Annotated in this window: 53 protein-coding genes, 1 tRNA gene and 1 pseudogene (1 of these 55 running past the window's edge); 34 read left to right on the top strand and 21 right to left on the bottom strand. The window is 59.3% G+C overall.

Going from position 1 to position 57,671, the window contains the following annotated elements; genetic code table 11:
• The first annotated feature begins 87 nt into the window (after positions 1-87).
• The 3 genes from EFQ99_RS24500 to EFQ99_RS24490 are packed head-to-tail and all read left to right on the top strand — an operon-like array spanning position 88 to position 3,275.
• Entirely contained in the window at positions 88-1,497 is a 1,410-nt protein-coding gene (locus EFQ99_RS24500; protein ID WP_126923795.1) for a circularly permuted type 2 ATP-grasp protein, read from the top strand.
• Positions 1,497-2,438: an alpha-E domain-containing protein gene (locus EFQ99_RS24495; RefSeq protein ID WP_126923794.1), complete on the top strand. Its 942-nt coding sequence runs from the start codon at positions 1,497-1,499 to the stop codon at positions 2,436-2,438. Before EFQ99_RS24500 ends, EFQ99_RS24495 begins: the two co-directional genes overlap by 1 nt.
• A 12-nt stretch (positions 2,439-2,450) precedes the next feature.
• Entirely contained in the window at positions 2,451-3,275 is an 825-nt protein-coding gene (locus EFQ99_RS24490; RefSeq protein ID WP_126923793.1) for a transglutaminase family protein, read from the top strand.
• Between the two features lie 54 nt (positions 3,276-3,329).
• On the opposite strand, the gene EFQ99_RS24485 is transcribed toward EFQ99_RS24490, so the two are convergent.
• The 7 genes from EFQ99_RS24485 to chvE all read right to left on the bottom strand — a co-directional run bounded on the left by EFQ99_RS24485 (position 3,330) and on the right by chvE (position 12,037).
• A complete protein-coding gene (locus EFQ99_RS24485; RefSeq protein WP_208722811.1) occupies positions 3,330-3,572 on the bottom strand; it encodes a type II toxin-antitoxin system Phd/YefM family antitoxin in 243 nt (80 codons plus the stop codon).
• Positions 3,573-3,719: 147 nt separating this feature from the next.
• Complete coding sequence (gene araD, locus EFQ99_RS24480; protein ID WP_126923791.1) at positions 3,720-5,459, bottom strand: L-arabinonate dehydratase; 1,740 nt, start codon at positions 5,457-5,459, stop codon at positions 3,720-3,722.
• 62 nt (positions 5,460-5,521) lie between these two features.
• On the bottom strand, positions 5,522-6,955 hold the full coding sequence (locus EFQ99_RS24475; RefSeq protein WP_126923790.1) for an aldehyde dehydrogenase family protein: 1,434 nt from the start codon (positions 6,953-6,955) through the stop codon (positions 5,522-5,524).
• 66 nt (positions 6,956-7,021) lie between these two features.
• Positions 7,022-8,017: an AraD1 family protein gene (araD1, locus tag EFQ99_RS24470; protein WP_126923789.1), complete on the bottom strand. Its 996-nt coding sequence runs from the start codon at positions 8,015-8,017 to the stop codon at positions 7,022-7,024.
• A gap of 115 nt (positions 8,018-8,132) precedes the next feature.
• On the bottom strand, positions 8,133-9,344 hold the full coding sequence (gene mmsB / locus EFQ99_RS24465; RefSeq protein WP_126923788.1) for a multiple monosaccharide ABC transporter permease: 1,212 nt from the start codon (positions 9,342-9,344) through the stop codon (positions 8,133-8,135).
• Positions 9,341-10,879 (bottom strand): multiple monosaccharide ABC transporter ATP-binding protein, encoded by a 1,539-nt coding sequence (gene mmsA, locus EFQ99_RS24460; protein ID WP_126923787.1) that lies wholly within the window; start codon positions 10,877-10,879, stop codon positions 9,341-9,343. Before mmsA ends, mmsB begins: the two co-directional genes overlap by 4 nt.
• 93 nt (positions 10,880-10,972) lie before the next feature.
• Positions 10,973-12,037 (bottom strand): multiple monosaccharide ABC transporter substrate-binding protein, encoded by a 1,065-nt coding sequence (chvE, locus tag EFQ99_RS24455; protein WP_126923786.1) that lies wholly within the window; start codon positions 12,035-12,037, stop codon positions 10,973-10,975.
• A 271-nt stretch (positions 12,038-12,308) separates the two neighbouring features.
• Between chvE and EFQ99_RS24450 the strand changes: the two genes are divergently transcribed.
• Together EFQ99_RS24450 and EFQ99_RS24445 are read left to right on the top strand one after the other, a co-directional pair.
• On the top strand, positions 12,309-13,316 hold the full coding sequence (locus EFQ99_RS24450; protein WP_126923785.1) for a LysR family transcriptional regulator: 1,008 nt from the start codon (positions 12,309-12,311) through the stop codon (positions 13,314-13,316).
• Between the two features lie 64 nt (positions 13,317-13,380).
• Positions 13,381-13,851 (top strand): hypothetical protein, encoded by a 471-nt coding sequence (locus EFQ99_RS24445; RefSeq protein ID WP_126923784.1) that lies wholly within the window; start codon positions 13,381-13,383, stop codon positions 13,849-13,851.
• Here the strand turns inward: EFQ99_RS24445 and EFQ99_RS24440 are convergent, their stop codons facing one another.
• Positions 13,852-14,133, bottom strand: coding sequence for a hypothetical protein (locus tag EFQ99_RS24440; RefSeq protein WP_126923783.1), 282 nt, complete (start codon positions 14,131-14,133; stop codon positions 13,852-13,854).
• A gap of 176 nt (positions 14,134-14,309) precedes the next feature.
• Here EFQ99_RS24440 and iolG point away from each other — a divergent pair, with 176 nt between their 5' ends.
• On the top strand, positions 14,310-15,302 hold the full coding sequence (gene iolG / locus EFQ99_RS24435; RefSeq protein ID WP_126923782.1) for an inositol 2-dehydrogenase: 993 nt from the start codon (positions 14,310-14,312) through the stop codon (positions 15,300-15,302).
• 287 nt (positions 15,303-15,589) lie between these two features.
• Here iolG and EFQ99_RS24430 read toward each other — a convergent pair whose 3' ends face one another.
• Positions 15,590-16,813, bottom strand: a complete 1,224-nt coding sequence (locus EFQ99_RS24430; protein WP_126923781.1) for an ROK family transcriptional regulator — start codon at positions 16,811-16,813, stop codon at positions 15,590-15,592.
• A gap of 227 nt (positions 16,814-17,040) precedes the next feature.
• Here EFQ99_RS24430 and xylF point away from each other — a divergent pair, with 227 nt between their 5' ends.
• From xylF to EFQ99_RS24415, 3 genes are all read left to right on the top strand, one after another.
• A complete protein-coding gene (gene xylF, locus EFQ99_RS24425; protein WP_126923780.1) occupies positions 17,041-18,081 on the top strand; it encodes a D-xylose ABC transporter substrate-binding protein in 1,041 nt (346 codons plus the stop codon).
• A 263-nt stretch (positions 18,082-18,344) separates the two neighbouring features.
• Positions 18,345-19,658 carry a sugar ABC transporter permease gene (locus tag EFQ99_RS24420; RefSeq protein ID WP_126923779.1) on the top strand — a complete coding sequence of 438 codons (1,314 nt, stop codon included), beginning with the start codon at positions 18,345-18,347 and terminating at the stop codon, positions 19,656-19,658.
• A 14-nt stretch (positions 19,659-19,672) separates the two neighbouring features.
• Positions 19,673-20,455: an ATP-binding cassette domain-containing protein gene (locus tag EFQ99_RS24415; protein WP_088672941.1), complete on the top strand. Its 783-nt coding sequence runs from the start codon at positions 19,673-19,675 to the stop codon at positions 20,453-20,455.
• Positions 20,456-20,644: 189 nt separating this feature from the next.
• Here EFQ99_RS24415 and EFQ99_RS24410 read toward each other — a convergent pair whose 3' ends face one another.
• Positions 20,645-20,869: a hypothetical protein gene (locus EFQ99_RS24410; RefSeq protein ID WP_126923778.1), complete on the bottom strand. Its 225-nt coding sequence runs from the start codon at positions 20,867-20,869 to the stop codon at positions 20,645-20,647.
• A 172-nt stretch (positions 20,870-21,041) separates the two neighbouring features.
• Between EFQ99_RS24410 and EFQ99_RS24405 the strand changes: the two genes are divergently transcribed.
• Together EFQ99_RS24405 and EFQ99_RS24400 are read left to right on the top strand one after the other, a co-directional pair.
• Positions 21,042-21,118: transfer RNA gene (locus tag EFQ99_RS24405), tRNA-Arg, on the top strand.
• Positions 21,119-22,737: 1,619 nt separating this feature from the next.
• Positions 22,738-23,064 (top strand): hypothetical protein, encoded by a 327-nt coding sequence (locus EFQ99_RS24400; RefSeq protein ID WP_126923777.1) that lies wholly within the window; start codon positions 22,738-22,740, stop codon positions 23,062-23,064.
• Between the two features lie 16 nt (positions 23,065-23,080).
• On the opposite strand, the pseudogene EFQ99_RS24395 reads toward EFQ99_RS24400, so the two are convergent.
• Positions 23,081-23,199: pseudogene (locus EFQ99_RS24395) on the bottom strand (IS481 family transposase); the annotation flags it as partial.
• A gap of 223 nt (positions 23,200-23,422) precedes the next feature.
• Between EFQ99_RS24395 and EFQ99_RS24390 the strand changes: the two are divergent.
• The 11 genes from EFQ99_RS24390 to EFQ99_RS24340 all read left to right on the top strand — a co-directional run bounded on the left by EFQ99_RS24390 (position 23,423) and on the right by EFQ99_RS24340 (position 37,235).
• Complete coding sequence (locus EFQ99_RS24390; protein WP_164736432.1) at positions 23,423-24,478, top strand: type I restriction endonuclease; 1,056 nt, start codon at positions 23,423-23,425, stop codon at positions 24,476-24,478.
• Entirely contained in the window at positions 24,475-24,798 is a 324-nt protein-coding gene (locus tag EFQ99_RS24385; RefSeq protein WP_126923776.1) for a hypothetical protein, read from the top strand. Before EFQ99_RS24390 ends, EFQ99_RS24385 begins: the two co-directional genes overlap by 4 nt.
• A 218-nt stretch (positions 24,799-25,016) precedes the next feature.
• Complete coding sequence (locus EFQ99_RS24380; protein WP_245441572.1) at positions 25,017-25,733, top strand: hypothetical protein; 717 nt, start codon at positions 25,017-25,019, stop codon at positions 25,731-25,733.
• Positions 25,730-26,149, top strand: coding sequence for a PIN-like domain-containing protein (locus tag EFQ99_RS24375; RefSeq protein WP_126923775.1), 420 nt, complete (start codon positions 25,730-25,732; stop codon positions 26,147-26,149). The genes EFQ99_RS24380 and EFQ99_RS24375 overlap by 4 nt, the downstream gene beginning before the upstream one ends.
• A gap of 122 nt (positions 26,150-26,271) precedes the next feature.
• On the top strand, positions 26,272-27,684 hold the full coding sequence (locus tag EFQ99_RS24370; RefSeq protein WP_126923774.1) for a peptidoglycan L,D-endopeptidase MepK: 1,413 nt from the start codon (positions 26,272-26,274) through the stop codon (positions 27,682-27,684).
• Between the two features lie 357 nt (positions 27,685-28,041).
• Positions 28,042-28,998: an NAD-dependent epimerase/dehydratase family protein gene (locus EFQ99_RS24365; protein ID WP_126923773.1), complete on the top strand. Its 957-nt coding sequence runs from the start codon at positions 28,042-28,044 to the stop codon at positions 28,996-28,998.
• Positions 28,999-29,069: 71 nt separating this feature from the next.
• On the top strand, positions 29,070-30,251 hold the full coding sequence (locus EFQ99_RS24360; RefSeq protein WP_126923772.1) for a glycosyltransferase family 2 protein: 1,182 nt from the start codon (positions 29,070-29,072) through the stop codon (positions 30,249-30,251).
• Positions 30,245-33,247 carry a trifunctional glycosyltransferase/class I SAM-dependent methyltransferase/polysaccharide deacetylase gene (locus EFQ99_RS24355; RefSeq protein WP_126923771.1) on the top strand — a complete coding sequence of 1,001 codons (3,003 nt, stop codon included), beginning with the start codon at positions 30,245-30,247 and terminating at the stop codon, positions 33,245-33,247. The genes EFQ99_RS24360 and EFQ99_RS24355 overlap by 7 nt, the downstream gene beginning before the upstream one ends.
• A gap of 7 nt (positions 33,248-33,254) precedes the next feature.
• A complete protein-coding gene (locus EFQ99_RS24350; RefSeq protein ID WP_126923770.1) occupies positions 33,255-34,325 on the top strand; it encodes a glycosyltransferase family 2 protein in 1,071 nt (356 codons plus the stop codon).
• Positions 34,318-36,072: an ABC transporter ATP-binding protein gene (locus tag EFQ99_RS24345; protein ID WP_126923769.1), complete on the top strand. Its 1,755-nt coding sequence runs from the start codon at positions 34,318-34,320 to the stop codon at positions 36,070-36,072. The genes EFQ99_RS24350 and EFQ99_RS24345 overlap by 8 nt, the downstream gene beginning before the upstream one ends.
• A gap of 5 nt (positions 36,073-36,077) precedes the next feature.
• Positions 36,078-37,235: a glycosyltransferase family 2 protein gene (locus EFQ99_RS24340; protein WP_425376286.1), complete on the top strand. Its 1,158-nt coding sequence runs from the start codon at positions 36,078-36,080 to the stop codon at positions 37,233-37,235.
• Between the two features lie 13 nt (positions 37,236-37,248).
• Here the strand turns inward: EFQ99_RS24340 and EFQ99_RS24335 are convergent, their stop codons facing one another.
• Entirely contained in the window at positions 37,249-38,247 is a 999-nt protein-coding gene (locus EFQ99_RS24335) for an ABC transporter permease (RefSeq protein ID WP_126923767.1), read from the bottom strand.
• A gap of 73 nt (positions 38,248-38,320) precedes the next feature.
• On the bottom strand, positions 38,321-39,172 hold the full coding sequence (locus EFQ99_RS24330; RefSeq protein ID WP_126923766.1) for an ATP-binding cassette domain-containing protein: 852 nt from the start codon (positions 39,170-39,172) through the stop codon (positions 38,321-38,323).
• A 135-nt stretch (positions 39,173-39,307) separates the two neighbouring features.
• Here EFQ99_RS24330 and EFQ99_RS24325 point away from each other — a divergent pair, with 135 nt between their 5' ends.
• From EFQ99_RS24325 to EFQ99_RS24315, 3 genes are all read left to right on the top strand, one after another.
• Positions 39,308-40,288, top strand: coding sequence for an NAD-dependent epimerase/dehydratase family protein (locus tag EFQ99_RS24325; RefSeq protein ID WP_126923765.1), 981 nt, complete (start codon positions 39,308-39,310; stop codon positions 40,286-40,288).
• 44 nt (positions 40,289-40,332) lie between these two features.
• On the top strand, positions 40,333-41,325 hold the full coding sequence (locus tag EFQ99_RS24320) for a substrate-binding domain-containing protein (protein WP_126923764.1): 993 nt from the start codon (positions 40,333-40,335) through the stop codon (positions 41,323-41,325).
• A gap of 1,375 nt (positions 41,326-42,700) precedes the next feature.
• Positions 42,701-42,907 carry a hypothetical protein gene (locus EFQ99_RS24315; RefSeq protein WP_126923763.1) on the top strand — a complete coding sequence of 69 codons (207 nt, stop codon included), beginning with the start codon at positions 42,701-42,703 and terminating at the stop codon, positions 42,905-42,907.
• Positions 42,908-43,348: 441 nt separating this feature from the next.
• Here the strand turns inward: EFQ99_RS24315 and EFQ99_RS24310 are convergent, their stop codons facing one another.
• The 7 genes from EFQ99_RS24310 to EFQ99_RS24280 all read right to left on the bottom strand — a co-directional run bounded on the left by EFQ99_RS24310 (position 43,349) and on the right by EFQ99_RS24280 (position 48,973).
• Entirely contained in the window at positions 43,349-43,597 is a 249-nt protein-coding gene (locus EFQ99_RS24310; protein ID WP_126923762.1) for a hypothetical protein, read from the bottom strand.
• Between the two features lie 102 nt (positions 43,598-43,699).
• Complete coding sequence (locus tag EFQ99_RS24305) at positions 43,700-44,407, bottom strand: TfuA-like protein (RefSeq protein ID WP_126923761.1); 708 nt, start codon at positions 44,405-44,407, stop codon at positions 43,700-43,702.
• A complete protein-coding gene (locus tag EFQ99_RS24300; protein ID WP_126923760.1) occupies positions 44,404-45,564 on the bottom strand; it encodes a YcaO-like family protein in 1,161 nt (386 codons plus the stop codon). Before EFQ99_RS24300 ends, EFQ99_RS24305 begins: the two co-directional genes overlap by 4 nt.
• Positions 45,565-45,612: 48 nt before the next feature.
• On the bottom strand, positions 45,613-45,825 hold the full coding sequence (locus EFQ99_RS24295) for a hypothetical protein (protein ID WP_126923759.1): 213 nt from the start codon (positions 45,823-45,825) through the stop codon (positions 45,613-45,615).
• Between the two features lie 20 nt (positions 45,826-45,845).
• Positions 45,846-47,690, bottom strand: a complete 1,845-nt coding sequence (locus tag EFQ99_RS24290) for a peptide antibiotic resistance protein (RefSeq protein ID WP_126923758.1) — start codon at positions 47,688-47,690, stop codon at positions 45,846-45,848.
• A gap of 9 nt (positions 47,691-47,699) precedes the next feature.
• Positions 47,700-48,125, bottom strand: coding sequence for a helix-turn-helix domain-containing protein (locus tag EFQ99_RS24285; protein ID WP_126923757.1), 426 nt, complete (start codon positions 48,123-48,125; stop codon positions 47,700-47,702).
• 215 nt (positions 48,126-48,340) lie between these two features.
• Positions 48,341-48,973 (bottom strand): class I SAM-dependent methyltransferase, encoded by a 633-nt coding sequence (locus EFQ99_RS24280; protein ID WP_126923756.1) that lies wholly within the window; start codon positions 48,971-48,973, stop codon positions 48,341-48,343.
• A 56-nt stretch (positions 48,974-49,029) separates the two neighbouring features.
• On the opposite strand from EFQ99_RS24280, the gene EFQ99_RS24275 reads away from it, so the two are divergent.
• Together EFQ99_RS24275 and EFQ99_RS24270 are read left to right on the top strand one after the other, a co-directional pair.
• Positions 49,030-49,272, top strand: a complete 243-nt coding sequence (locus EFQ99_RS24275; protein ID WP_126923755.1) for a hypothetical protein — start codon at positions 49,030-49,032, stop codon at positions 49,270-49,272.
• Positions 49,273-49,512: 240 nt separating this feature from the next.
• Positions 49,513-50,400 (top strand): DUF6030 family protein, encoded by an 888-nt coding sequence (locus EFQ99_RS24270; protein ID WP_126923754.1) that lies wholly within the window; start codon positions 49,513-49,515, stop codon positions 50,398-50,400.
• 30 nt (positions 50,401-50,430) lie between these two features.
• Here EFQ99_RS24270 and EFQ99_RS24265 read toward each other — a convergent pair whose 3' ends face one another.
• Positions 50,431-50,802 carry a hypothetical protein gene (locus tag EFQ99_RS24265; protein ID WP_245441571.1) on the bottom strand — a complete coding sequence of 124 codons (372 nt, stop codon included), beginning with the start codon at positions 50,800-50,802 and terminating at the stop codon, positions 50,431-50,433.
• Between the two features lie 199 nt (positions 50,803-51,001).
• Between EFQ99_RS24265 and EFQ99_RS24260 the strand changes: the two genes are divergently transcribed.
• The 7 genes from EFQ99_RS24260 to EFQ99_RS24230 all read left to right on the top strand — a co-directional run.
• The gene (locus EFQ99_RS24260; protein ID WP_126923753.1) at positions 51,002-52,075 is read left to right on the top strand and encodes an endo-1,4-beta-xylanase; all 1,074 of its coding nucleotides are present in this window, start codon (positions 51,002-51,004) and stop codon (positions 52,073-52,075) included.
• A gap of 32 nt (positions 52,076-52,107) precedes the next feature.
• Positions 52,108-53,259, top strand: coding sequence for a glycosyltransferase (locus EFQ99_RS24255; RefSeq protein WP_126923752.1), 1,152 nt, complete (start codon positions 52,108-52,110; stop codon positions 53,257-53,259).
• The gene (locus EFQ99_RS24250) at positions 53,259-53,765 is read left to right on the top strand and encodes an acyltransferase (RefSeq protein ID WP_126923751.1); all 507 of its coding nucleotides are present in this window, start codon (positions 53,259-53,261) and stop codon (positions 53,763-53,765) included. Before EFQ99_RS24255 ends, EFQ99_RS24250 begins: the two co-directional genes overlap by 1 nt.
• On the top strand, positions 53,762-54,664 hold the full coding sequence (gene pssM / locus EFQ99_RS24245) for an exopolysaccharide glucosyl ketal-pyruvate-transferase (protein WP_126923750.1): 903 nt from the start codon (positions 53,762-53,764) through the stop codon (positions 54,662-54,664). Before EFQ99_RS24250 ends, pssM begins: the two co-directional genes overlap by 4 nt.
• A 142-nt stretch (positions 54,665-54,806) precedes the next feature.
• Positions 54,807-56,309 (top strand): lipopolysaccharide biosynthesis protein, encoded by a 1,503-nt coding sequence (locus EFQ99_RS24240; protein WP_126923749.1) that lies wholly within the window; start codon positions 54,807-54,809, stop codon positions 56,307-56,309.
• A gap of 84 nt (positions 56,310-56,393) precedes the next feature.
• Positions 56,394-57,365 (top strand): glycosyltransferase, encoded by a 972-nt coding sequence (locus EFQ99_RS24235; RefSeq protein ID WP_126923811.1) that lies wholly within the window; start codon positions 56,394-56,396, stop codon positions 57,363-57,365.
• A 91-nt stretch (positions 57,366-57,456) separates the two neighbouring features.
• Positions 57,457-57,671, top strand: the start of a protein-coding gene (locus EFQ99_RS24230) for a glycosyltransferase family 2 protein (protein ID WP_126923748.1). 760 nt of this gene lie beyond the right edge of the window; only the first 215 of its 975 coding nucleotides appear in the window; it begins with the start codon at positions 57,457-57,459; the stop codon falls past the right edge of the window.

Here is a 57,671-nt window from a genome sequence, read left to right as displayed (position 1 = left end):
GCGCAAAATCTTTTCCTCGAACTGCGCATGGTTCTTGCATTGCACATAACGTTGTATTCAAATGAACAAAAAAGGGGAGCCGCGCCTTTGGCATTTGATGAAATGATTACCGGGGACGAAAGTTCTCGCCCGCCTTATGAAAAATATTTTGAGTGGTACAACAGCCAAGACCGGGCGCACCTGATTGCCAAGTCCCGCGATGCGGAAAACATCTTCCGGAAGACCGGCATCACCTTCGCGGTCTACGGCCACGCCGACAGTTCCGAAAAACTCATTCCCTTCGACATCATTCCCCGCATCATCTCCGCCCGCGAATGGCGCAAACTCGCCCAGGGCATCGAGCAGCGGGTGATCGCGCTCAACGCCTTTCTGGACGATATCTACCACAAGCAGGAAATCATCCGCGCCGGCCGCGTTCCGCGCGAGCTGATTGAGAACAACGTCACCTTCCTGCCGGAGATGATCGGCTTTCGCCCGCCTGGCGGCGTCTACACCCATATCGTCGGCACCGACATCGTGCGCACCGGCGAAGACCAGTTCTACGTGCTGGAAGACAATGCCCGCACGCCCTCCGGTGTCAGCTATATGCTGGAAAACCGGGAAACCATGATGCAGATGTTCCCGGAGCTCTTCCATGTGAACAAGGTGCAGCGCGTCGAGGATTATCCCTACTTGCTTCGCCAGAGCCTCGCCTCGCTTGCCCCTCCCGGCTGCACCGGCAAGCCGCGCGTCGCCGTGCTGACGCCCGGCATCTACAATTCGGCCTATTACGAACATTCCTTCCTCGCCGACATGATGGGCGTCGAATTGGTCGAAGGTTCGGATCTGCGCGTCATCGACGGCAAGGTGAAGATGCGCACGACCCGCGGCTATGAGGCGATCGACGTGCTCTACCGCCGTGTCGACGACGATTTCCTCGACCCCTTGACCTTCCGGGCCGATTCCGCGCTTGGCATCCCCGGCATCATGGATGTCTACCGCTCCGGCAACATCACCATCGCCAATGCGCCGGGCACCGGCATTTGCGACGACAAGGCGATCTATTCCTATATGCCGGAGATCGTCGAATTCTATACCGGCCGCAAGGCGCTGCTCGAAAACGTGCCGACCTGGCGCTGCTCGGAAGCATCAAGCCTGAAATACGTGCTGGAGCATCTTGAAGAGCTTGTCGTCAAGGAAGTGCACGGCTCCGGCGGCTACGGCATGCTTGTGGGACCGACGGCCTCGAAGCGGGAGCGGGCCGATTTCGCCGAGAAGTTGAAGGCCAAGCCGAACAACTACATCGCCCAGCCGACGCTGTCGCTCTCCACCGTGCCGATCCTCGTCAACAAGGGGATCGCGCCGCGCCATGTCGACCTTCGCCCCTATGTGCTGGTATCGGACAAGGTCCAGATCATTCCGGGCGGGCTGACCCGCGTGGCGCTGAAGCAGGGCTCGCTGGTGGTCAATTCCAGCCAGGGCGGCGGCACCAAAGACACCTGGGTACTGGAGGACTGATGCTCGGAAGAACCGCAAACGGCCTCTACTGGATGTTCCGTTACATCGAGCGTGCCGAAAATATCGCCCGTCTGGTCGATGCCGGGCTGCGCATGTCGCTGACCCGCAGCAGCGCCGGCGACGACAACTGGGATGGGGTGCTGCAAAGTGCCGGCGTGCGCGAGGCCTATGACGAAGGCCACGCAAAGCTGACAAATGCCGACGCGATCGACTATCTCCTGCGCGATCGCGCCAATCCGTCGAGCGTCATGTCCTGCATCGAGTCCGGCCGCAACAATGCCCGCATGGTGCGCACCGCGCTGACGCGTGAGACCTGGGAAGCGACCAACGAATGCTGGATCGAGCTGAAGGCGCTGCTTGAAAAACGCGTCAAGGCGGCCGAAATGCCTGAGGTGATCGACGTCATCAAGCGCCGCGCCGGCCTCATCCGCGGCGCCTTCCATGGCTCGACGCTGCGCAACGAGCTCTATAATTTCGCCCGCATCGGCACCTTCATCGAGCGGGCCGACAATACGAGCCGCATCCTCGACGTGAAATATTACGTGCTGCTACCCTCGGTCTCGGCTGTCGGCTCCTCGCTCGACAACGTGCAGTGGGAATCGATCCTGCGCTCGGTCTCCGCGCACCGCGCCTATAGCTGGGCCTATGACGGCGAATACCGGGCAATGAACATTGCCGACTTTCTGACCCTCAACGTCCAGATGCCGCGCTCGCTTGCCTATTGCTACGAGAAGATCGTCAGCAATCTCGGCTACCTCGCCCAGGATTACGAGGAGCGGCTTCCCGCCCACGATACCGCGGATGCGATCCGCACCACGCTGCAGACGCGGGCGATCCGGGATATCATGGATCAGGGTCTGCATGAGTTCCTGGAGGATTTCGTCTCGCGCAACAACCAGCTCGGCATGGAAATTTCCAACGGCTACCGGTTCTACGTTTAAGCGGATGAAAATATGAGACTGAAGATCAGCCACCTCACCGAATACCGCTACGACGAACCGGCGCAGTTCTCCCTGCAACGGCTGAGATTGACGCCGCCGACGACATCAGCCCAGAAGGTGCTCGGCTGGTCGCTGAAGGTCGAGGGCGCCACACCGGAAGTGGAATATGACGACCAGTACGGCAATCACGTCAACCTGGTCTCGCTGGAAGGCGAACAGCAGGTGACGCGCATTCTCGCCGAAGGCGAGGTCGAAACGGCCGACCTCAACGGCGTCACCGGCCCGCATACCGGCTTCTGCCCGCTCTGGCTCTTCCTGCGCGAGACACCGCGCACCAAGGGCGGCAAGCTGGTGAAGGAACTGATCAAGGGCGTCAGCGGCGACAACGAACTCGCCCGCATGCATGCGCTGATGGCGGCGATCCACCAGACCATCGACTACAAGCCCGGCACCAGCGACACGGCGACGACGGCAGAGCAGGCGCTGGAAAGGAAGACCGGCGTCTGTCAGGACCACGCGCATGTCTTCGTTGCCGCCGCCCGCACCCTGCAGGTGCCGGCGCGCTATGTCTCGGGCTATCTGATGATGGAAGAGAAGGTCGAACAGGCGGCGACCCATGCCTGGGCCGAGGCCCATATTCCCGGCCTCGGCTGGGTCGGCTTCGACCCGGCCAACGAGATCTGCCCGGATGAGCGCTACATCAGGCTCGCCTCCGGCCTCTGCTACCGCGACGCCGCGCCGATCTCAGGCATGCGCATCGGCACCCCGGGCGAAACACTGTCGGTCACCGTGAAGGTAGAAGACAACGGCCAGATGCAAAGCCAGAGCCAGAGCTGAGCGGCAACAAGCCGTCGATCAGCCCCGTCTCTTCCGGAAACGGCGTGGTGACGGTCAACGGCAGGCGTCCCAATCCTCCGGCTCAACGACCGGAGAAAGCGGATCGTCATAGCGCAATACGCTGCCCTTCATTGCACCGATGATACTCTTTCGCCTGCTTGTGTCACTTGCAGGCGAAAGCACGGCAACCGGCTTGCCGCGCTTGGTGATGACGATAGGCTCGTCGTCACACCGCATCTGACCGATAAGGCTTAGGCATTTCGCCTTGAATTCCGTCGCACCGACCACCTTGGACATGAGCATATCTCCCGTACACTTGCACAAAATACAGCACTACTTCCTTATTGAGTAAGTTCGAGCGCTGATCAGCGTGAAAACGGTCTCATCTCACCAACAAAAAAGGCGGGGTCATGCCCCGCCTTTTCCTGTCATAAACTGGCCTGCTTAGTGGCTGTCCTTGCCGACAGCGTTTCCGCGACATCCCTTGAGGAAGTCGAGGTCAGCGCCGGTATCGGCCCCTTCGACATGCTGCTGATGCAGGAAGGCATAGCCAGACTTCGGCAGATCGTGGTTCGGCTGCCATTCTGCCAGACGCCGCGCCAGTTCCTCGTCCGATATGTCGAGATGCAGGCGGCGGTTCGGCACGTCGAGCTCGATCATGTCGCCATTCTTGACGACCGCCAGCGGTCCGCCGACCGCTGCTTCCGGGGAGGTGTGAAGCACGACGGTGCCGTAGGCCGTGCCCGACATACGGGCGTCGGAAATGCGCACCATATCGAGGATGCCCTTCTTCAGCACCTTCGGCGGCAGGCCCATGTTGCCGACTTCGGCCATGCCGGGATAGCCCTTCGGGCCGCAGTTCTTCATGACCATGACGCAGGTCTCGTCGATGTCGAGATTGTCGTCGTTGATCTTGGCCTTGTAGTCGTCGATGTCTTCGAACACGACGGCCCTGCCCCGATGCACCAGGAGATGCGGCGAAGCTGCCGAAGGCTTCAAGACCGCGCCCTTCGGCGCGAGATTGCCGCGCAGCACGACGATGCCGCCCGAAGAGGTCAGCGCCTTTTCAGCCGGCAGGATGACATCCTCGTTCCAGTTGACGACGTCCTTGACTTCGTCCCAGACGGTTTCGCCGGAAACCGTCAGCGCGTCCTTGTGCAGAAGGCCGGCCTCACCGAGGCGCTTCAGCACGACAGGCAGGCCGCCGGCATAGAAGAACTCTTCCATCAGGTATTTGCCCGATGGCATCAGGTTGACGATGGTCGGAACGTCACGGCCACAGCGATCCCAGTCGTCAAGCGAAAGATCGATGCCGACGCGGCCGGCAATCGCCAGCAGGTGGATGACGGCGTTGGTCGATCCGCCGATCGCCGCATTGGTGCGGATGGCGTTTTCGAAGGCCTGCTTCGTCATGATCTCGGAAGGCTTCAGATCGTCCTTGACCATCTGGACGATGCGTCGGCCGGTCAGCTGCGCCATCACCTTGCGACGGGAATCGACGCCCGGGATCGCGGCATTGCCGGACAGTGCCATGCCGAGCGCTTCGGCCATGGAAGCCATGGTGGAGGCAGTGCCCATGGTGTTGCAGGTGCCCGACGAACGGCTCATCGAAGCTTCCGCCTCGAGGAACTCGGCCTGCGTCATCTCGCCGGCCTTCACCATTTCGGAGAACTTCCACAGATGCGTGCCGGAGCCGACGCGCTCGCCGCGGAAATAGCCGTTCAGCATCGGACCGCCGGTGACGACGATCGAGGGCAGGTCGCAGGAGGCAGCCCCCATTAGCAGCGACGGCGTGGTCTTGTCGCAACCGACCAGCAGCACGCAGCCGTCCATTGGCTGGCCGCGGATCGCTTCTTCGACCGCGAGCGCGGCGAGGTTGCGATACATCATCGCCGTCGGGCGGAAAGTGTTTTCGGATGCCGAGAACACCGGCACCTCGAGCGGGAAGCCGCCGGCCTCCCATACGCCCGCCTTCACCTTCTCGGCGAGCTCTCTCAGATGACCGTTGCACGGGGTCATATCCGACCAGGTGTTGAGGATGCCGATCACCGGCCGACCGTCGAACAGGTCGTGCGGATATCCCTGATTCTTAAGCCAGCCGCGGTGATAGATCACGTCGCGGCTCGTGCCGCCGTACCATTCCTGCGATCTCAGCCTGCGCGGCCATTCCGCTTTCTTTTTCATAATCTCTGTCCTTCAGGATACCCCCGGACCGCCTCGTACGGCCCGGGTCATCTCGCTCTGTCTCAAGCCAGCGTGTAGGCCGTCTTGACGGTTGTGTAGAACTCGGCAGCGTACTTGCCCTGCTCGCGCGGACCGTAGGACGAACCCTTGCGGCCGCCGAACGGCACGTGGAAATCGACGCCTGCCGTCGGAAGGTTGACCATGACCATGCCGGCTTCCGAATTGCGCTTGAAGTGCGTCGCATGCTTCAGGCTGGTCGTGGCGATGCCGGCCGAAAGGCCGAACGGCGTGTCATTGGCGATGGCAAGCGCCTCGTCGTAATCCTTCGCCCGGATCACCGAGACCACCGGTCCGAAGATCTCCTCGCGCGAAATACGCATCTGGTTGGTCGCTTCGGTAAACAGCGTCGGCTGCAAGTAGAAGCCGGGCGTGTCGCGGGAAATGACCTCGCCGCCGAAGGCGAGCTTGGCGCCTTCCGACTTGCCGATCTCGATATAGTCCGTATCGGTCTTCAACTGCCGCTCATCGACGACGGGGCCGATATGGGTGCCGGCCTTCAGCGCGTTGTCGACGACGAGCGTCTTCAGCTTGTCGGTCAGGGCCGCGACGAACTTGTCGTGGATGCCTTCGGTGACGATCAGGCGCGAGGAAGCGGTGCAGCGCTGGCCTGTGGAGAAGAAGCCGGAATTGGCGGCTGCCTCGACGGCAACGTTGAGATCGGCATCGTCGAGCACGACCATCGGGTTCTTGCCGCCCATCTCAAGCTGGAACTTGCGGTTATGCTCGATGGAGGCGGCAGCCACGCGCCGGCCGGTGCCGGTGGAACCGGTGAAGGTGATGCCGTGAACATCGGGGCTTTCGAGCATGGCCTGGCCGACGACCGAGCCCTTGCCCATGACGAGGTTCAAGACGCCCTTCGGCAGCCCGGCGCGGTTCAGGATATCGACGATCGCCCAGGAACAGGCGGGCACCAGTTCGGCCGGCTTGAAGACGATGGTGTTGCCGTAGCAGAGGGCCGGCGCGATCTTCCAGGCGGGAATGGCGATCGGGAAATTCCACGGCGTGATGATGCCGATGACGCCGAGCCCCTCGCGGGTAATTTCGACACCAATGTTCGGGCGAACCGACGGTATGACCTCGCCGGCGAGCCGCAGGGCTTCACCAGCGAAGAATTCGAAGATCTGCGATGCACGGATGACTTCGCCGGTTGCCTCAGGCAGCGTCTTGCCTTCCTCGCGGGCGAGCAGCGCCCCGAGTTCGTCCTTGCGCGCCATGATCTCGTCGCCAGCCTTCTTCAGGATGACGTGGCGCTCCCAGATGCCCGAGCGCGACCAGGCCGGAAAGGCGGCCTTGGCGGCAGCAATGGCGTTTTTCGTGTCTTCGGCGCTGCCATCGGCATAGAGGCCGACAACCTCGTTCGTATCCGACGGATTGATGTTCTTCGTCGCGTTCGAGCCGACCCATTCGCCGGCGATCAGGTTTTGATAAATGGTCATGGGCTCAAAAGCCTCCTTTACCGTTTACATCACGGCCCGGCCACAACAGCAGCCAGGCCTCGAAAATCAGAGCTGCTTGACGGCAATCTCTTCTTCGGCGGCCACCTTCAGCGGATTGCGCAGCGGCAGGCCGAATTCAGCGACTTCGATCTCGAAGACGTCGCCCTCTTCCGTCTTGATGCCGTCGGCAAAGGAAAGGGTCGCCGTGCCGAACATATGGACATGAACATCTCCCGGCGCACGGAAAAGGCCATATTTGAAATGGTGATATTCCAGATTGGCGAAGGTGTGCGACATGTTCGCCTCGCCCGACAGGAACGGCTTTTCGAAGATCACCTTGTCGCCGCGCTTGATGCGCGAGGTGCCGCGAATATCGTCCGGCGCTGCGCCAACGCGGATTTCCGGGCCGAAGCTTGCCGGACGCAGCTTCGAATGAGCGAGATAGAGATAGTTCATCCGCTCGGTGACGTGGTCGGAAAATTCGTTCGACAATGCAAAGCCGATGCGGAAGGGCGAGCCGTCCTTGGCGATCACGTAGATGCCGGCCATTTCAGGCTCTTCGCCGCCGTCGAGCGCGAAAGAGGGAGAGACAAGCGGCGCGCCGGGGGCAGCAGCGCCATGGCCGTTGCCCTTGTAGAACCATTCGGGCTGCACGCCCTTTTCGCCTGATTTCGGCTTGCCGTTCTCCAGGCCCATCTTGAACATCTTCATCGAGTCGGTCAGCGTTTCCTCGGCCGCCTCGGTGGTCTTCTTGTGCATGGAATCGCGGGTGGCGGCCGAGCCGAGATGCGTCAGGCCCGTGCCGGTCAGATGCAGGTGGGCGGCATCCGGATGGGTGATCGGCGGAAGGAAGCGGCCTTCCGTATAGGCCTTTTCGAGATCGACGGCATCGCCGTAACCATGGGCTTCGATGACTGCGGCAAGCGACTTGCCGCCGTCCGCCGCTTCCATCGCCAGCGCATAGACGCTGCCGGCATTCTTGACCGACTTGGCAGCGCCGCCCTGCTCGCGCACGGCGACGACGATCTCTCCGTTGGCACCCTTGATTTGCGAAATAAGCACGTCTTCGATCCTTTTCGTTCCGGCGAAGACAGGAAAAAGCTCCGCCTGTCCGGCTCCATCAGGAGCCGGAATCCATCTTTCCTATGACTGCGAATGCCTGGCTGCGCTTTGGCGCTCAGCCCTTGTTCTTGTTGTAGACGTCGAAGAACACGGCGGCCAAAAGCACCGCACCCTTCACCATCTGCTGCGAGTCGGTGCCGAGGCCGTGGATCGACATGCCATTGTTCATGATGCCCATGATCAGAGCGCCGATGACGGCACCCGTCACCTTGCCGACGCCGCCCTGGGCGGATGCACCGCCGATGAAGCAGGCAGCGATCACGTCCAGTTCGAGGCCGAAGCCGCCCTTTGCCGTCGCCGAGTTCAGACGCAGCGCAACGATAAGACCAGCCAATCCGGCGAGCAGGCCCATGTTCGCAAAGGTCAGGAAGGTCAGGCGCTCGGTGTTGATACCGGAAAGCTTTGTCGCCTTCTCATTGCCGCCCATGGCGTAGATACGGCGGCCGATCGTCGTGCGACGGGTAATGAAGGCATAGGCGGCCACCAGAACCAGCATGACGACAAGCACGTTCGGGAAGCCGCGATAGACCGACAGCTGGAGGCCGAGGCCCAGAATGGCGATCGTGACGATGGCGTTCTGGACGAGGAAGAAGCCCATAGGCTCGACGTCATTGCCGTGCTTCTCGTTCGACAGGCGCTTGCGCCATGCCATATAGAACAGGGTTACGGCGCCGATGACGGTCAGGATGATCGAGGTCGAGTTGATGCCGCCCATATCGAAGAGGTTCGGCAGGAAGCCGATGCTGATCAGCTGGAAGTCCGGCGGGAAGGGACCGATGCTGGTGCCGGTTCCCGATGCCGTCATGACGAACAGCGTCAGCCCGCGGAAGACAAGCATGCCGGCCAGCGTGACGATGAAGGAGGGGATCTTGTGATAGGCGACGAAATAGCCCTGGACGCCGCCGACGAGCGCGCCGAGAGCAAGGCAGATGATACCCGCCAGGATATAATTGGTGTGCCATTGCACCGTCATCACGCCGGCGATGGCGCCGATAAAGCCGACGACGGACCCGACCGAAAGATCGATATGGCCGGCGACGATGACCAGCAGCATGCCGAGCGCCATGATGACGATGAACGAGTTCTGCAGAATGATGTTGGTCAGGTTGAGCGGCCTGAAGAGAACGCCACCGGTCGAGAACTGGAAGAACACCATGATCGCGATGAGCGCGATAAACATGCCGTATTCACGGATGTTGCCGCGAACGTAGTCTCCGATCGAGACGACACGCCCTTGCTCAGCGATGGGTTGATTGATCGGTGTCATTGCTTCTTCTCCCCTGAGCGCATGATAGCGCGCATGATGGTTTCCTGGCTTGCTTCTCCCTTCGGCAGTTCAGCGACGATGCGTCCTTCGTTCATCACGTAGATGCGGTCACAAGTGCCAAGCAGTTCGGGCATTTCCGATGAGATCATCAGAACGCCCTTTCCATCGGCGGCAAGCTGGTTGATGATAGTATAGATTTCGTATTTTGCGCCAACGTCGATGCCGCGCGTCGGCTCGTCGAGGATCAAAACATCCGGATTGGAGAACAGCCACTTCGACAGCACCACCTTCTGCTGGTTGCCGCCGGAAAGATTGACCGTTTCCTGGAAGATGCTGGAAGAGCGGATGCGCAACTTCGACCGATAGTCGGTCGCAACCCGCGATTCCTTGACGCTGTCGATGACGGAGGCATTCGACACCGCCTTCAAATTGACGAGCGTCGTATTGTGCAGGATCGTGTCGTTGAGCACGAGGCCAAGCTGCTTGCGGTCTTCGGTGACGTAGGCAAGACCTGCGTCGATCGCCCTGCGCACGGTGCTGACATCGACCGGCTTGCCGTGCATCAGCACCTCGCCGGAAATCTTGTGGCCATAGGCCTTGCCGAACAGGCTCATGGCGAATTCGGTGCGCCCTGCCCCCATCAGACCGGCGATACCGACGACTTCGCCCTTGCGGACGGTGATGTTGATATTGTGCAGGACCTGACGGTCGCGGTGCTGCTGGTGGTAGGCGTTCCAGTTCTTCACTTCGAGAATGGTTTCGCCGATCGGCACCGAACGCGGCGGATAGCGGTCTTCGAGATCGCGGCCGACCATATTGCGGATGATGATGTCTTCGCTGATCTCGTCGGCATGACAGTCGAGCGTCTTGACGGTCATGCCGTCGCGCAGGACCGTGATCTGGTCGGCGACCTTGCGGATCTCGTTCAGCTTGTGGGAAATGATGATCGAGGTGATGCCCTGCTTGCGGAACTCCATGAGCAGCGTGAGCAGAGCGTCGGAATCGCTTTCGTTGAGCGAGGCCGTCGGCTCGTCGAGGATGAGCAGTTTCACGCTCTTCGACAGCGCCTTGGCGATCTCGACGAGCTGCTGCTTGCCGACGCCGATGTCGGTCACGAGCGTGTTCGGAGATTCCTGCAGGCCGACCTTCTTGAGCAACTGCTTCGTGCGGTTGAACGTCTCGTCCCAGTTGATGACGCCGCTCTTGGCATTCTCGTTGCCGAGGAAGATGTTTTCGCCGATCGACAGCAACGGCACGAGCGCCAGTTCCTGGTGGATAATGACGATGCCGATTTCTTCGGAGTCCTTCAGGGCCTTGAAGTTGCGCGTCTCGCCTTCATAGACGATGTCGCCTTCATAGCTTCCGGTGGGATAGACGCCCGATAGCACTTTCATCAGGGTCGATTTGCCGGCCCCGTTTTCGCCCACCACTGCGTGGATCTCACCCTGGCGAACCTTGAGGTTCACGTTCTCCAGCGCCTTGACGCCCGGGAACGTCTTGGTGATGCTCCGCATTTCAAGGATGGTATTGTCCATAGTCAAAGTTCCAGCGCCTCCGGCCGTCAAGCGGCTGGGCGATCATAAAATCGAAGACCGGAACCCGCAAGCGCGGGTTCCGGCCATCTCGTATTACTTCAGCTTGTCTTCGGTGTAGTAACCGCCGTCGACGAGGATCTGCTTGTAGTTGGTCTTGTCGACAGCAACCGGCTTCAGCAGATAGGACGGAACGACCTTGACGCCGTTGTCGTAGGTCTTCGTGTCGTTGACCTCAGGCTCCTTGCCGGACATGACGGCATCGACCATGGCAACAGTGACCTTGGCGAGATCGCGGGTGTCCTTGAAGATCGTCGAATGCTGTTCGCCAGCAATGATCGACTTGACCGACGGAACTTCAGCGTCCTGACCGGTAACGATCGGGAGCGGCTGAGCCGCAGTACCATAACCAACGCCCTTCAGCGACGAAATGATACCGATCGACAGACCGTCATAGGGAGACAGGACGGCATCGACCTTGGCGTCGGTGTAGTTAGCCGAGAGCAGGTTGTCCATGCGGGCCTGGGCCACTGCCGGATCCCAACGCAGCGTGCCGACCTTGTCCATGCCGGTCTGGCCGGACTTCACGACGAGCTTGCCGGAGTCGATGTAGGGCTGCAGGACGGACATTGCGCCATCATAGAAGAAGAAGGCGTTGTTGTCGTCCGGCGAACCGCCGAAGAGTTCGATGTTGAACGGACCCTTGCCATCCTTGAGGCCGAGGCCGTCAACGATGGAGCCGGCCTGCAGAACGCCGACCTGGAAGTTGTCGAAGGTCGCGTAGTAGTCGACGTTGCCCGAATTGCGGATCAGACGGTCGTAAGCGATGACCTTGATGCCGGCGTCGTGAGCCTTCTGGAGAACGTCGGAAAGCGTGGTGCCGTCGATCGAAGCGATGACGAGAACCTTGACGCCCTTCGTGACCATGTTTTCGATCTGCGAAAGCTGGTTCGGAATGTCGTCGTCGCCATACTGGAGGTCAGTGCCGTAACCGGCAGCCTGGAGCTGCTTGACGATGTTGTTGCCGTCATCGATCCAGCGGGCCGAAGCCTTCGTCGGCATTGCGATACCAACGGTGCCCTTGTCCGCTGCCAAAGCAGGCGCAACGAACGAAGCGACGCCGAAAGCAGCCGCAGCCATCAATGAGATAATGGATTTCATTTCTCTCTCCCTTGTTAATAGAGCAGCGGACGAAAAATCGCCCGCCCCGAAACTGTGGCAGGTTCCGTATTGGATAGTTACTTCAGATGGTGAGAAACGAAGTAGGTCTCCTCCACGATCTCACACGTGTTGAGTGCCAACCAGCACACGGCGGCAAACTGGTATGGATTCCTATAACTGTCAAATAGAATAAGTGGTAATGTGCATAACAATTTTGGTATATCGTTAAAAAGTATTACTTTTGATGGAGCGCAGTGAGGGGGCTGCAACCATGACGATTGTTTCAGAGCCATTTTCGATGGACCACGTCGATATCCACAGCGATAATTTCGGCGACGACGGCCTTTTGCGTGCGGGGCTTAAGCTGAATCACCTGCGTATGATCGTCGCAATCGAAGATAGCGGGCAGATTTCCGCTGCCGCGGAAGTTCTCAACATTTCGCAGCCCGCCGCGTCGCGCATGCTGTCCGAAATGGAATCAATTACCAAGACTCAGCTCTATGAGCGCGTCGCCCGCGGCGTGGTGCTGACGACCTTCGGCGCAGCGCTCGCCAGAAGGGCTCGCAAGATCCTCCTGGAGCTGCGCGAGGCGAGCCGCGAGATCGGCGAACTGAAGAGCGGCAAGGGCGGCTCGGTCTTCATCGGCGCGGTCACCGCGCCGGCCATGAGCCTCGTGGTGCCGGCGATCAACAAGGTCCGCAAGGCTTATCCCGGCATCGAGATCAACATCCAGGTGGAGACCAGCAACGTGCTGGCCCGCGAGCTGCTCGCCGCCCGCCACGACTTCATCATCGGCCGCATTCCCGACGATCTCAACCCGCGCCTCTTCGAGGTGACCGAGATCGGCATCGAGCGGGCCTGCCTTATCGTGCACAGCCGCCACCCGCTTTTGAAGCAGAAGGTGAGCAGCCTCGTCGACATCAGGGATTACGACTGGGTGTTCCAGCCGCCGGGCACGCTGCTGCGCCGCACGATCGAGGACATCTTCCTGTCGCGCGGCGTGGCGCTGCCTGAAAACATCGTCAACACCTCCTCGCTGCTGCTGACCTGCGCCATCGTCTGCGAAACCGATGCGATTGCTCCGATCGCCATCGACGTCGCCCAGTTCCTGGCCAGCCAGAGTTCGAATGCCTCGGATGTGCGCATGCTGCCGATCGATTTCGACATCAACGTCAAGCCTTACAGCCTGATCACCGCGAGAGAACGGGCGCTGCCGCCGAGCGCAAGGCTGCTCTATGACATCATCCTCGAAGAGAGCATTCGCCCGGCTGAAAGTTGACGGCAGAAATCCAGCCCGGCGCCAACTTGGCGCCGTCTAATGCGCCGCCCGTAGAGGAAGGCGCATGCTGTTCGGACAATCGATATTCCAATCCGTTCTCGAACGGCTGAAAGAAGAAGAGGCCACCGGCGAAACGGAAGAGCCGGTTGCCCATCGCGTCTCCGGCTTCTCGACCGGCCTCGCCTTCGATGTGATGGAGGGGGTCTCGGCCGCCTCGCAGCGCGTCGGCCAGGCCTATTTCGACAATCTTGAACTCGATGCCGCCGCGATCGCGCCAGAGCCGGCGCTTGCCCCCGAGCCCAAGACCGAGCCCGTCATGCCGGACCACCTCGCGCGCATCGCGCCGGCAGAGGTCGCGGCCGAACTCGCGATTTCCGCCACCGATACACCGCTGACGCTCAGCGAAAAACGCCGCGCCTTTGCCCGGGCCAATCATCCCGATCGCGTCGCCCCGCCCTTCCGCGACCATGCGACGAAGCGGATGACGCTGGCCAACCTACTGATCGATGAAGCGCTGCGGCGAATCGGCCGCTGATTATTCGCCCTGCCCGTCCTTCGAAGACTTCTCGGCGGTCGCTGCCGGCTCATCCTCATCCTCGGCTTCAGGCTGCGCGGCCGGCTCGGCGGCCGGCGGCTGCGGATTGAAGGTCCAGAACAGCATATAGAAGGAATAGGCGCCCGCGCCCCCCGCTAGCACTGCCCAGAACGGATCGCCGGTGATAAGTTCGAGCCCGGCCCAGCCGAAGCAGACAGCAACGATGGCAATTCGCACCCAAAGATGACGATAGGCCGGATGATTCGGATCGATGAGTTGCATTCCTGCTCCGCGGTCGCATATGTCGCACTGCCCTCGGCCTGCGCCGCGCTTGTCTTTAGTTCGAATCTTGCAAATGTGAAAGAGCCGCGGGCTTGACGTGGGGCAGAGATGGTGGAATGAAAATTCCAGATTTTTGGTAATTCGGTTTATTTGTTCCGAATTCAACGGAGGTTGCAATGACAGTGAGATTTGGTCTTCTCGGCGCCGGCCGCATCGGCAAGGTTCATGCGAAGGCCGTCAGCGGCGACGCCAATGCGACGCTCGTCGCGGTCGCGGACGCCTTTCCGCAGGCCGCTGAAGCCATCGCTTCCGCCTATGGCTGCGAAGTCCGCACCATCGAGGCGATCGAAGCGGCCAAGGATATCGACGCCGTCGTCATCTGCACGCCGACGGATACCCATGCCGACCTGATCGAGCGCTTCGCCCGCGCCGGCAAGGCGATCTTCTGCGAAAAGCCGATCGATCTCGACGTTGCCCGCGTCAAGGCCTGCATCAAGGTGGTGGAAGAGACCGGCGCCAAGCTGATGGTCGGCTTCAACCGCCGCTTCGACCCGCATTTCATGGCGGTCCGCAAGGTCATCGACGACGGCAAGATCGGCGATGTCGAGATGGTGACGATCACCTCGCGCGATCCCGGCGCCCCGCCGGTCGATTACATCAAGCGCTCGGGCGGCATCTTCCGCGATATGACGATCCACGATTTCGACATGGCCCGCTTCCTGCTCGGCGAAGAGCCGGTCTCGGTGCTGGCGACTGCTGCCGTCCTCGTCGACAAGGCGATCGGCGAAGCTGGCGATTACGACAGCGTTTCGGTGATCCTGCAGACCGCGTCGGGCAAGCAGGCGATCATCTCCAACTCGCGCCGCGCCACCTATGGCTACGACCAGCGCATCGAGGCGCACGGCTCCAAGGGCGTCGTCTCGGCCGAAAACCAGCGCCCGGTCTCGATCGAAGTCGCAAATGCCGACGGCTACACCCGCCCGCCGCTGCACGATTTCTTCATGACCCGCTATACCGAAGCCTATGCCAACGAGATCGCAGCCTTCATCGCCGCGATCGAAAAGGGCACGAAGATCTCTCCCTCAGGCGCCGATGGCCTGGCAGCGCTGGCACTTGCCGACGCAGCGGTCCAGTCCGTCAAGGAAGGCAAGCTCATCAAGATTGGCTGACGGCCCTCTCCCGACCGGAAGCCACGCATGAGATGGCCGGGCCCTGCCCGGCCATTTCGCGTTTGGTGACATCTGCAGTGTGTGAACCGAAGACCCCTCCCCAACCCCTCCCCACAAGGGGGAGGGACTAATCTGCCGCACCCGCTGCTTTTCCTCTCACGGTTTCATCCGCAGAAAGGCTGATGTTCGCCGCAATCGGCGCCACGCGCGAGCCCCTCCCCCTCGTGGGGAGGGGTTGGGGAGGGGTAGCGGCAATCGCCGGCGCCAGCCGGACAACACCAGCACCCTCACTCCGCGCTCTGCACACCCGACAGCACGATGTCCTGATCGATCACCGAGAGCGCCCGGTTCAGATGCCCGTCGAAAACCAGGATCTGCTCGTCGGCGACCACCCGGATCTCGGGCATGCCTTCCATGCGCACGACATGCGATTGGCCGAGCCCCTCCTCGATCCCCTGCCGGAGAAGGTCGTAATAGCGCGTGCCCGGCCCGGTGATGGCGATCGGCATGCGCTCGGTCAGGCTGAGCATACGCGACAGGCCGTTGCCGAGCGCCAGCCCCGCCTGGCGGAAGGCGAAGGCGGAGGTGCGGTGGCCCTGGCGCGCCTTCGCGGCGATCTTGTCGAGCTCCGCCACCGGCACGAACTTTGCCGGAATCGTATCGAGCGGCACTTCGAAGGCACTGCGCAGGATCGCGTAGAAACCGGCATAGGCCTCGATGCAGCCGCGCGTGCCGCAGCGGCAGAGCCCGCCATTGGCCATATGCAGCATATGCCCGAAATTCGGCGCCGAGATCTCCTGGCCTGTCTGCCCCCCCCGCCGGACGATGCCGAGCCCGATGCTGTGGCCGAGCGAAAGTGCTGCCAGCGAGCGGAAATCGGCGCCCTTGGCGATCTCCTCGCGCTCGCCGAGTGCCGCCGCGACCAGAAGCGTCTCGTTGTCGAGGATCACCTTGGCCTGCCATTCCGGCCGGAGTGCCGATTCGAAATCGATCTGCTCGCTGCCGAAGATCGGCGACCAGAGGAGAACCGGCTCGGTGGAATTGACCAGCCCCTTGCTGCTGATCGAAATCAGCAGCACCTTTTCCTGGGTGATCCGGGAGCGCTCGAGAATGCGCAAAAGCCCGGCGCGCACCGAAGTGACGAAGCGGGCGGCACCGGATGGATCGTGCGAACGCACCTCGCTGAAGCGGTCGATCAGCTTGCCGGCATAATCCACAAGCGAATATTGCACGGCATCCGAGGAGATGATGACGACGATGAGATAGCCGCAGTCGCGCCGCTGGCGCAGAAGCACGCGTGGCCGGCCACGCCCGCTGGCCGCCTGCTGCTCGGATTTTTCAATGATCTGGGCTTTTTCCAGCTCGGTGGTGATGGCCGAAATGGTGGCCGAGGAAAGCCCGGTGAAATCGGATATTTCGGTATGCGCGAGTGCGCCGTGGCGGCGCAGCACGGAGAGCACGAGCACGCTGTTTCTCTGCCGGACCAGCTCCGTGCTCGACTTGGTCAGCATGAATGCCGCCCTCTCCTCCTGCTCGCTCTTCCCTTGATTTCCACTGCATCTCCGGCCTCCGTTGCGCAAGGGGAATAAGCCGGTAGTGCAGTGTTGACAGTTGAAAAAATCTCTGACACTAAATTTCTCGACTGTCGAGAAAAAAATCCGAACCTTTCTGGACAGCTTTTCGCGGTGGCCGGAGGAAGCATGGGCTGGGCCGGCCGCAACTCACTCGGGAGGACATTATGAAGTCTATTTATAAGCTGATGGCAGGTGCTGCCGTTCTCGTTTCTCTGCATACCGCTGCCGTGGCTGCCGACCTCGTCGTTGGCGTTTCCTGGTCGAATTTCCAGGAAGAGCGCTGGAAGACTGATGAAGCCGCCATCAAGAAGGCTCTCGAAGCCAAGGGCGCCAAGTATATTTCCGCTGACGCACAGTCCTCAGCCGCAAAGCAGCTCACCGACGTCGAATCGCTGATCTCGCAGGGCGCCAACGCGCTCATCATTCTCGCCCAGGACTCCGACGCAATCGGCCCGGCCATCGAAAAGGCCGCTGCTGAAGGCATCCCGGTCGTCGGCTACGACCGCCTGATCGAAAACCCGGCTGCCTTCTACATCACCTTCGACAACAAGGAAGTCGGCCGCCTGCAGGCTCAGGGCGTCTTCAAGGCCAAGCCGGAAGGCAACTACGTCTTCATCAAGGGCTCGTCTTCTGATCCGAACGCCGACTTCCTGTTCTCGGGCCAGCAGGAAGTGCTGAAGGCCGCCATCGACGCCGGCAAGATCAAGAATGTCGGCGAAGCCTATACCGACGGCTGGCTGCCGGAGAACGCTCAGCGCAACATGGAGCAGTTCCTGACCGCCAACAACAACAAGGTTGACGCCGTTGTTGCTTCGAACGACGGCACCGCCGGCGGCGCGATCGCAGCGCTCGACGCGCAGGGCCTCGCCGGTTCCGTTCCGGTTTCCGGCCAGGACGGCGACAAGGCAGCACTCAACCGCATCGCTCTCGGCACGCAGACGGTTTCCGTCTGGAAGGACAGCCGCGAACTCGGCAAGCGCGCCGCTGAAATCGCTCTCGACCTCGCCGGCGGCAAGGACATGAGCAAGATCGACGGCGCCCAGGCGTTCAAGGGCGGCCCGAAGCACGTTGAAATGAACTCGGTCTTCCTCAAGCCGCTCGCGATCACCAAGGAAAATCTGAACGTCGTCATCGACGCCGGCTGGATTTCCAAGGCTGAAGCCTGCCAGGGCGTCAAGGCCGGCACGGTTGCTGCCTGCAAGTAAGCCAGGGCTGAACTGAAATGACCGGCGCCGCAGTGGAACACCGCTGCGGCGCCGGATGCGGATGAGAACGTCAAAGACGACGTTTTTTCCGCCTCGCCACACCATCGCGGACTTTCATTCCCTGCCGGAAGAGCGTCGCGACGCCACGCGACCGGTTTCCGGAAGCATCGCGATGGTCAGTTGAAGAACAGACTGATGACGCCGATGGCAGCCTTTGGCACGCCGGCGCGTCCGTCCACACAAAATGGGGGAACGGCAAACCCATGGCCGAAATGGTAAAATCCACAACATCAAGCGGGCCGCGAACGGCGGAAGCCAATCCGGTGACCCGCTTCTTCCGCGCCACTGAGATCGACACGCGCCTGCTCGGCATGATCGGCGCGCTCATCATAATCTGGATCGGTTTCCACATCATCACCGGCGGCCTGTTCCTGACCCCGCGCAATCTCTGGAACCTCTCGGTTCAGACGACCGACATCGCCATCATGACGACGGGCATGGTGCTGATCATCGTCACCCGCAATATCGACCTTTCGGTCGGTTCCGTGCTCGGCCTCTGCGGCATGATCATGGGCGTGACGCAGGCCAAGATCCTGCCGGAATATATCGGTTTCGACAGCCCCTTCACCTGGGTGATCACGCTGCTGATCGGCCTCATCGCCGGCGGCCTGATCGGCACCTTCCAGGGCATGATCATCGCCTTCCTCAACGTTCCCTCCTTCATCGTCACCCTCGGCGGCCTGCTCGTCTGGCGCGGTGCGACCTGGCTCGTCACCAGCGGCCAGACGGTTGCGCCGATGGACCAGACTTTCCGCATCATGGGCGGGGGTGCCGAGGGCTCGATCGGCGCCACCTGGAGCTGGGTGGTCGGTATCGCCGCCTGTCTCTTCGTCATCGCCAGCATCGTCGGCTCGCGCCGGCAGCGCCGCCGCTTCGGCTTCCCGCGCCGGCCGATGTGGGCTGAATATTTCCTCGCGATCCTCAGCTGCGTGCTCATCCTCGGCGCGGTCTCAATCGCCAACAGCTATTACTGGCCGATCAACATCGCCAAGAAATATGCCGAGACCAACAATATTCCCTGGCCCGAAACCGGCCTGGATATTCCCTACGGCATCGCCGTGCCGGTGCTGATCGCGATCATCGTCGGCATCATCATGACCTTCATCGCCACGCGGCTGCGCTTCGGCCGCTATGTCTTCGCAATCGGCGGCAACCCTGAGGCCGCAGAACTCGCCGGCATCAAGACCCGCTGGGTCACCGTGCGCATCTTCGCGTTGATGGGCGTTCTGGCGGCCATCGCGGCGGCGATCTCCACCGCCCGCCTCAACGCCGCGACGAACTCGCAGGGCACGCTCGACGAACTCTACACCATCGCCGCCGCCGTCATCGGCGGAACGTCGCTGGCAGGCGGTACCGGCACCATCGCCGGCGCCATGCTCGGCGCGCTCGTCATGCAGTCGCTGCAATCGGGCATGGTCCTCGCACATGTCGATACGCCGCTGCAGAGCGTCGTCGTCGGCACCGTCCTCGTCGTCGCGGTCTGGCTAGACACCGTATACCGCTCCCGTGCCAAGTGAGAGGAGCCCTAGACATGGCTGATCAACGCACTCCCCTCGTGGAACTGAAAAACATCTCGATCTCCTTCGGCGGCATCCATGCGGTGGACAATGCCTCGGTCGATCTCTACCCCGGCGAAGTCGTCGCCCTTCTCGGCCACAACGGCGCCGGCAAGTCGACGCTGATCAAGATCCTCTCCGGCGCCTACAAGCGCGACAGCGGCGATATCCTGATCAATGGCGAGCCGGCCGACATCCGCAATCCGCGCGATGCCAAGAAATATGGCATCGAGACGATCTACCAGACGCTCGCCGTCGCCGATAATGTCGACGCCGCCGCCAACCTCTATCTCGGCCGCGAGCTGAAGACCCGCTGGGGCACGCTCGACGACGTCGCGATGGAAGCCTCGGCCCGCGAAGTGATGGGACGCTTGAACCCCAACTTCAAGCGCTTCAAGGAGCCGGTGAAGGCGCTCTCGGGCGGCCAGCGGCAATCGGTGGCGATCGCCCGCGCCATCCTCTTCAACGCCCGCATCCTGATCATGGACGAGCCGACCGCCGCGCTCGGCCCCCAGGAAACGGCCCAGGTCGGCGAGCTGATCAAGCAGCTGAAGAAGGAAGGCATCGGCATCTTCCTCATCAGCCACGACATCCACGACGTCTTCGACCTCGCCGACCGCGTCTCGGTGATGAAGAACGGCCAGGTCGTCGGCCACGCCCGCACCGAGGACGTGACCAAGGACGAGGTGCTCGGCATGATCATCCTCGGCAAGGTCCCGCCCAAAGCCATCCCCGGCCCCGGCGCCATGCAGATCTGACCGCGCGCCAGGTCATCACCCACCAAAATCACACTCCGCCGCCCGCAAGGCCGGCGGAGTTTTTTTGTGCCTTATGAACCCGGGGCCGGGCCGGAGAACCCGCGCAAGCTCGCTGCAAAGGCCTCTCTCCCGATCCATTCCGGCTGCCAGCGAGGTTTGGAAGGACGTTTTTAAGGAGCCCCAACATTTTCAAAAAACGCAAAACGACGAAGCTCCTCTGCCCTCCCATCCATTTTTTAAAATGTTGACCCTTCTTAAAAACGTCTTTGCCAATGATAACTGACTGATTTCTCTTATTTTCAGTGGCAGAGAGGTTTTTAAGCGGACGAAAATCGGCTCTTTTGCCTGCTGGCCGAATTCACTTTTCTCAGCCACATCGAGCCGAAGCCCGACGCTCAATTCGGCAAGAGACACGCCCCAACCCGCAAACCGGAGGACGCACCAAGCCATCGGACGCCAGCCCGACGGACAAAAATCCCCGCCAAACCACAAGCACCCGTATTTCTGAGAATTTCGCGATTGAAGCCGGCCGCAAGCTAGGCTAAGAACCACCCATCGGACAGGCGATTCAAACCGCCCTAGGCATGCACCCGTAGCTCAGCTGGATAGAGTGTTGGATTCCGATTCCAAAGGTCACAGGTTCGAATCCTGTCGGGTGCGCCATCATTCCAATACCCCACGGAAAAATGCTTCGGGACCATGGGCTCTGGAAAGCTTCGCCACCTGCATTATGTCTGAACTTCGGAATGCTCGTCGCAGAGCTAGATACCGCGAACTCGCCTGAAGGAGGCGCCTGCGGAGCTTATCCGCAGGCGCAGTCGCTGGATAGCTCACTGCCGTCCACAACGCCGCTCGTCGAGGTGGAAACCCAACGGCGCTGGCTTAGATACCGTTGCCGGCTGGACTGCCGGCTGGGCCTCCGAAACCGTTGCCGGCTGGGCCCATACCGCTCGGCGGGCTTGAGTGGGTCGGCGAGTTAGGTTGGCTCGGCGCGTCTTCAGCACTGCTTGCCGAGCTGCTTTTGTTCGAAAGAAACTTGTCGTTCGGCCCAAATGTTTGGGCGTTCCGTGTCTCACTCTGGCATCCCTGAAGGATGCTCGCGGCGCTTAGAAGAGCCGCCGAAATTACAAAAAAATATCGAGTCTGCCTTACTTGGATTGGCATGCGAATGTTGTCCCCGGCTAAATCGCGCGATCTTTGAGTCAACGCGACAGAAAAATCTGCAACCAGTTGTTGCTATTGCTCGTTACCAAATGGAATCCGGGAAGTATAGGGCGAGTTTCGCCATAGCTTGGTTGGACGTCTAAGCAATAAGGCCGGGACGTGTCCCCGTCGTCTCGCAAATCACACCCGCGATCCTATAGAGGAGAAAGCTGCGGATCGCGCGTTCAGTTAGGGGGTCGTATTGCTCGCCAAAAGAATCCCGCCTCAGCGGTTAAGGTGGCGAGGTGGTGTTACTTCACTCGCCGAACAAGGGCTATAGTGCCACCGGTCTCATTACCATGCGACCGTCTGGCAAAATTGCCCACACACTCACGCCACCATCCGGGAATATAGGCTTGAGTTGCGCGGCATATGCCATACCGATGGACTCTTGATTGGAAGGTAAAATGGTCGAGAGCCCTATGCCAATATCAGTGAGTAGACCGGGGATGGCTGGCACCCCATTTTGCATATTAATCAGACCTTTCGGCAATGATGTTGCCGCTGCACCCTTTAAAATAGCGATCGCAATCTGACCAACCGTCCCCAGCTCGATGAGCCCTTAGCCCTTCAAGTTTCACCGTCTAGTTCGTCTGTTGCTCGCAGCAATTTCGAGCCAAACGTTCCGGGCTTCCTGATTTCACTGGCGAGAACGCGTCCCCATCTTTGGCGTAGGTCTTCGGACGTTGCTCCTTCCCATGAAGCGCCGCCTCTTGGAGCTCCGCTGGGGGATGATCCCCAGACCCGCAGACAGACCCGCTGCGCGGCTCTGCCCTGTCAGTGTTCGCGGTGCCGGCAGAGGCACCTCGGGCTTTGACGCAGGTGCGTCGCCACTCCCTTTTACTTCTACTCGCGACAGACTTGCGTCACGGCGTCGTTCCCATGTTCGGCGCAACGCTAACCGCTCCGGAAAACTGGTTGTTTTCAATATCGGCGAATTTCGGCCGGAGCCGGCGTTAGCACGGTGTTAGCGTAAATCACCTACCATAGCGGCACTATTGGAAACCCGATTTGTCCCTTGCAACAGGGACAAATGGAATGGTGACGCCCCCGGAAACGCCACGGCTTACGGAGATTACATGAAACCGGTTCTAGCCAGTCTGATATTGTCGTCTGCCATGCTGCTTTCCAGCCTGCCGGGATTCGCCGCTTCCGGCGGATGGCAGTCGGATGGGCAAGGTACGAGGTATTGGCATGTCACCCCGGCGCCCGGGCAATGCAATATAAGCCAGGCGAAAAACCGGGCGCTTCGGGCCGGCATCTATCGCAGCGAGATTATACAGCAGGATGAGAATATTATCGTGCTCAGAGGTCTGGATCAATCGGGCGACCGGCGAACGATCGGTTTCGGCAACATCAGGGGATGCCCTGAGTTGGAAGGCTATGAGGAAAGCCCGAACTTCTGAGGCCATGGTTAAAGCCGATCATCGCCATAACTGGTTCCGGCAACTGATTGCATAGCGTACCGGACGACGCGACCGGTCGGTCAGGGCCTCCAGCCCATCCTCCTTGCAGCGATTGAAGATTTCGTAGCCGGTCTTCAACACCTCCCGCAAAAAGCGAAAAGTGTTACCCACGTCTCCGGTACAAAACGTCACCTATCTCTCAGGTCGGACACGGGCAGGCCATGTTGAGCGTCTGATGGGGCCGTCAAAGGCCGGAGTATGTCCTCTATAAATTAATCAATTAGAGATTTCATTCTTACCGACGATTGACGAATGCCGGCGCTTCGGCAAATCTGCTCGAATAACGGGTGAGGGACTCATGAGCACAATTGAAGAAAGCCTGCGCGCCATATCGGAGCGCATAAAGTCGCATTCGAGCACAATGGCAACGGAGGAGGCGGTCAAGACTGCTGTTGTGTTACCATTCTTGCGAGCCCTTGGATACGATGTCTTCGACCCGACAGAAGTTGTGCCTGAGTTTACTGCTGACGCCGTCGGAAAAAAGGGCGAAAAGGTTGACTACGCAATCAAGATCGACAACGAAATCCGCATCCTAATCGAATGCAAGCCGATATCGGTGGCTCTCGAGAAGAAACATTTGGATCAACTCTACCGCTATTTCAGCGTTACCAACGCGAAATTCGCTATCCTTACCAACGGACGGACATTCAACTTCTACACCGATCTGGAAGCACCTAACAAACTCGATACGAGGCCGTTTTTCATTTTCGACGTGACGGATTTTAACGCTAGCATTGTCACGGAACTCCGCAAATTCGAGAAGTCTGCCTTCGACGTGGCCGCCATCCTCGCGACGGCCGAACGCCTCAAGTATACCTCCGGCGTCAAGCAGGTGATAGCCAAACTCATTGAAGAGCCCACCGAGGAGTTCGTGCGAATCGCATCCGGCGGCGTCTACGAAGGACGAATGACCGCGCAGGTGAAAGAGATGCTTAGCGGGGTGGTGAGAGCGGCATTCCGTGAGGTCATTATGGATACCGTGAAGAGTCGCCTTTCCAGCGCGCTTGCGGATACCGAGGAAGTGATTGAAAAAATAGATACTCCTGTCGAAGACGAACCTGAGGTCGTCACCACAGAGGAGGAACGCGAAGGCTACATGATCGTCAAAGCCATTGTTCGAGATACGATCAGCCCAAAGCGCGTCGTCATGCGTGACCAGAAAACGTACTGCGGCATACTCATCGACAACAACAATCGAAAGCCCCTCGCCCGTCTGTGGTTTAATCGGTCGGTGAAGTATATCGGGCTATTCGACGGTGACAATGAAGAGCGACTGATTGTTGATAGCCTAGATCAGATTTATGAGTTCAGCGATCGGTTGCGCGTAACCGCGAAGAGGTATTCCGAGCAATGAGGACAAAGGGAGAGTATCAGCGAGTCCTCGACGATGACGTTGACGAGATCCTTGTTAGGATCTGGAAGCTCGACGGCGCCGTCGTTGCTGAAGCGGACCATCCAACTCTCGAACACATCAGTGGGCAGTTGATTACAGCTGCTCTTGGCAATCCCGTAACAGTTCCCGAGGCGCTTGCGATCGCGAACAAGTGGCTTGATCAATTGCCATTAAAGCGAATTTTCATCTATATTGAAGATCCGTCGGATTGGAATGAAGATTGGGGCATTTTGCTGCCGCCAAAGCCATCCGCGATTATTGTTAAGCCATTTCGGGCATGAGCGATCAGAGAGTTAGGGATGCAGGCGATGAAATTTTCGCCGCCTGCATCGTCTGGGTATGATTTGTCTCGCTCTCAATCACGACCTTCGTCTGTCGGCTGCTCTTCCTTTGACCCGCTCGTCCAAGCAACGAAAGTCGCGGTACTGATGAATGCGCAACCCATACAACCAAATCAGACAAGCATCTTCTCTGAAGGCGTTGACAGGGAATCAACTGAATGGACTATAGCGCCATGGAAACAGAGAACTTGATCGGTGTCGGCCTTTATACCCCTGCGGAAGCAGGCAGGCTGCTGCGCATATCGCCCGGCAAGCTCTCGCGATGGCTGCGCGGCCACCGCATTGGAAACAAGTTCTATCCGCCTTTATGGACTCCGGAAATCTCGCTTGGAGACGAGCGCATTTTCCTCGGTTTTCGTGATCTTATGGAGGCTCGCGTTGCTGGTGCTTTCATCGCGGCCGGCGTGTCGGCAATCAAGGTGCGGGCGGCAATCGACACAGCCAAAGAAGTGATTGGCGAGACGAGGCCGCTATCGACAAATCGCTTTCGCACTGATGGCCGTGAAATCTTTCTTCATATCATCCAGAAGGACGAAGACGGCGAACAGCGCGAGCATCTACTGAACCTCTTTCGGCGCCAGTTCGTATTCAATGGCATTCTTGATCCGATCCTGAAAACCGTCGACTTCGGCTCCGATGGAAATCCACTTATCTGGTGGCCCGGCGGACGACGGCTCAACGTCATCGTAGATCCGGCACGCTCATTCGGCCAACCGATCGACGCCGCCTCAAGTGTGCCAACCGCTGTGTTGGCTGCGGCTGCCGAACAAGAGGGGGGCATCCGTGGCGCAGCGAAGGCCTACGACGTAAGCGAAGCTTCTGTTCGGCATGCGGTTGAATTCGAAACGATGATGGAACAGCGGCTGGCGGCGTGAACGTCTTCTTCGACAACTGCACGTCTCCGATTCTTGCCAGCACCTTACACGGATTCATCCATCACGACGGCCACAACGCGATTCACGTTCGCGATGTATCTGGCCTCGCAAATGGCCGCCACTCGAAGGATGTGGAGTGGATCGATTTCCTGCGGCGTTCCAATGACGAATGGATGTTCGTTTCAGGCGATGGCCGTGTCCTCAAGAATCCGGCGGAACGTGCGGCACTAAGATCGGCTGGGCTGCATGGTTTCATATTAGCTCCTGCCTATCAGAAAACGCCTATGAACCAGGTAGCTTCCGTGCTGGTCTGGCGATGGCCTGAGATGCTGCAGATCACTCGTTTGCTTGCGCCACCCTCAATGCATGAAGTGCCCATAAATAAGGGCACGAGATTGCGTGCACTTCCAATGTAATCGCCGCCATCAATCACCGTGTGTGGCTCCATCTGGCAGGTTATATTGAAACCGGCGCTCACCGACCCCCCACATCCCCTCGTTAGCAATTTGTTGACCATAAACTGGCTTTACTAAACCTGATGGATGCGGAGGTTCCCACCCGTCGTCGAGTGTTGTGTAGGACGGAATTGGTCGTGTTGAAGTATCCACTGCAAGCTTTGTCGGGCGGAATTGCCACGCTCCTCTCGCGTGCAAAACGCTTCGCAGCGCAGACCATTCTACCGGCTCTGTTTGCGCTCCCTGCCCTTGTCGGCTCTGCAACATTCGCCTCAGCCGAAGATCGCGCCCTGAAGCTGTTCTTTACCCATACGGGCGAGAGGGCGACGATCACCTACAAGCGGGATGGAAAGTTCGATCCGAAGGGCCTTGCCCAGATCAATCGGTTTCTGCGCGACTGGCGGAGGAACGAGCCGACGCGGATGGATCCCCGGCTGCTCGATCTGGTCTGGGAGGTGTATAAGAAGAGTGGCGGCAAGGACTATATCCATATCGTCTCCGCCTATCGTTCCCCTGCTACCAACAACATGCTCCGCAACCGCTCGCGCATCACCGGTGTCGCCAAGAAGAGCCAGCACATGCTGGGTAAGGCGATGGATTTCTACGTTCCCGGCGTGAAGCTAGCGACGCTGCGTGCAACTGCCATGCAGATGCAGGTCGGCGGTGTCGGATATTATCCGACCTCGGGATCGCCCTTCGTGCATCTCGACGTCGGCAATGTCAGGGCCTGGCCCCGCATGTCCCGGCAGGAACTGGCGCAAATATTCCCGAATGGGCAGACGATGCATCTTCCGGCCGATGGCCGGCCTCTGCCGGGATATGATCAGGCGGTTGCGAGCTACAGGAAGCGCGTCGGCCCCACCTCGATTGAGATCGCCAGCACCGCCGGAGAAGACGATGACGCAGGAGCGTCGGCCGCCCCCAGCGGCGACACCACAAACCGCAACCTCGTGGCGGCGCTTCTGCCAGCGCCGAAAAGCCGGGCATTGAATGCGCTCGCGCTGCAGACCGGCGCGGCCGAACGGGATGACGAACGGTCCGCCGGGGATGTTTCATCCTTGCCGATTCCGATACCGGCGATGCGCCCGCCCGCCCTTCAGCAGGATGCGCGCACGGACGACAAACTGGAGACTGCGTCGATCGGCCCGATTGCAGCCCTTGCCGAGAAATCGACGCCTGTATTGCCGGCCCATGCCCGCTTCCATCCCCGCGTCGTTGCTCAGGCCACCTCCAGGCAGGGCGCCGATATGATCGCCTCCCTGCCCATGACCGCTTCCTGGGAAGGAGCAGATTTCTTTGCATCGACATCAGACGCGGCGCTGATGAAATGGGCGCTGCATACTCCCGGCGAGGCTATTGGCGTGAGAGCGCCGCGCGTTTCCCCCCGCACGGTTCATCGTGAGGCTGGTGTCGCTGCATCAGCTGCGGCTATCATGCCGGTGGCCGCCACAGACCTGTTCGATGCCAACCGGTTTGTGTCACCCCCGGAGGGCTGAGCTCGATCATCAGGGCTTGATTCGCGGCACGAAGGCCGGTCGCACGACGGCAAATCAGCATTTATTAGATTGTTCTAAAAAATGATTACGCCATATGGGCGGCACTCCCGCCTTGGCCCGGCAATCGGATCCGACTTCCTGGAAGAGCCACGCCGATTCAACGCGTTAAAGCACCATCCCCACCTCTGAAGAAGACGCGCAGGCCCGGCAGTTCCGGTCGCTGAGCGACGATGACGAGCTTTGCTCAGCGTCCGAGAGTCAGACCAAAGTCTGGTCAACCCCGGACTTCGTGCCCATATAAAACCTTCCGTTGCTGTAATACCAATAACACCTCCTCAAGTAACGAGACGTAGCACTATGAGAAACGTACTTATTTCTGGCGGAGCTGGATTCATTGGATCGCATCTTTGCGACCGAATTCTACTTAGAAATGATATACAGAAACTTGTTGTTGTTGACAATCTCTGGACTGGGCTCTTCGACAATATTGCACACATCAAGGACCCTCGTTTCTACTTCGTGAAAGCGGACGTCGAAACGCTGCAGACATCCGAAAAATTCGACGAGATCTATCACCTGGCCTCCCCCGCATCGCCGCCATGGTACATGCAGGAACCGAAGAGAACGATTTCCGCCAATCTGCTCGGCGCCTTCCGGCTTCTCGATCTTTTGAAGAAGGGCGGCCGTTTCGGCTTCACCTCTTCCTCCGAAGTCTATGGCGATCCTTTGGTCTCGCCGCAGCCGGAATCCTATAAGGGCCAAGTGGATTGCACCGGGCCGCGCTCGTCCTATGACGAGAGCAAGCGCTGCACGGAATCGCTGCTGTTCGAGATGCAGCGCACCCAGGGGCTCAACCTCAAGGTTATAAGACCCTTCAATATCTATGGGCCCCGCACACGCGCCGATGATGGGCGCGCGGTCTCCAACTTCGTCACCCAGGCGCTGTCGGGCCGCCCGATCACCGTCTTCGGCGATGGCCTCCAGTCCCGCAGCTGGGGCTATGTCGACGATATCGTCGATGGTTTCGCCCGCTATTTCTGGATCAATGAAACCGACTACAAGGGGCCTCTGAACATCGGCAACGATCGCGAGATTTCGGTTCTCGAGGTCGCGCAATATGTGTCCAGCCTCGTCGGCGGCGTGCCGATCGTCTTCAAGCCGTCGCCACCGCAAGATCCCACGAACAGGCGCCCGGACTTGACCAACGCAAATTATGTCATGCCGGAATGGTCCTGCAAGATCTCCTACGAACAGGGCGTGGCCATGACGCTCGACTGGTTCAGGGACAAGATGAAGGTGCAAGCGGCGGGGTAACCATCACGGCTTTCACGTCCGCGCCTCATCAGGCGCGGACAATCTATGCAAAGGTGCGATTTGAGAAAGCGATGATGCGAGAAACAATTCCATCTGATCTGAAGGATGTAAGCTTTCCCGTCCCGATTCATTATCTCGATCTCTCATCCAGCCCGTTCCAGGCCGTTTCGCCCTCGATCTCCAACGGGCTCGTGGTTTTCATGTCGGATGGCCTTCCCGTCGGGCAGAGCTATATCGAGCGTCCCGAGGCGCTGACGGCGCTGGCCGAACGTATCGTGCAGGCAGATACCCTCGCGCATGCGCGTGAGATCGCGCAAACCCCTCTTCGCAATCTCGACGTCAGCATTCTGATCTGCACCAAGGACCGGCCGGATCAGTTGCGCCGGTGCCTGGCCTCGATCCCGGAACAATCGCTTCGCCCCATCGAGATCATCGTCGTCGACAATGCCTCGGCAGGCGATGAGACACGCCGCGTCGTGGAGGAAGCGGGCGCCACCTATATCAGGGAAGACCGGGTCGGGCTGGATTACGCCCGCAATGCAGCACTTCGTGCGGCAACGACCGAATTCGTCGCCTTTACCGACGATGACGTGGTCCTGCATGAGCGATGGCTGGAGAACCTGATGAAGGCCTTCGATCGGCCCGACATCGCCTGCGTGACCGGATTGGTCCTTCCCGGAGAACTCGCGACACCGGCACAGTTCATCTTCGAAAAGCATTGGGGTTTCGGCCGGGGCTACATCAGACAGGATTTCAATCAGGACTTCTATGTCAGCCATGCGCGTTACGGCGCTCCGGTCTGGACGATCGGAGCCGGAGCAAGCCAGGCCTTCCGCCGCAAGGTCTTCGACGAAATCGGCCTGTTCGATGTCCGCCTTGATATGGGAGCGGCGGGGTGCTCGGGCGATTCCGAATATTGGAACCGGCTGCTTCATCACGGCCATGTCTGCCGCTACGAGCCGACGGCGGTATCCTGGCACTTTCACCGCAAGGATATGAAGGGGCTCGCCAAGCAGATCTACCAATATATGAGCGGCCATGTCGCGGCCCTGCTGGTGCAGTATCAGAACACCGGAAATAACGGCAATCTCAGGCGCATCCTCGTTTCCTTCCCGAAATATTATGCCCGAAGGGTCCGCAGGCGATTTCGCAAAGGGGCGACGTCGAACGATTTTTTCCTGAAGCAGGAAGTGCTCGGCAGCGTCAATGGCGCTCTCTATGTCCTGCGCCGGTGGAAGATGCGCGCATGGTGACAGCTGCTACGCCCGACATCTCGTTCCTCATCCCAGCCTATAATGCGGCCGACACGCTTGCCGAATGCCTTGCCAGCCTGCAGGCCCAGACGCAGTCGAACTGGCAGGCTGTCGTGGTCGACGACGGCTCGACCGACCGCACCTGGGAGGTTCTCCAGGACATTGCAAAGGCGGATAGCCGCATTCTCGCCGCCCGTCAGGAAAATGCCGGCGCCGCCGCGGCGCGAAACCATGCCGCCCGTCTCGCAACTGCCCCGCTGCTCTCCATGCTCGATGCCGACGACTGGCTGGATCCGACCTTCATCGAAAGCATGCAGCCGGTGGCGGCGGATGCCTCTCCCGCTGTCATCGCCTATTGCGCCTACCGCCGCGTTGCCCCGGACGGCAGGCTTATGCGGGTGGAACAGCCTCCAGTCCTCACGGGAAATATCGCCAAGCGCGAGTTCTCCTCCTTTTGCGCCCTCGCCATCCATACGGTCGTCTTTCCCAAGAGCCTTTTCGAGCGGCTGAAAGGCATGGATCAGACTCTGCAGACCGGCGAGGATTGGGATCTCTGGCTGCGCATGGCCTTTTCAGGCGCCGAATTTCGCCGTGTCGACAAGTGCCTGGCTTTCTATCGCATGAAGGCGGGCTCGCTGTCCGGCGACCCGGTCAAAATGGTGCGTGACGCCGTTCGCGTGACGGTCAAGGCGCAAGCGCTGCAGATGCAGCAAGGCCTGTCGGCCGAAGGGCCGGAGACAGGTTGGTTCACGCCCGCCCTCAGCCAGCTGCGCATGCTCGCCTGGGTCGTCTCGGCCAAGGTCGATCCGACAACGGATGTCGCAGCTCTGGCCGCACTCCTGCCTGAAATGCCTGATGCCGCGGGCTACGAGAGTTTCCTTGTCGACGTGATCATGCACGGATTGCAGACCGGCCTCTTCAGCGATCGGGCCAACGACCTCATCGACGCACTCGACAAATGGCAGCCGACTTTCCTTTCGCTGCTCCAGCTGATCCAGCGGCATTCCTTCGCCGGCACCAGCCGGAAGATCATCGAGACGACCTGTTGGCTGTTGTCGGCCGCAAATCCCTTGCGATCCTTCACGCTCGGTAATGTCCAGGTGGTCAGCGTCGAACTCGGCAGACTTTCCAGGGTACCCAAGGCCGAACAAGCCGACACGCTCATCATGCACGCCTTTTCCAGGGGACAGCATGTCGGCACCTTTGTCGGGCCATTCTGGGGCGACCTTTCGATCCGGGCGCAGATCCGGCTGATCATGCATGAAATGCGTGTGGAAGAGCATCTGCAAACACCGCCCGCACTCGCCTATGTCAGTTCATGGACTGTGGAGGCGCTGAAGGGATACAGAGCCTTCGGTGGCCTCATCCTCAAGAGTGGCCGGCGGCGAGGCCGTTTGGAAAAACTGTTGGTGCGCATCGGGCGCAACGCCATCCTTGCCACCGCGCCGAGCGACGAACAGGACAACGACAGCAGGCTGACCGGCATCCTGGGGAGCCTCGAACATAGACTGAGCCCGCAATTTCAGGAGCCGTCCAGTTCGCGGCCTAAGGAAAGAGAAGAAACTCCCGCCATTCAGTCCGAAGAAGCCTATTGGGACCATATTTTCGAACGCCCGGATCCCTGGAATTACGTCTCGGTCTACGAACAGGTCAAATATGCGCAGACCTTGAGCCTCATCCCTGATGGCATCGAGAAGGCCCTGGAGCTTGCCTGCGCCGAGGGGATTTTTACCAGGAAGCTGGCGCAAAAGGTCGCCCAATTGACGGCCACCGACATTTCCCAGAGGGCGATCGACAGGGCGGTGGAGCGGTGCCGCGACCAGGATAACATCGCGCTTCGCGTTCTCGACTTCGTCAAAAACGATCTTCCGCCCGAACAGGATCTGATCGTCTGTTCCGAAGTCCTCTATTACATGAAAGATGAGGAAATGCTGGCCGCCGCCTGTCGGAAGATGGCGGCCGCATTGAAGCCGAACGGTTATCTGATCACCGCCCATGCGCATATCCGCCGGGACGAGCCCGACCGAACGGGTTTCGATTGGGGCAATCCTTTCGGCGTCGGGACGATCAAACGGATTTTTGCCGAACAAGCCGGCCTCGCCCTGGAAGAGACGATCGAAACCGAGCTTTACGCCATCCACCGCTTCCGCAAAGGCCCGGTTGCCGATCCGGTCGCGCGGATCGAGAGCCATGGAACGCCCTTGGAGGCGGATGTCGCCAAGCACGTCATCTGGGGGCCATCAGGCGTCGAGCGTGAGGTGGCATGGACGACGGAGGTCACGAACTCGGTTCCCATTCTCATGTATCACGGGATCACCGAGGAAGGACCGGCCGCACTCCGGCGCTTCCGCACGTCGCCGGAGGTCTTCCGCAAGCAGATGCAGTTCCTCCGCCGCCAGGGCTATTACACCGTGACGGCGCAGACCCTGGTGCATCTGCTGCGCAGCGGCAAGCCGATCCAGGGCCGCCCTGTGATGCTGACCTTCGACGACGCCTATCTGGATTTCCAGACGAACGCCTTCCCGATCCTTGCCGAGAACGATTTCAGCGCCGAAGTCTTCGTAGTGACCGATAAAGTCGGCGGCCGGTCGGATTGGGATTCTGCTTATGGCGAGCCGGCGCCGCTGATGTCCTGGCCTGACATTCAGGAGCTGCACAAAAAGGGCATCAGCTTCGGCTCCCATCTCACATCCCACACGGCAGCCAGCGCGATGGACAATCAAGCTCTGCTGGCCGAGGCCGCACTGTCGCGCAACGCACTGCGGAGCCGCCTGGGCGCGCCCGTGGAATCCATCGCCCTACCCTATGGCGCGACGGACTTCCGGGTTCCCGGCATACTGGCGCTTGCCGGCTACGGCATCGGCTTCACGACGCGGCCTGAGAAGGCCACCTTCTCCGACAATCTCTTCGCTCTGCCGCGCCTCGAAGTGCGCGGCGATCGTCCGCTTGAAGCCTTCCCCGAACTGATGGGCCTGCCGGGAGCCTTTATCGGATGACAAAGCCATGAACGCCGCAGCCCGCCCCTTGGTCACCGTCGTCATACCGGCTTATAATGCCGAGAAGACGCTTGTCGAAACATTGAGAAGCGTTTCCGACCAGTCCTACGATAAGCTCGAAATCCTGGTGGTCGACGACGGATCGCGCGATCGCACCTTCGATCTTGCGCGTGATTATGGCCTGAGCGATGCCCGCGTCCGTGTTCTCAGCCAGCACAATGGCGGCGTAGCGCGGGCGCGCAACCACGGCGTCAGGGAGGCACGCGGCCTCTACATAGCTCCCGTCGATGCGGATGATGTCTGGCACCCCAACAAGATCGAGCGCCAGCTCGAGGCAGTGCTGAAATTCCCAGGCGGAAACGGCGTTGCCTATAATTGGTACGCGGCGATCGATGAAAACGGCATCATTTTCGGCCACTCACGCCCGGTCATGCATCAAGGCAACATCTTCGAACCGCTGCTGAGGGAAAACTTCATCGGCAATGGCAGCACGCCCTTGATGCCGCGGGCGGAAATCCTTCGCTGCGGCGGCTACGACGCCGGGCTGCGTGACAGCGGTGCCGAGGGCTGTGAGGATCTGAAACTTTATCTGGCACTCGCCGAGACCCTGCCCTTCGCTTTGATCCCTGATTTCCTCACCGGCTATCGGTTCACCAGGGGAAACATGTCCAGCAACGCCTATCGGATGCTGCAATCCTACGCCCTGGTGATGGCGCCGATCGCCGACCGCTACCCGCATCTCGCGCGCGATATAGAGGCATCGCAGTTCAACACGGCGTGCTGGTATTTCAAGAAGGCATTTCACGACGGCGATCATGCGCAGCTCCAAAAGCTGGCGCCGATGATGGCGAGAAAGTATCCCTCCCGGCTGATCGTCCATGGCCTGCGCCAGAGCTGGCGCCAGGTGAAACGCCAAGGCATCCGGATCGCAAAGCGCGTGCTGGGCAAGCCTCCGACCCAGCCGAAGATCCGCTTCACCGCCGCCATTCCGCAAGTCGGAGCAGCTTTCAGCGATCGTTTTGCGGGACTGCCGGCAACGACCGGCCCGATCTCTTCGCGGGTGGCCGAGAATGAATAGGTTTCGAAAACCCGCCTCCGCCAAGCCGACCGCCGCCTACAACCTGATCGTGGCGGCGCGCTTCCGCGAGCTTCAGCAGCTCGTGCCGGCGCTGCGCGTCAAGATGTCGGTGATGATCGTCATGGGCATTCTCACCGGCCTCTCCGAAATGGTCGGAATCACCCTCCTGGTCAGCCTGGTCTTTCTTCTCGGGCAGCAAGGTCCGGTTTCCGGCTCCGCCGTTGCATGGCTTCCGGCATTTTTCGGCGGCATCGACCTCAGTCTCTCAAAACCCGTGCTGATCGGCATTCTCATCGGCTCCATCCTCTTCCGGATTTTTCTCGGAAGCGCCAATTCGCTCATTGCAAGCACGGTCAACCATCGCATTAGCGACCGCATACGCGATCGCCTCTACGCCAAGGTCCTGACTATCCCCTTCCAGCGCTTTCAGGACTATGAGCGCAGCGACCTGATCAACGTCATCGCAACCGAGTCCTACGCAGTGTCCTCGGCGCATGCCAGCCTGGTGCGTCTCGGCGTCAACCTCGGCACGATCGTCATTTTCGGCGTCGGCATGCTGGTCATGGCCTGGCCAATCGCCTTGCTCGGGCTTGCCTTCGGCTTCATCCATAATTTCGCCTTGGGGCTCTTTGCCGGCGCTTACCGGCGTCTTGGCGTCTCGGCGCTGGCAGCCGTGGAAGCCTTGACGCAGTTGAGCTGGACGACCCTGCAGACTTTGAAGGCCGTCAAGAGCTTCGGCCTCGAGACGCGCCACCAGCAACTCTTCAAGACGCTTTCCCGGGACGTCGGCCAGACCTGGCGCCGGTCGGACCGGATGGGGGCGGCAACCTCGCTTCTGAGCGAAACGCTGACCTTCGCGGTCATCCTGACCATCATTCTGTCCTCGGAATTCCTGCCGGTCGATTTCAAGGCGGCGCTCTCGGCCACGATCCTTCTCTACAGGCTTCAGCCGCATATCAAGGAATTCGACTCCCAGATCCTGCGCCTCTACGAAATGGAAGCGTCGTTGCAGAATGTCCTGGCGCTGCTTTCCGAAAGCGACGACGTCAAACTGGCAGCTCGAGGGGAGCCGATCACCCGCCTGGCGGAGGCGATCGTCTTCCACAATGTCTCCTTCGCCTACGAGCGTGCGAACGCACCGGCGGTTCGCGATCTCAGCTTCTCGATCAGGGCGGGCGAGACGACGGCTCTGACGGGACCGAGCGGCTCCGGCAAGACGACAATTCTCAACATGATCCTCGATCTCAACCCGCCGACCCAGGGCATGATTACGGTCGACGGCAGAGACCTCACAACCATCGACCGCGCCAGCTGGCTGCAACTGCTTTCGGTGTCCGGCCAGGATGTCGAGCTGATGGAAGGCACGGTTCTCGACAACATCCGCTTTCGCCGCGACATCCCGGATGAGGATATCCGCTGGGCCGCCGATGTCGCCTGCGCCACGGAGTTCATCGAAGATCTGCCCTATGGCTTCGATGAATGGCTGGGTGACGAGGCGATCCGGCTTTCGGGCGGACAGAGGCAGCGGATCGGCCTGGCGCGCGCGCTGGCGAGCCGGCCGCAAATCCTGCTTCTGGACGAAGCGACAAGCGCGCTCGACGAAGAGACCGAGATGCGGGTGTTTTCGAAAATCAAGCTAGATGCCGGCAGAACGCTGATCGTCGTCAGCCATCGCCCCGCTGTCGCCAGATTGATGAAAAACCAGATCGACCTTCGCCCGCCTGCGGCCATATCCAAGTTCAGGTGACGACAATGAAGATGTCAGCCGTATCGGATATTTCAGTGGCCGTGATAATCCCGGCCTATAATGCCGGCCGCTATCTCGCCCAGACGCTCCAGTCCGCCATCGATCAAACCCACAAGGCGCTGGAGATCGTCGTCGTCGATGACGGCTCGACGGATGCCACCGCCGCCATCTCTAGCGGTTTCGCCGCTAGCGATCAGAGGATCCGGGTTCTATCGACGGAAAATCGAGGGGTGGCTGCGGCGCGCAACACGGGAATCGCGGCAACGACATCAGGCTACATTGCCTTCCTGGATGCCGACGACCTATGGCATCCGACCTATGTCCAGCGAATGCTTGCCGCGCTCCATCCCCTGCCCCGTGTCTGGGGCGCGGTCTATGCGCTTCACCGTTTCGTCGATTCAGAGGGCCATTGCCTGAGATCCGGTTCGTCGCTCAACGCGCGGGGCTCCATTCTCGCCCGCCATCTCGTCTTCCGCTTCGTCGGCAATGGCAGCGGCTTCATGATCCGCCGTGCCGTCGTCGACAAGATCGGCGGCTACGATCCGAGCTATGCCCGCCAGGGGATCGGAGGATGCGAGGATTTCGATTTCGAGCTCCGTACCGCCGAGCATTTCAAGATCGAGACGGTTCCGTTCGGCCTGGTGGGATATCGTGTTCATTCGGCGGCCATGTCCTCGGATAAATCACGCATGGCCCGATCACTCGTCGCCGTCAGCGAACAATGTATCGCTCGCAACCCGAAACTTCCGGCTTTCGTCATCAGTTGCGCCCGCGCGTCGGCGCATCTTTATGCATTTTCGAGATTCGCCGCATTGAAGGACTGGCCGAGCGCGGCGAGTTCGTTGAAGCACATTTATCGTCACAGCCCAATGCTTGCGCTCAGCGTCGTCGCCAAGCTGATCTTTTCGAAGGCCCGCAGAGCCGCATGGAAAGTCTTGCCAAAAGCCTTGCCGCCCGCAGAGCCTAGGGAAAACGATCTCCAGAAGTTCGAGGAAATCGACGCCATGCTCCCGCTGGTCGGCGGCTGGTCGCAATTCAGAAGCAGGGCATTGCTCCGGCGCCTGTCGGAAATCGATCATTCCGCCGAATGCGCCGCTGCGACGTCGCCACGACAGGGGCTAGGTGCCCGTCGGCCGAAACATCCGTCGTCGGCGCACATGTAGACGGCGATTGAGCCTATTCGCTCTGCCGCAAATTGCGGATTCGATCGAACAAGACCGCCAGAACGATCGCGCCGCCAATAAACGTCCCCTGCCAGAAAGCGTTGATGCCGAGCAGGCCGAGGCTGTTGCGGATCACTTCGATGAGCGCCGCTCCGACCAGCGCGCCGAAGGCGGTGCCGACGCCGCCGGCGAGGTTGGCGCCGCCGATGACGGCCGCGGCGATGACCTGGAGTTCCATGCCGGCGCCGATATTGGTGGTGACGGCGCCGAGCCAGCCGGTTTGGACGATGCCGGCAATGCCCGCAGACAGCGCCGAGATCATATAGACGATAACCTTGATCCGGCGCACGGGAACGCCGGTCAGCGTTGCCGCATGCTCGTTGCCACCAATCGCAAAGACATAGCGGCCGAACCTCGTCCAGCGCAGCACGAAGCCTGTGAGAAGCGCCAGGATGACCATGTAGAGAACCGGGTTGGCAATGCCGAAAAGCCAGGCGCCGCCGCCGAGCGCCAGAAGCTTGTCATGGTCGGGGCCGAACTGGAAGACAACGGTATTGTTCGAGGCGACCATCGCCAGGCTGCGCGCCACCGACAGCATGCCGAGCGTCACCACGAAAGGCGGAAAGTCGAGATAGGCAATCAACACGCCGTTGAAGGCCCCGACCAGAAGCGCCGTGCCGACCGCGGCTGCTATGCCGATCTCGATGCTGTAGCCGGCGTTCATGGTAATGGCGAGCACCATGCTGCAGAGGCAGAGCACCGAGCCCACCGACAAATCGATGCCGCCGGTGATGATGACGAGCGTCATGCCGAGCGCGATGATCGCGACGAAGGTGACGTTGCGGGTGATATTGTAGAGGTTCTTCGCCGTCGCAAAGGAGTCGGTGGCAAAGGACAGGAAGATGCAGGCAAGGACAACGGCGATCAGGACCCAGAAGGTCTGGCTGCCGACAAATTCCGAAAGCCGGCTTCGCTGCTTCTGCGCAATTGTCTGGTCCAGGGTAATTGCCATCTTCGACCTTCACTTCTCCCGAGTGGGCATTTTTCCGACGGGGCTTTTCGCCCGGCGGGGCAGGCAACCTCGATCAAACCTGTTCGATGGCGCCTGTTATAAGACCCGTGACTTCCTCCGGCGAACTCGCCGCGATCGATTTGTCGGCAACTTTGCGGCCCCGCCGCATGACGATCACGCGGTCAGCGACGGTGAAAACGTCGGGCATGCGGTGGCTGATCAGGACGACCGCAATGCCCCGGCCGCGCAGCTCGCGGATCAGATTGAGCACCTCCGCCACCTGGCGGACCGAAATGGCCGCGGTCGGCTCGTCCATCAGCACGATCTTCGCCTCCGACAGCATGGTGCGCCCGATCGCCACCGCCTGCCGCTGGCCACCCGACATCTGCTTGACGAGGTCGCGCGGGCGCGTTTCCGATTTCAGCTCCTTGAAGATTTCGCCGGCGCGCCTGTACATCGTCTTGTAGTCAAGAACCTTCAGAGGGCCGATTCCGCGGCGGAGTTCCCTCCCGAGGAAGACGTTGGCCGCCGCCGTCAGATTGTTGCAGAGCGCCAGATCCTGATGAACGATCTCGATCCCGTGCTGACGCGCCTCGACCGGGCGGTGCATCACGATCTCCTTGCCTTCGAGGCGCATCGTGCCTTCGCTCGGCCGGAAGTTTCCGGCGATCATCTTGACCAGCGTGCTCTTTCCCGCGCCGTTATCGCCCATCAGGCCGACGACCTGGCCGGCCTCGAGTGAAAACGACACGTCGTTCACCGCCTGGATGGCGCCGAAATGCTTCGAAATATTGGTGAGTTCGAGAACCGCTGCCAGCCGACCATCCTCCCCGGAACCTGCAGGCTTGCCGTCGCCGTTAGCTATCAGCCAGACGCCTGCGATCTCGCTCCGCCGATCTCCTCCCGGAAAAGCGATTACGCTCATTTATGCAAAAGCTTGAAGAACCGTCAATCAATTGTCCGCGCGATCGGGCCGTCAATGCAAAAATCCTACTTATTCGTGCAAATACAGATTGACGCCGCAAACGCCGGGATATTAGCTGTTACTGGGAGAACGAGCATGCTGATCCTTGTCACCGGGGCTATGGGCAAGGTCGGGCGGCGCTTTATCGCTGAGCTGCTTGACACGCCGGCATTTTCCAAAGCACGCATTCGCGCGCTTTGTCATAATCGTATGCTCGATGAGACCGACCGCATCGATGTGGTCCGGGGGTCGATCGCCGACGCCAATGTCGTGGCCGCGGCGATGGAAGGCGTGACCCACGTCCTGCATCTCGCCACTTGCAAGGAAACGCCCACCGATATCATGGATGTCACGGTCAAGGGCCTTTTCTGGCTGCTCGAAGCGTTCCGGGAGAGCCCCACGGCTCGGCAGTTCATCCTCATTGGAGGCGACGCCGGCATCGGGCATTTCTTTTGTCGCCATGACGGGCCGGTGACCGAGCGGACCCCGCACCGCGCCTATCCGGGATGCTATGCGCTCTCCAAAGTCCTCGAAGAGGTGATGCTCGAGCAGTTCGCCATCCAATACGGCATCAACACCTGCTGCCTGCGCGCACCCTGGATCATGGACAAGGACGATTTCAAATTCACGCTGTCCTTCGGCGACGATGTCTTCGGCGGGCCGGACTGGAAAACGCTCGTCCCGCCTGACGATGCCGAGCGGTATGCCCGCGAAGGCACCGTGCCGCTGCTGCGCGATGCCGACGGGCGCCCGTTGAAGCGCAATTTCGTCCATGTCGACGATCTCGTCTCGGCAATACTGGCCGCGATCGACAACCCGCGCGCAAAGGGGCAGCTCTTCAACATCTCGATGGATCGCCCCGTGGATTATGGGGAAGTCGCCGCCTATCTCGCCCGCACGCGCGGGCTCGGCTCCGTCGACATAGAAAGCCAGTTCCACTCGAACTGGATGGACAATAGCAAAGCCAGGTATCTGCTGGACTGGCACCCCACTTACGATTTGGAAAAGCTCATCGATTCAGCCTGGGAATACCGGCGTTCAGGGGAGGAGCCTCGTATCGTCTGGTATCCCGGTTGATTACTGGCGGGCGATGACGCCCGTCTTCTCAAAGGGAGGAAGCTATGAGGAAGGCATTATTGCTTACTGCAGCAGCTGTACTGGCGCTCACGGCGGGACAAGCCTTGGCTGCCAAAAAGCAGCTCGTGATCGTCGTGAAGGGCCTCGACAACCCGTTCTTCGAGGCGATCAACCAGGGCTGCCAGAAGTGGAACAAGGAAAACGCATCCGCCGAATATGAATGCTTCTACACCGGCCCGGCATCGACATCAGATGAAGCCGGCGAGGCGCAGATCGTCCAGGATATGTTGGGCAAGGCAGATACCGCCGCCATCGCCATCTCGCCGTCGAACGCCAAGCTGATCGCCCAGACGCTCAAGACGGCCAATCCGAGCGTTCCCGTCATGACGCTCGACGCCGATCTCGCGGCCGATGACGCCGCGCTGCGCAAGACCTATCTCGGCACGGACAACTACCTGATGGGCGCCCGCATCGGCGAATACATCAAGAAGGCCAAGCCGAAGGGCGGCACGATCTGCACCATCGAAGGCAATCCGGGCGCCGACAACATTCTGCGCCGTGCGCAGGGCATGCGCGACACGCTGAGCGGCAAGAAGGGGCTTACCGCATTGAAGGGCGAAGGCGGCTGGACTGAGGTCGCCGGTTGCCCCGTCTTCACCAATGACGACGGCGCCAAGGGCGTTCAGGCAATGACCGATATCCTCGCCGCCAATCCCAAACTCGATGCCTTCGGCATCATGGGCGGCTGGCCGCTGTTCGGTGCTCCCCAACCCTATCGCGACCTGTTCAAGCCGATGGCAGACAAGATCGGCAAGAACGAATTCGTCGTCGGCGCTGCCGACACGATCGGCGACGAGGTGGCAATCGCCAAGGAGGGTCTCGTCACCGCCCTCGTCGGCCAGCGGCCGTTCGAGATGGGCTACAAGGCTCCAACCGTGATGATGGACCTGATCGCCGGAAAGAAGGTCGATGATCCGGTCTTCACCGGGCTTGACGAATGCACCAAGGATACCGTCGACACCTGCATTCAGAAATAAAGGATGGATCGGAGCGCTCACGCGAGCGGGCGCTCCGATGCCCCGTTACATCAGCGAAAATATCCGATCCGAAAACGCACACATCGCCGCCGTAACAAGCTGCGGCAGCCGTACGTGACAAAATCCATTTCCGCGGCAGCCGAAAATATCGCCGGCGCTAAGAATTCCGCCGCGTGCGATCAGCCGAAAGTGAATGTCTTCCAAATTTTTGAAGGTCCGTCGGCACCAATATCATGAATATCCTAAATGCGACCGACGTCATCCAGATAGTCGTGATTGATAAAAAAACAGCAGTTATACACAGTAAATTGAAACCATCCCAATAATGTTCTGCGACAAACGATAATTTTACTGTATTCATACATACGCACCGTGCAAGCATTCCTATTGGAGGACCCGTCACCACCCCGGCGGGTCCTCCGAACTGCTTGAGGACAGCTTCCCGCAAATGCGATCCCGTTATAACAGCCTCGGCCGAGGAATTTCGTTCGGATTGAGATAGCGTGCTGCCGAGCAGCCCGATCGGGAAAACCATCGTCGGAAAAGGTACAAATGGAAAAAACGCGCTCCGCCTGAAATATTTCAGCCGTGCCATCAAAATATCGGAGATTCAATTATCAAGAATGATGTTGTGACTTAAGTCACTGTCATAAACACGATATTATTATTAGGTAGACGGTACGAATATATCCGCAATTTAGCCCAGAAATACATCCGTAGATCACCATATGTTTTAAATGGCGCCGACTTATAATTGAGATTTAAATACAACCGCTGTAAGAAATCTTTAATTTTACCTTTTGATAAAATTTTGATCAATTTGCAAGTTTTTTACGCATATTTGTCGTCGCTTCCGCTGCTTGATCGAGCCGCCTTATTGTTCTCGCAAAGCCGAAAAAGCTCCTCTTCATCGTGGATTTTCCGAACAACCGGCCGCCGATCGGCATCACTGACCAGAGCAGCGCGCCACCCCTTCCACCAACCTAGAGACGGGCTACGCAGAAGAATTACTAACGCAGGTTGGCAGGATGCCGGAAATATGACCGTCTGTAATAAATATTGAAATCAAGCGCTTACGCCAGCTGATGCCACGGCAATGCCCGGTTCATCTGCTAAATTTCGGCATACCCCGGCACAGATTTCAATGGAAAAGCCCGATGCAGCCTACCTTGTTCGGCATGCCTCGCACCTCAACCCGATGATATATTTTGCGGAATCCCGCCATCCCGATTCAAGATGACGAAGGGCCCCGCCGCATGGGCCGACCTGTGTCGAAATGGTCGCACTCGCCCGGCGAATTAACCCTTCATAAAGCATTTGCTTGCTCAACTTATAATTTGTGTCATGGTCACTATAAGTAGCGAGGAGCCGACCGATGAGTGATATAGCATCGCATATCCCGGAATTTGGTTACGATGAGCGCGTCATGATCTGCCGGAAGCAGATCGAGAAGGCGGTCTATCAGTTCATTGCGAGTACGAAGGTCGACGGATGCGACCCGGCGGAAATCGCAATGGCAATCGCCGACATCGCTGACGACTACATTTTACTGCTGGCCCAGAAGCGCAACTTGACCCACTGAGGTCCCGGATTGGCGCCAGAGCAGCCGATCGTCCCTGGGACGCGCGGAAGATGTTTCGCAACCACCTCCCCGACAAAGGCAAAGCTGAAGAGACATAACTGCTTTGCAAGATGGAATTCCCGCCGGCCCGCACGAGAACGCCGGCAGAAGAGAGGCCCATATCAGGCTTCGCACCTCGGTCGCACTCCCCATATTCGACTTGATCCGCTTTCAGCATCCTCCGCATGAACCATTTCCCGGCAAAGGCTCGCCGTCGGGCAAAAGCGTGAAGCGGTTTTGCGATCGCGAAATGCGGAAAACCAGAGAGCTGAAGCGTGGGCCAAGCGAACCTGAAAGATCTCCACGCGCCTTGGGCCACAACGCAATCATAGCTCCGAAAATCTTAGATCTTCGGAGCTACACGTGGATTGAGGTGGCTACTCGCTCTCTCGAACGTCTCTTTCAGTGGCTTCTCACGCTCATCCGCGGAGCCGGGGAACTCAATTCGGCCATCTCGCTGGTGAGGCCCTCCCCCACTTCCTGCTTGACCGCCTCGAGCGCAAGATCGAGGCAATGCGTCGCGAACTGCAGGTTGACATCCTGAGCGACATGCCGAGCATAGGCAATCATCCGCGCAAGTGCGACGAGTTCGTCCAGACCGTCTTCTGCCCCTTGGTCTGTATTTATCCTGGCAATCGATGTCACGCCCATGACCATTTCTCCAACGAATTGAAGGAATGATACGCGGGTAAACGCGAGCGAGCCCGTGAAAAAAGCGTGACACAACCCTTGGTGACAGGTGTCACATCAAGTTCACAGCACAAGTCGAGTTCGGAACGAGGTTTCGTGGAGCCTCCAGGGCAGATCGACATTGGTCCGTCTATCGCCTGCTTCCTGCACTGCTTTCAGCAATTCCAAGGCGTCGATGCGTTTTTGATCGATGGAATTGGCGAGAAGCGCCGCGAGCAGCCGCTGACGGTCCGACTCGGCCATGCCCGCGCACCGTTCGACGATCGCACGCCACGTCCGTTTCTTGAAGAAGATCGCGCCGGCAGCGTCGTCGATCTCCTCGCGCTGGCCGTGTGCGAGCAGCCCCTTGCTCTCCATTGCATCGAGCGTTGCGCTGACATTGACGAGCGGGATCGTCAGCGGCTTGCTGCCAAGCGCACTCGGCGCATGCGTGAGAGCGACGGCAGCGTCATCGACCAACCGGCCGGTGCGATAGTCTTCGAAAATGCGGCCGATCCCGATCATGCCGAACGGATGGCATTCGGCAGCGCGCAGCGCGCCCATGCTTGCCGCCCCCAGAACCGCGACACCAAGCGAGAGGGCATGGAGAATTTCCTTGTGCCACACGGGTGCCGCATATTCGAAGCCGCCGTCGATCAGGCCGATGACATTGGCGCCCTCTTCCACTGCAGCCAGCACATCGCCTTGCGTCGCAGGCGCCCGCACGTCTATCCCCTCGCCGGCGAGCGACGCAGCATCGGGAAGACTGGGACCTGCGAAAATGACCTTCAAAAGCCGATCGCCCTCGCAAGCGCCCTCGTTCCAAATCGCCGGGCGCGTTCACCCTCCGGATTTTCGAGTTCGGGGATGACGACCTTGACGACGCTGAAGGGAAGCGTCTCGTCGCTGAGGCGCACGACCACCACCGAAGCGATCCCCCTGTTTCGCAAGATATCGAGCACATGCTGCAGCAGAAGCGGCAAATCCTGTTGCGCCCCGCCATGGCCGATGGCAGCAGCAGGCGGCGCGGCAACCGCATCGAAAGCCCGCCGCATGAACGGCGGCAAGGGTGCTGAGAACGTTGCCGGAGAAATATCGTCCCGGGCGCCGCTGATATAGGTGAGCCGAGACTGCACCGCCTCTGTCACCGCCCGTATGGCTGCCCGAACGGCAGATGGATGCGCACCCGTGCCGCCGGTTACCTCGACCAGGCGGATATCCCTGTCACTATTGATGTCGCCAGGGCCGAGCATGGCGGTGAAACACGGGATCGCGATATCGCTGGTGATGTCGAAGAGCCTGAGCGCCAGGCCTGATGTTTCGATCCTGTCGATCAGCCCGGTCAGCGCGCCGTCCTCAAAACCCCGCGGATCGACGCAGCGGGAATAACGATCTGCCTCCCTGCCCACCTGCCAAAGTACATGGGCGTCGCGCTCGATACGCTCCAGCACGCCGTGAAAGATCGCCTCTTCGAGATTGTTTCCCGATGCCAGACCATCCGAGGACATCCAGTATCGGGCGTCGCGCGTGCGGTCGAGCACGACCGCTTCGAAAGGGATATGGACCGTATCGCCTGTGAGGATATTGCGGCCGGCGACCCATTCGGTCTCCTCGTCTGGTCCGAGATCGGGCTTATGCAGGGCGATCAGGCAGTCCAACCTGTCGACCGCGCAGTCCATCGCCTGCAGACTGGAAGCCGAGCCACGGACGAGTTCGACCGAGGGTTCGCCGGCAACGGCCCGCTCGAGGGCTTCCATGACGGTCGATACCTTGGCGTCGAGATCGGTGAGGCCCTTCCCTTGCGCGATCACGATCGAGCGGGAGTTGGGGGCATACGCACACCAGACCGGAATGCCGATATCGTCAAGACCGGTATGGCGCGCAACCCTCGTGATGCCGAACCTCATCAACAAGGGTTCGACGCGGGAAAGGGTTTCCCGCGGCGAGATGATCCTGTCGGAATATATGATCCGCTGCCGATGTGTCAGAACGCCGGCTCAGCCGTCGACATGGCCGGAAAGGGCGACCTGCACCGACGAAACGGCGACGGAAAGGTCGACATTGTTGACGAACGTGCCGCCCGTTTTGCGCAGGTCGTTGACGGTCGCCAGATCCCCTGTTGGATTGAGCGGCTTAACCGTGCCCGCACCGAGATCGGCAAGCCAAAGACCTGTCTCGCCTGGAATGCCTATAATAACTGCCTTTGCCATGTAATGCCCCTAAGTGATTGTTAAAAACCAGCCCTCAACAGGCCCTCCCGATAAAGCTCTTTTTGCCAATGCTCCTTGAAAGGAACGATGGCGAGCCACTTCTCGACGTCGAACACCGGATTGATGCTTTCGGCGCGCTGCCGATGGAATAGCGCCCGTTTTCGATCGCCGATCATTGCGCAACTGGCCGCCGCGATGCGATGGGCCGGCGCTTTGTCTTTCATCGCCTCGACATAGGCGATCGCCTCCTCGTATTGCTCCAGGAAGAAACTCGCTCCGGCGGCACACCAGAGATAGGCGTCAGGCGCGATCGGATTGAGCGAGATCGCCTTTGTGATCTTAGCAAGCGCATCGCCGGGGCGGGATGCATGCACGAGCGTATCGGCATGGCTGTAGATGACATCGGCAAAGTGCGGACTGAGTTCCTCGGCCAGATGCAGTGCCGCGACGCTCGCATCGACATCGCCGAGGTAGAGTTTAGTGACGCCGAGTTCGCGATGCCCCGCCGCCGACGAAGGATCCCGCTCGATGGCGCGAAGCGCATTCTGCTCGGCCAGATGCAGCAGCTCATCATTGCCCTGCGCCGTCACCAGCCATTCGCTGGTGAAGGTTCTTGCCAGCCCGGTGAAAGAAGGAGAAAAATCCGCCTTGTGCGACAGCGACTGCTTGAACGCCTTCCTCGCCCGGCGGATATGCGGCAAGGTCAATTTGCTCATCAGGCTCGAGCCGACGAGATAGGAATGATAGGCCTGCGGATTGGCTTCGAAACGCAGCCGCTCTTCCTCGTTTTCAGCCAGCTCGCTTGCCACCGACAAGGTCAGCTGCTGCGCGATCAGCCGTCTCTGCCGCGGCAGCGTATCAGGCCTCATCGCAAAGCGATTGGCCCAGATGATCTCGTCCGTGGGGAAGTAAATCAGCTGGGCGAATAATCCCTCTTCGGAGAACCTGGTATCCAGGAGATAGGCGATCGAGTGCCGGGCGACGATGGCCGCCTTTTCGGAATCGCGGCGGATCTGTCCTGCCGTATGCGGCGCGACGATGGAAATGTTTCGAAGCGCGCAAAGTTCGATCGTCACGTCTTCGATCAGGGCATTCGCCAGCGCAAGCCCGGCATCGGCATGTTTCGATGTCGGGGGAAGCAGCACCAGACGGGGCAGGATTACAGGCATTGCCGATACACGATCAGTGTCGACAGGCGCCTGGCCATCGGTCGTGGAAGGCTTCACCTCCACCACGCGGCCATCGCCGTTCGGCAGCTTCTCGCTGAGCGACGATCCGCCCGAGAGCCGGTGCAGCAATGCTCTGACCTGCTCGTCAGTCGGATCCCGTTCGAGGATCTGCAGGGCAGTGGTGGAAATGATGCGCGCATCTGCGGGACTTTGCACCGCCGGCAGCGCATCCAGCAGCGCCTGGCGCAATTGCAGCGCCTGGGCGTCCCGCTGGGTCCTCATCCAGGCGTCTATCGGCTTGGTTGCCGGTTTGATATTTCCGATGAACCCGCGCTGGCTCAGTTCGGCGATCGCGTTCAGCCGCTCCAGCGGTGGAGCATCAGTGCGAAAGATATCGAGGTCGCTGGAAACAACCTGCCTGTTGAGCCGAACGGCGGTGGCGGTGAAATCGAAAGGTATTTCGGCGCGGGCGCCGTCCATCTCACGGATGCGGGACAGAAGCTTGCGCAGATTGAGCCGCGCCTGCTCCGGCTCGACGTCGCTCCACAGGAACTGAGCCAGTTCATAACGGCTGAGTTCGTGGCTTGCGCCGGTATAGAGATGGGCCATCATCAACAGGCCCTTGGTCGGATAGCGAACCGGGTCGCCATTCGATTCGATCAACCGCAGATCGCCAAATGTCTGCAGATGAAGCACGATCCATCCTCAGCCGTTCGCAACCGGATCCTGCAATTCAGCCTCGATGTCGGACAATCCAGCGACCGCCAGGCTTTTGGCCAGCGACACCAGTTTTTGCCTGATATTCGGATCCTCGATCGCAATGAAGGCCTTGTTGAGCGCCAGTCCCTCTTTCGAGGACAAAAACTTGTTCAACTCGCTCGTCTCGCCTTCGATCGGCCCAGAACCGCCGTTTTCGAAGAAGAAGCCGACGGGCACGCGCAGAATCTCGGATATAAGCTGAAGCCGGCTGGCGCCAATCCGGTTCGTTCCCTTTTCATATTTCTGGATCTGCTGGAAGGTGATCCCCAGAAGCTCGGCCAAACCGTGCTGGGTCATCCCGAGCGTCTTTCGGCGAACTCTCACACGGTTGCCAACATAGACGTCGATGGAATTAGGCGATTTAGCCTTCATATGAGTAAGTCTCCCGCTTTATCAGCACGCCCAGCCGCATAATGGAGAGTTTAAGCAAGAATGCAACTAAAAGTAAATATTTCTTAAGGAATTTTTTCGCTTTTGAGCACGGCAAAAAACAACCTGTGGATTATCACAGGTGCTCGGTGCTGACAGCGACGGCAAGAAGCGGGCGGAGCAAGCCGCCCGAAACCAGCGGCCGCTTAGAAGCCCCTTTATAAAGGCTTCTGAGCGACGGCGATCATCGACTTAGCGAAAGCCGGAATCCTTCCGACATACTCAAAGTGAACATTGTCGAAACCGCTATCCAAAAGCAGCGTGCTCAACGTGCTTTTCGACCAGAACTTGATATGTCCATGATCCCTCAGCGGCATGAAGTGGTCGTCCATCTTTCCGACCGCGGCCAAAGCGAGGTTCTTCAGATATCCATGGTAGGGGGTCGACATCACGGCGATGCCGCCCGGCTTGACGAGATCGTACATCGTCGACGTGAACGCCTTCGGATCATAAACGTGCTCGACGACCTCGAGGCTGATGACGGCATCGAACGTGCCATACTCGCTGGAAAGATCATCATACGCCGAACCGAGGTTCAGCGGCAGTTCGGGATAATTGATATTCGCCTTGTTGATGCCGTCGCTCGAAGGATCGACCCCGACGACGGAATATCCCTTTTCTGCAAGGGCTGCCGCCGCTCCGCCGGCACCACATCCCAAATCAAAGACATCGTTTTTGGCAGAACCATCGAAATGGTCCCCCAGCACGTCGAAGACGGTAGGCAAGATGTAGGAGTGCGCGGTTGCCGGTTTGGCGTGAACGTAGGTGGTTGCGTCTAACTCGACAGACATATCCTCTCCTTTCAGGTTGCACGGCAGACCCTATCGAAGAATACGTCCAAAATTTGATGAAAACCGTGAAAAATCATCCGATGGAAAGGATATCCGGGACGTTATCTATGGTTTCACGACGGATATATAATCGTTTTACGAGAAAAATAGGTTATTATCGAACGGATAAACAACAAACACAGATAGCAAATCTATGGAATTTCAGAAACAACATAAAAATTTCAAAAGAAATCATGACAATAATAAAACTGATCCATCGCGATCGTGAAGAAACCGAACTGGCGGCGGCCGGCTCATGAACCGGATGGCGGGATCGTCCCGCCCTCCCCCGCAGCAATTGTCGGCCGCAGTATTGGAGATTCTTGCCTGGAATGGTGTTAAAGCGCCTCCGCCGAAATCTGTAGCCTGCCCTATCCGATGACGAGGCGGAAAGGCGCCCAATTGCCGACATGAAGCCAAAGATATTTAACGGATGAATGTATACTGCTGGATTTAGACAGCCCGTTCGAAATCCTTCTCGCGTACCGGAGAAGACAAGCTTGCCCGATTCGTCGCCCGCATCTGCGAAACAGCCGGTGAAAAAACCGCGGATCCCCGTGGCTTTCTGGTTGTTGCTGGCGATTTCCCTTTCGCTGGTCATGGGAACGGTGCTTCTTTCCAACGACATGAAACACTTGAAGGCGGTCGGCCATTACTTCGGCTTCGATCTCTTTCCCGAAGAGCTGAAACCGCCCCCACCCAGGGCCCTTCCCCGCCGAACACCTCCTGCCACCTTCAAGCTTCCCGTGCACGCCATCGAAGCGCCTGTGGCGCAGACTGCGTCGGCTTTTCTGCGCACATGGCGGATCTCCGGCCCCACAATGTGTGCGGCGCTGCGCGATGCCGGCATTCAAACCAGCGATTGGGCAGCGGCGAGCTTCAACGCCGACACATACGAATGTTTTTTCGAGCACAGCGGCAAGCGGGAGAAGGATCAGCTTCCGAACTCCATCTTCGTCATCGTTCGCGGCGATGCCGCAGGCACGATCAACAATATGCGCGTGAAGATCATCAATCCTCAGACGGATCAAAACGGCCAGCTCGATCCCGGCATTCTGCGCATTTTTGAAACCATGCTGCAGCAACCGCAGTGGCTCGATTTCCACGAGGCGTTGAATGCGATTAAGGGCCTCCGGGACGTTAGGGAAGACGGCTTTGGGGCCAGCATCAGCTTCACCCACGAGGTGCTCAATGCCGGGCATTACAATTTTACCCTTGCGCTGGATGCGACCTCGGGACCCCAGAAAAGAACGAGAAATTATTTTTCCGACAGATTGTGGCTTCCCTCGCCGGACCCCGCGGACGAGACCGACGGCACTCAGCCGGAATCAAAATCCGCGCCTCTAGATGCCGAGGCGCCGGCAGAAAATCAGAAACAGCGGCAGTAGGTTTTCAGGTGCATGTCCCGCGCCGGCCGATCAGGCCATATGACTTGCAGCCTGGTGCCTGGACAGAAGCTTGTAGAGTTCCGTCAGGCTGTCGGGACCGGGCTGCTCGGTGCTGTCGCCGCCCGCCAGCCGCCAGACACGCTCGACATTGAGGTCTTGCGTGACCTGGGCAAGGTCGTCGTTCAGCGAGCGGATGACGTCCTCCGATTGCCGCAACCGCCGCCACGTCCTGACGAGCGCGATGATGAGGATGAGAACCACGCCGATGACGGCAAAAAAGACGGCTGTGAACAGCCGGACATCGAGAAGGAGCAGGTCGTTTCGAACGGTCGCCATAAAAAAAGCGGCATTATGAAATGCCATATGAAAATAGCTCATCAGATAGCTTAACCAATCTTCCATTACGAGCTTCCTCCGCGGCGAGTTTATATCTTGGAACCAGCGGAAAAGTCTAGAAGATACTGACAGCACAGCACTCCCGGGAAGTATGTTTGAAGGTGCATTACTCTATTGATTTGAAAGCGAATCTGCCGTGGGCAGCTGCCGGCGAGCTCGGCCGTTCACTTGCCTTGCAGGCCTGAAGCCAACAGTGAGAGAAAGAATGAATAGAAGACGTTTCCTCGCCTCCGTTCCGCTCGCCCTGTTATATGCACGTGCAGGCGGAGCGCTGGCGCAGATGCCGCCCGCCGGTGGCCTGCGCGCCATTGCCGACGGGAAATCGTTCCGGTTCGGCTCGGCAATCGACCCGCAGGATATCGCCGATCCGGTCGCCTCCCAGATCTACATCGATAACGTCAATTCGATAACGCCGCGAAACGAGTTGAAGTGGAATGCGACGGAAAAGCGTCCCGGCGTTTTCTCCTTCGGCGATGCGGACCGCATGGTTGCGTTCGCACGAAAATACAACATGAGGGTTTATGGACATACGCTGATCTGGTATCGCGTGCCGGACTGGGTGTCCGCCATCACCGACGCGCAGACCATTCAGGCGGCGATGAACCGTCACATAAAACAGGTTGTCACTCGCTATAAGAGGTCGATCGATGCTTGGGACGTGGTGAACGAACCGTTGGAATATGATTCGCCGGATCTGCGGGATTGTGTTTTCCGACGCCTTCTTGGCGACGATTATATTCGTATGAGTTTCGATATGGCGCACGAAGCCAATCCCGCCGCGACACTCGTCCTCAACGAAACGCATCTGGAGAAGAAATCCGACGTGTTCGAACAGAAGCGCACGCGGGTTCTGAAGATCGTCGAGGATCTCGTCGCCAAGAAGACGCCGATCGGCGCCGTCGGGCTGCAGTCGCATTTCCGCCCCGGCTTCGACCGGATCGACCAGGAAGGAATGGGCCGTTTCTGCGCGGCGCTGAAAGACATGGGTGTCGGCGTTTTCATCACCGAACTCGATGCGTCCTGCCATTTCCTGAAACGCGAAAAGGGCTTCACGCCGGCCTCTTATGCGGAGATATTCGGCGACGTGATCACTGTTGCCGCCGAACGCGGTGACTTGAAAGGCGCGACCGTATGGGGCATGTCGGAGAAATTCAGCGCGCGTGACGAGAAGGACACCGATCCCAATGCCGCATGCACGAAACGCGTTAATCTTTACGACGAAAACAACGATCCGAGAAGTTCGGTCGACGGCATCAAGCGGGCGATAGAGGCGATGTGATCGCGCAACACAACGGAGACGCGACTAGATTCATGAGAAAAGCCGTTATTTATGTGGAAAAATTTTTGCCTGCCAGCCAGGCATTTGTTCTGAACCAGGCGGTGGCATTTCGTTCCTTCGAAGCTGAAATTCTTGCCGGCTCGAGAATCTCTTCCGCCCACACGAAGAAAACCTCCGTTCAGGTTCACGACATCCGCCGGTCTCCCGTTGCGCGCGCCGGCGAACTGCTCTTGAAAATCCCGCAGATTGGCCTGCCCTCGCTGTTTCCGGCGATCGGCAAAGCCGATCTCGTTCACGCTCATTTCGGCAAGAACGGTTATGTCATCGGTCCCTTGGCGCGCGCCGCCGGCAAGCCGCTGGTCACGACGTTCCACGGTTTCGACGCCACCTATGGCGGCGATCCGAAAAAGCCGGGCGGCTTCAACCAGGTGCGTTTCTTCGCCAAGGGACGCCGCGAGATGGCCGGTTGGAACAGCTGGAATATCGCCGTTTCCGACTTCATCCGCGACCGGTTGCTGGGGCTTGGCTTCCGCGCCGATCGTGTCTATCGCCATCATATCGGCATCGATCTCGATCTCTTTAAAATGGAGCCCCGCCCCCGAAAAAAGGGATTGGTGGTTTCCATCGCCCGTTTCGTCGACTATAAGGGCCACCGCTTCATGATCGACGCGCTCTCACGCGTGGCGGCCGCAGGCACCCCGGTCGAATTCGTCATGGTCGGCCAGGGTCCGTTGAAGCAGGAAATCGAGGCGCTGGCGCGTCGTTCCTTGCCAAGCGTCACGATCCATGAAAATCTGTCGCAGACTGAGATTAGGGATCTGCTCGCCAGTGCGGAACTCTATCTTCATGGCAGCGTGACCCTCGATAATGGTCACGCAGAAGCGTTCGGCCTCGCCAATCTGGAAGCCGAAGCGGTCGGTACTCCGGTCGTCGCATTCCGCTCGGGAGGCGTGGGCGAAGCGATCGAAGAGGGGAAAACTGGTTATCTCGTGGAGGAGCGGGATGTCGCGGGAATGGCGGAAGCGGTCGGAAGACTGCTCAACGACCAGGCTCTGTGGACAGCCTTCAGCGCGCGGGCACCGCTTCTGGTGGCCGAGCGTTTCGACATACGTCGCCAAACGGGGATGCTCGAGGACTATTACAGTTCCGTGCTTGACCAATTTTCCAGCCGGGGTCGGACTTAATGGTGCAGACAGGAAAGAAGCCGAAGTGGGGACTGAACGTGTTTCGGCCGCTGCGCGACGGCATCGTAAGGGCCAAGTGGTTCTACTATACGAAATTCTGGGGAATGGACATCGATCCGACAGCCAGCTTTTCCCTCAGCGTACGCTTCGACAAGACCAATCCGAAGGGGTTGCACATCGGCGCTGAAACCTATGTCGCCTTTGAAGCTGCGATCCTGACCCACGACCTCACGCGCGGGCTCTACCTTCACACGCGGATCGGCAGGCGCTGCTTCATCGGCGCGCGCAGCATCATTCTGCCGGGCGTCGAAATCGGCGACGAATGCGTCATCGGCTCCGGCTCGGTGGTGACCAAAAGCGTGCCGCCGCGCTCGCTCGTGGCTGGCAACCCGGCAAAAATCATCCGCAGCGACATCAAGATCATTTCACGTTACGGACGCATGGAACGCGAGGACGAAGCGGTCTCGCAGATCGTGACGCACTTGCCGACAGGAGAAGCACGATGAAGATGTTTGCCTACCGGGGGAAACACGAGAATTTTGGCGACGAGCTGAACCATTGGCTTTGGGAGCGCCTACTGCCCGACTTCTTCGACGACGACGAAAGCCAGCTCTTTCTCGGCATCGGCTCGATCCTCTACGACAATTTCGACCCCAACATGCAGAAGATCGTCTTCGGTTCGGGCTATGGCGGCTACACCAACCCACCCAAAGTCGACGGCAACTGGACATTCTACTTCGTGCGCGGGAAGAAGACGGCCGAAATCCTCGGCATCGACCCGAGCTACGCCATCGGCGATTCGGGCATCCTCACCCGCAGCTGCTGGGATGCGAAAAACGTCGAGAAGCGTTATCCCGTCTCCTTTATCCCGCATTACGAAAGCGCCATGCACGGCAGTTGGGACAAGGCCTGCGAACTCGCCGGCATCCATTATATCGATCCGCGCTGGTCGGTGGAAAAGGTCCTGACAGAAATCAGCGCATCGCATAAAATCGTCTCCGAGGCGATGCACGGCTGCATTATCTCAGACGCGTTGCGGGTTCCGTGGCGGGCGATCCGTCCGATTGCTCTGGAAAATCGCGCCAAGTGGTATGATTGGGCGAGCGCGCTTGATCTGGAGATCGATTTCGATCCGATCGGCCCGTCGAACCTCGTCGAAGCAGGCGCGGCGCTGGTACCGAAAAACAGTTATCTTTGGAAGAACATAACGTTCCGCCGCCGCCGCATTCTGCAGCTCACCGGCAACTATGTCTTCGGATCGACGGTCAAGACGTTGCAGCGGGTCGCGGAAAAGCCCGGCCAGCTCAGCAGCGAAGAGGCGACCGTCAATGCGCATAACAGGATGCTGCGGGAACTGGACCGGCTGAAGCAGGATTTTTCCAGGAAAACGGCAAGCGCCCTGTGAAGGTGGCATCCATGCATCGCTGCAAGGCGATGCGGCATAACTCTCTCATTCCATCCTCCCGAATGACGACGGGGGCCAATTGTTCGGGATGGATATACCCACTGAAACGGTCAGTGTTCTTGACCTCAGGAGTCGTTAGACCATGAATAACGTTACCGATCGACTGATCCGGGGCAGCATCTGGCTGAGTCTGTCCCGCGCCATCGTTAACGGGCTTTCGGCGCTCAGCACCTTTGTTCTGGCCTGGTATCTCGGCCCCGCTGATTTCGGCCTCGTTGCTATTGCAACCACCCTTCAGCTCATCCTGAGTTCCGTCACCGAACTTTCTCTCAATCAGGCGCTCATCCGCCACGAGGCTCCAACCGAGGAACATTTCAGCGCGGTTTGGACGTTGAGCGCGGCGAGAAGCTTGGTATTGGCACTGTTATTTGCCGCCGCGGCCTATCCCATTGCCGACTTTTACCAGGATCCTCGGCTGGTGAACGTCATGTTCGCCTTGAGTTTGAGCCTGTTCCTGAGCGGTCTCGCCAATCCACGCCGCATCATGCTTCAGCGCGATCTGATATTCTGGCAGGATTTCGTGCTCAACGTATCGCAGAAGCTTGCCGGCTTTATCGTCACCGTTGCGGTCGCCGCGCTCTACCAGAGTTATTGGGCGCTGGTTCTCGGTCTCCTCGCCTACCAGCTGACCAATCTCGTCGTTTCCTACACCGTCCTGCCGTTCTGGCCACGCATAACCTTCCGGCACGCACGGGAATTGTTTTCGTTTTCTGTGTGGCTGACCGCCGGACAGATCGTCGGCACGCTTAACTGGCGGATCGAGTATCTTTTGATCGGCAAGTGGATGGGTTCGGTCCAGCTTGGCCATTATACCGTCGGCAACACTCTTGCGATGCTGCCGACCCGCGAAGCCACGGCTCCGTTGAACCAGACGATCTATCCCGGCTTCTCGAAGGTGCGCAACGACCCTGTCCGGCTCATCGCCGCCTACCAGCGCGCTCAGGCGCTTCTGGCAGCCGTGGCCCTCCCGGCCGGCATCGGCATGGCGGTCGTTGCCGATCCGATGATGCGGCTTGCCATGGGCGAGAAATGGGTTCCCGCCATCTTTATCGTGCAGGCGCTCTCGGCGGTGTTTGGAATACAGACGCTCGGTTCGCTGGTGCAGCCGTTGGGAATGGCAAAGGGGCAAACCAAGTTGCTGTTTATCCGCGACGCCCAGATGCTGGTGCTTCGTGTGCCGATCATCATCGCCGGTCTCGTGTATTTCGGACTTCCGGGCGTTATCTACGCGCGGATATTGTCGGGCTTGATTTCAACCGTCGTCAATATGCTTCTCGTTAAACGGCTGATCGGCTTGCCTTTCTTCCAGCAGCTGGCGGCGAACTTCCGCGCGCTTGCCAGCGTCGCTGTGATGGCAGCTGGCGTGTGGGGCGTGTCGCATCTTCTGAGCGCGCCTGCCGACAAGCTGGCTCTGGCCGCTCATCTGGCCATATTGGTCAGTGCCGGCGCTGTTTTCTATATCGGCTCCAGCTTTGTCCTTTGGCTTGCGATGAAGAAGCCGAACGGCCCGGAAACCGAAGTTCAGCGTATCGTTGTCAAGACACTGTCAAAGGCCAAACTTATCGCCGTGCCGAAGTCGGCTTAGGGCAGCCGACAGAACCCGGCCTGGGAAGTGATCCGGCCGAAAACGCAGTTGCTGATCGAACACAGCGTCGTTCGGAGGGCTCAGATGAGCAAAGTCAAAGTAACAGTACTCTTCTCGACTTATAATGGCGCCAAGACCCTGCCCACCATGCTGGACGCCTTGTGCGCCTCCACATTGCCGCATGACGAGTGGAAAATCGTCGCCGTCGACAACAACAGCAATGACGAGACGTCAAAAGTCTTGAAGTCCTATCAGGATCGGCTGCCGCTGGAAGTTTATTTCGAGCCTAAACAAGGCAAGCAACATGCGTTGACGCAGGGCTTCCGCCATCTGGAAGGCGAGCTGGTCATCTTGACCGATGACGACGTGATTCCCGAGCCGGATTGGATCGAACAGTTCCTCGCTTTGGCAAACGAACAGCAGGAGTTTGCCATATTCGGCGGCCTGATCATGCCCGAATGGGAGGAAAAGCCCGGTCCGTTGTTGATGAAGTACGGGCATTTGGGCATCCTCTATGCGCTCAACGACGACCTTCCGGAAGGACCGATATCCGCGGCTTTGATTTCAGGGCCGAATTCTGCCTTCCGCCGTTCCATATTAGGCCCCGGCTACATCGTTCATGACGATCTCGGTCCGGACGCCACCGTCGCTCAGTTTCCCATGGGCGAAGACACCGCATTCGCCATGAGGCTGGAAAGGAATGGCGCCAGAGCCTTTCATTCGCAGGGGCCGAAGGTTCGCCACATGGTCAGGAAGGGCTATGTAGAGGAAGGCTGGGTTTTGCGGCGCGGAGAACGCTACGGCATGGGACTGGTCATCATCAGGCCGAACCTGTTCGACCGCAAAGCAAAGATTCGTGGCCTTCCTATCGGCAGCGCCCTGAGCTGGCTTGTCATGGCGCCGGCCAGCTTCGTTCTGAAGAGCTTTCCTCAAAGCGGCCTTCGCTTCAAATTGCTCTGGGCACAATCGGTCAGGCAGGGAATCCTGCGTCAATTCCTCAAGCAGCGAACGACGACGAACAGGTTGATCTATTCTCGGATCGGTGCCGACAAATGAGCCGATTGTATCGCGTTGACGTCGCCGGAAAATGCTCCGGAAAGATAGATAAACCCTATGTTTCTCGCGCTTCGATAGGCAGGAGGATTTGATGACGGATCCCAAAATCAGTGTCGTCTTCTCGTCCTTTAACGGTGCCGGACGTCGCCTCCAGCAAATGCTGGATTCGATGTTGACGCAGAACTTTCCCTTCGAACAATGGGAACTGATTGCCGTCAACAATAACAGCAGCGATGGAACGCAAGAGCTTCTCGAGCGGTATGCCAAGAAGCTGCCGATGACGGTCATTCGTCATCCGCGTCCGGG

Origin of the sequence: Rhizobium vallis (assembly GCF_003985155.1) — a bacterium.
GTDB classification, from domain to species: Bacteria; Pseudomonadota; Alphaproteobacteria; order Rhizobiales; family Rhizobiaceae; genus Rhizobium; species Rhizobium vallis.
Note: the sequence above shows the minus strand (reverse complement) of the source record. Positions and strands in the feature narration are given on the sequence as shown.

Coding starts and splice junctions, on each gene's coding strand:
- EFQ99_RS24255 (WP_126923752.1), top strand. CDS start 52,108: ATGAGAAAAGCCGTTATTTATGTGGAAAAATTTTTGCCTGCCAGCCAG.
- EFQ99_RS24240 (WP_126923749.1), top strand. CDS start 54,807: ATGAATAACGTTACCGATCGACTGATCCGGGGCAGCATCTGGCTGAGT.
- pssM (WP_126923750.1), top strand. CDS start 53,762: ATGAAGATGTTTGCCTACCGGGGGAAACACGAGAATTTTGGCGACGAG.
- EFQ99_RS24235 (WP_126923811.1), top strand. CDS start 56,394: ATGAGCAAAGTCAAAGTAACAGTACTCTTCTCGACTTATAATGGCGCC.
- mmsB (WP_126923788.1), bottom strand. CDS start 9,344: ATGACACCGATCAATCAACCCATCGCTGAGCAAGGGCGTGTCGTCTCG.
- EFQ99_RS24490 (WP_126923793.1), top strand. CDS start 2,451: ATGAGACTGAAGATCAGCCACCTCACCGAATACCGCTACGACGAACCG.
- EFQ99_RS24440 (WP_126923783.1), bottom strand. CDS start 14,133: ATGCAACTCATCGATCCGAATCATCCGGCCTATCGTCATCTTTGGGTG.
- EFQ99_RS24335 (WP_126923767.1), bottom strand. CDS start 38,247: ATGGCAATTACCCTGGACCAGACAATTGCGCAGAAGCAGCGAAGCCGG.
- xylF (WP_126923780.1), top strand. CDS start 17,041: ATGAAGTCTATTTATAAGCTGATGGCAGGTGCTGCCGTTCTCGTTTCT.
- EFQ99_RS24250 (WP_126923751.1), top strand. CDS start 53,259: ATGGTGCAGACAGGAAAGAAGCCGAAGTGGGGACTGAACGTGTTTCGG.
- EFQ99_RS24315 (WP_126923763.1), top strand. CDS start 42,701: ATGAGTGATATAGCATCGCATATCCCGGAATTTGGTTACGATGAGCGC.
- EFQ99_RS24370 (WP_126923774.1), top strand. CDS start 26,272: ATGGATGCGGAGGTTCCCACCCGTCGTCGAGTGTTGTGTAGGACGGAA.
- EFQ99_RS24430 (WP_126923781.1), bottom strand. CDS start 16,813: ATGCTGACCAAGTCGAGCACGGAGCTGGTCCGGCAGAGAAACAGCGTG.
- EFQ99_RS24450 (WP_126923785.1), top strand. CDS start 12,309: ATGACGATTGTTTCAGAGCCATTTTCGATGGACCACGTCGATATCCAC.
- EFQ99_RS24390 (WP_164736432.1), top strand. CDS start 23,423: ATGAGCACAATTGAAGAAAGCCTGCGCGCCATATCGGAGCGCATAAAG.
- EFQ99_RS24445 (WP_126923784.1), top strand. CDS start 13,381: ATGCTGTTCGGACAATCGATATTCCAATCCGTTCTCGAACGGCTGAAA.
- EFQ99_RS24320 (WP_126923764.1), top strand. CDS start 40,333: ATGAGGAAGGCATTATTGCTTACTGCAGCAGCTGTACTGGCGCTCACG.
- EFQ99_RS24275 (WP_126923755.1), top strand. CDS start 49,030: ATGAAAACCGTGAAAAATCATCCGATGGAAAGGATATCCGGGACGTTA.
- EFQ99_RS24380 (WP_245441572.1), top strand. CDS start 25,017: ATGGACTATAGCGCCATGGAAACAGAGAACTTGATCGGTGTCGGCCTT.
- EFQ99_RS24365 (WP_126923773.1), top strand. CDS start 28,042: ATGAGAAACGTACTTATTTCTGGCGGAGCTGGATTCATTGGATCGCAT.
- EFQ99_RS24495 (WP_126923794.1), top strand. CDS start 1,497: ATGCTCGGAAGAACCGCAAACGGCCTCTACTGGATGTTCCGTTACATC.
- EFQ99_RS24355 (WP_126923771.1), top strand. CDS start 30,245: ATGGTGACAGCTGCTACGCCCGACATCTCGTTCCTCATCCCAGCCTAT.
- EFQ99_RS24310 (WP_126923762.1), bottom strand. CDS start 43,597: ATGGGCGTGACATCGATTGCCAGGATAAATACAGACCAAGGGGCAGAA.
- EFQ99_RS24475 (WP_126923790.1), bottom strand. CDS start 6,955: ATGACCATTTATCAAAACCTGATCGCCGGCGAATGGGTCGGCTCGAAC.
- EFQ99_RS24280 (WP_126923756.1), bottom strand. CDS start 48,973: ATGTCTGTCGAGTTAGACGCAACCACCTACGTTCACGCCAAACCGGCA.
- EFQ99_RS24285 (WP_126923757.1), bottom strand. CDS start 48,125: ATGAAGGCTAAATCGCCTAATTCCATCGACGTCTATGTTGGCAACCGT.
- chvE (WP_126923786.1), bottom strand. CDS start 12,037: ATGAAATCCATTATCTCATTGATGGCTGCGGCTGCTTTCGGCGTCGCT.
- EFQ99_RS24415 (WP_088672941.1), top strand. CDS start 19,673: ATGGCTGATCAACGCACTCCCCTCGTGGAACTGAAAAACATCTCGATC.
- EFQ99_RS24325 (WP_126923765.1), top strand. CDS start 39,308: ATGCTGATCCTTGTCACCGGGGCTATGGGCAAGGTCGGGCGGCGCTTT.
- EFQ99_RS24260 (WP_126923753.1), top strand. CDS start 51,002: ATGAATAGAAGACGTTTCCTCGCCTCCGTTCCGCTCGCCCTGTTATAT.
- EFQ99_RS24400 (WP_126923777.1), top strand. CDS start 22,738: ATGAAACCGGTTCTAGCCAGTCTGATATTGTCGTCTGCCATGCTGCTT.
- EFQ99_RS24265 (WP_245441571.1), bottom strand. CDS start 50,802: ATGGAAGATTGGTTAAGCTATCTGATGAGCTATTTTCATATGGCATTT.
- EFQ99_RS24350 (WP_126923770.1), top strand. CDS start 33,255: ATGAACGCCGCAGCCCGCCCCTTGGTCACCGTCGTCATACCGGCTTAT.
- araD (WP_126923791.1), bottom strand. CDS start 5,459: ATGAAAAAGAAAGCGGAATGGCCGCGCAGGCTGAGATCGCAGGAATGG.
- iolG (WP_126923782.1), top strand. CDS start 14,310: ATGACAGTGAGATTTGGTCTTCTCGGCGCCGGCCGCATCGGCAAGGTT.
- EFQ99_RS24330 (WP_126923766.1), bottom strand. CDS start 39,172: ATGAGCGTAATCGCTTTTCCGGGAGGAGATCGGCGGAGCGAGATCGCA.
- EFQ99_RS24385 (WP_126923776.1), top strand. CDS start 24,475: ATGAGGACAAAGGGAGAGTATCAGCGAGTCCTCGACGATGACGTTGAC.
- EFQ99_RS24295 (WP_126923759.1), bottom strand. CDS start 45,825: ATGGCAAAGGCAGTTATTATAGGCATTCCAGGCGAGACAGGTCTTTGG.
- mmsA (WP_126923787.1), bottom strand. CDS start 10,879: ATGGACAATACCATCCTTGAAATGCGGAGCATCACCAAGACGTTCCCG.
- EFQ99_RS24360 (WP_126923772.1), top strand. CDS start 29,070: ATGATGCGAGAAACAATTCCATCTGATCTGAAGGATGTAAGCTTTCCC.
- EFQ99_RS24485 (WP_208722811.1), bottom strand. CDS start 3,572: ATGTCCAAGGTGGTCGGTGCGACGGAATTCAAGGCGAAATGCCTAAGC.
- EFQ99_RS24420 (WP_126923779.1), top strand. CDS start 18,345: ATGGCCGAAATGGTAAAATCCACAACATCAAGCGGGCCGCGAACGGCG.
- EFQ99_RS24340 (WP_425376286.1), top strand. CDS start 36,078: ATGAAGATGTCAGCCGTATCGGATATTTCAGTGGCCGTGATAATCCCG.
- EFQ99_RS24345 (WP_126923769.1), top strand. CDS start 34,318: ATGAATAGGTTTCGAAAACCCGCCTCCGCCAAGCCGACCGCCGCCTAC.